The sequence below is a fragment of the Nocardioides agri genome, from assembly GCF_013778305.1.
GTDB classification, from domain to species: domain Bacteria; phylum Actinomycetota; class Actinomycetes; order Propionibacteriales; family Nocardioidaceae; genus Nocardioides; species Nocardioides agri.
In genome coordinates, this window is record NZ_JACEIC010000004.1 from 114,499 (window position 1) to 155,490 (window position 40,992).

At 72.3% G+C, this 40,992-nt stretch carries 34 protein-coding genes and 1 tRNA gene (1 of these 35 only partly in view); 18 read left to right on the forward strand and 17 right to left on the reverse strand.

The genetic code is table 11. From position 1 onward, the window contains the following. Together HZF07_RS22625 and HZF07_RS22630 are read left to right on the forward strand one after the other, a co-directional pair. Positions 1 to 400: the 3' portion of a DUF7144 family membrane protein gene (locus HZF07_RS22625; RefSeq protein ID WP_198346318.1), read on the forward strand. Its footprint begins 17 nt before the window's first position; only the last 400 of its 417 coding nucleotides appear in the window; its start codon lies off the left edge, out of view; its stop codon occupies positions 398 to 400. Positions 401 to 528: 128 nt separating this feature from the next. Further along, the gene (locus HZF07_RS22630) at positions 529 to 927 is read left to right on the forward strand and encodes an SHOCT domain-containing protein (protein ID WP_309504940.1); all 399 of its coding nucleotides are present in this window, start codon (positions 529 to 531) and stop codon (positions 925 to 927) included. Between the two features lie 67 nt (positions 928 to 994). Here the strand turns inward: HZF07_RS22630 and HZF07_RS22635 are convergent, their stop codons facing one another. Then, positions 995 to 1,306: an SHOCT domain-containing protein gene (locus HZF07_RS22635; protein ID WP_157339816.1), complete on the reverse strand. Its 312-nt coding sequence runs from the start codon at positions 1,304 to 1,306 to the stop codon at positions 995 to 997. Positions 1,307 to 1,326: 20 nt separating this feature from the next. Further along, positions 1,327 to 1,767, reverse strand: a complete 441-nt coding sequence (locus tag HZF07_RS22640) for a DUF6325 family protein (RefSeq protein WP_157339817.1) — start codon at positions 1,765 to 1,767, stop codon at positions 1,327 to 1,329. 128 nt (positions 1,768 to 1,895) lie between these two features. Between HZF07_RS22640 and HZF07_RS22645 the strand changes: the two genes are divergently transcribed. The 5 genes from HZF07_RS22645 to HZF07_RS22665 all read left to right on the forward strand — a co-directional run bounded on the left by HZF07_RS22645 (position 1,896) and on the right by HZF07_RS22665 (position 7,030). Further along, positions 1,896 to 4,613, forward strand: a complete 2,718-nt coding sequence (locus HZF07_RS22645) for a cation-translocating P-type ATPase (protein WP_157339818.1) — start codon at positions 1,896 to 1,898, stop codon at positions 4,611 to 4,613. Then, positions 4,610 to 5,380 (forward strand): adenylate cyclase, encoded by a 771-nt coding sequence (locus tag HZF07_RS22650; protein WP_157339819.1) that lies wholly within the window; start codon positions 4,610 to 4,612, stop codon positions 5,378 to 5,380. Before HZF07_RS22645 ends, HZF07_RS22650 begins: the two co-directional genes overlap by 4 nt. Next, complete coding sequence (locus tag HZF07_RS22655) at positions 5,377 to 5,865, forward strand: DUF1269 domain-containing protein (RefSeq protein WP_157339820.1); 489 nt, start codon at positions 5,377 to 5,379, stop codon at positions 5,863 to 5,865. The genes HZF07_RS22650 and HZF07_RS22655 overlap by 4 nt, the downstream gene beginning before the upstream one ends. Beyond that, a complete protein-coding gene (locus tag HZF07_RS22660; RefSeq protein WP_157339821.1) occupies positions 5,858 to 6,352 on the forward strand; it encodes a hypothetical protein in 495 nt (164 codons plus the stop codon). The genes HZF07_RS22655 and HZF07_RS22660 overlap by 8 nt, the downstream gene beginning before the upstream one ends. A gap of 69 nt (positions 6,353 to 6,421) precedes the next feature. After that, complete coding sequence (locus HZF07_RS22665; protein WP_157339822.1) at positions 6,422 to 7,030, forward strand: DUF6325 family protein; 609 nt, start codon at positions 6,422 to 6,424, stop codon at positions 7,028 to 7,030. Here the strand turns inward: HZF07_RS22665 and HZF07_RS24645 are convergent. The 3 genes from HZF07_RS24645 to HZF07_RS22680 all read right to left on the reverse strand — a co-directional run bounded on the left by HZF07_RS24645 (position 7,003) and on the right by HZF07_RS22680 (position 12,549). After that, entirely contained in the window at positions 7,003 to 9,690 is a 2,688-nt protein-coding gene (locus HZF07_RS24645; RefSeq protein WP_157339823.1) for a LuxR C-terminal-related transcriptional regulator, read from the reverse strand. The genes HZF07_RS22665 and HZF07_RS24645 overlap by 28 nt on opposite strands. Before the next feature lie 127 nt (positions 9,691 to 9,817). Further along, positions 9,818 to 12,085: a catalase/peroxidase HPI gene (katG, locus tag HZF07_RS22675; protein ID WP_157339824.1), complete on the reverse strand. Its 2,268-nt coding sequence runs from the start codon at positions 12,083 to 12,085 to the stop codon at positions 9,818 to 9,820. Between the two features lie 32 nt (positions 12,086 to 12,117). Beyond that, the gene (locus tag HZF07_RS22680; protein ID WP_157339825.1) at positions 12,118 to 12,549 is read right to left on the reverse strand and encodes a Fur family transcriptional regulator; all 432 of its coding nucleotides are present in this window, start codon (positions 12,547 to 12,549) and stop codon (positions 12,118 to 12,120) included. Between the two features lie 159 nt (positions 12,550 to 12,708). On the opposite strand from HZF07_RS22680, the gene HZF07_RS22685 reads away from it, so the two are divergent. Genes HZF07_RS22685 through HZF07_RS22695 form a run of 3 tightly spaced genes read left to right on the forward strand, consistent with a single transcriptional unit; the run spans position 12,709 to position 14,550 of the window. After that, positions 12,709 to 13,227 carry an RNA polymerase sigma factor gene (locus tag HZF07_RS22685; protein ID WP_309504941.1) on the forward strand — a complete coding sequence of 173 codons (519 nt, stop codon included), beginning with the start codon at positions 12,709 to 12,711 and terminating at the stop codon, positions 13,225 to 13,227. Beyond that, on the forward strand, positions 13,220 to 13,903 hold the full coding sequence (locus HZF07_RS22690; protein WP_157339826.1) for a hypothetical protein: 684 nt from the start codon (positions 13,220 to 13,222) through the stop codon (positions 13,901 to 13,903). Before HZF07_RS22685 ends, HZF07_RS22690 begins: the two co-directional genes overlap by 8 nt. Positions 13,904 to 13,938: 35 nt before the next feature. Beyond that, on the forward strand, positions 13,939 to 14,550 hold the full coding sequence (locus HZF07_RS22695) for a hypothetical protein (RefSeq protein ID WP_157339827.1): 612 nt from the start codon (positions 13,939 to 13,941) through the stop codon (positions 14,548 to 14,550). Positions 14,551 to 14,611: 61 nt separating this feature from the next. On the opposite strand, the gene HZF07_RS22700 is transcribed toward HZF07_RS22695, so the two are convergent. The 6 genes from HZF07_RS22700 to HZF07_RS22725 form a co-directional block, all read right to left on the reverse strand. Next, positions 14,612 to 14,684: transfer RNA gene (locus HZF07_RS22700), tRNA-Ala, on the reverse strand. A gap of 172 nt (positions 14,685 to 14,856) precedes the next feature. After that, positions 14,857 to 15,480, reverse strand: a complete 624-nt coding sequence (locus HZF07_RS22705; RefSeq protein ID WP_157339828.1) for a histidine phosphatase family protein — start codon at positions 15,478 to 15,480, stop codon at positions 14,857 to 14,859. Then, positions 15,470 to 15,847, reverse strand: a complete 378-nt coding sequence (gene rsfS, locus HZF07_RS22710; protein ID WP_157339829.1) for a ribosome silencing factor — start codon at positions 15,845 to 15,847, stop codon at positions 15,470 to 15,472. Before rsfS ends, HZF07_RS22705 begins: the two co-directional genes overlap by 11 nt. Continuing rightward, a complete protein-coding gene (gene nadD / locus HZF07_RS22715) occupies positions 15,844 to 16,449 on the reverse strand; it encodes a nicotinate-nucleotide adenylyltransferase (protein WP_309504942.1) in 606 nt (201 codons plus the stop codon). Before nadD ends, rsfS begins: the two co-directional genes overlap by 4 nt. Positions 16,450 to 16,486: 37 nt before the next feature. Beyond that, positions 16,487 to 16,633 (reverse strand): hypothetical protein, encoded by a 147-nt coding sequence (locus tag HZF07_RS22720; protein ID WP_181645614.1) that lies wholly within the window; start codon positions 16,631 to 16,633, stop codon positions 16,487 to 16,489. Positions 16,634 to 16,651: 18 nt separating this feature from the next. After that, the gene (locus HZF07_RS22725) at positions 16,652 to 17,902 is read right to left on the reverse strand and encodes a glutamate-5-semialdehyde dehydrogenase (RefSeq protein ID WP_157339830.1); all 1,251 of its coding nucleotides are present in this window, start codon (positions 17,900 to 17,902) and stop codon (positions 16,652 to 16,654) included. 129 nt (positions 17,903 to 18,031) lie between these two features. Between HZF07_RS22725 and HZF07_RS22730 the strand changes: the two genes are divergently transcribed. Beyond that, on the forward strand, positions 18,032 to 19,486 hold the full coding sequence (locus HZF07_RS22730; RefSeq protein WP_157339831.1) for a lysyl oxidase family protein: 1,455 nt from the start codon (positions 18,032 to 18,034) through the stop codon (positions 19,484 to 19,486). On the opposite strand, the gene HZF07_RS22735 is transcribed toward HZF07_RS22730, so the two are convergent. The 5 genes from HZF07_RS22735 to HZF07_RS22755 form a co-directional block, all read right to left on the reverse strand. Further along, entirely contained in the window at positions 19,483 to 20,736 is a 1,254-nt protein-coding gene (locus tag HZF07_RS22735) for a chloride channel protein (protein WP_157339832.1), read from the reverse strand. The two genes, HZF07_RS22730 and HZF07_RS22735, sit on opposite strands and share 4 nt — an antisense overlap. Before the next feature lie 134 nt (positions 20,737 to 20,870). Then, positions 20,871 to 21,836 (reverse strand): electron transfer flavoprotein subunit alpha/FixB family protein, encoded by a 966-nt coding sequence (locus tag HZF07_RS22740; protein WP_157339833.1) that lies wholly within the window; start codon positions 21,834 to 21,836, stop codon positions 20,871 to 20,873. Between the two features lie 13 nt (positions 21,837 to 21,849). Further along, the gene (locus HZF07_RS22745) at positions 21,850 to 22,620 is read right to left on the reverse strand and encodes an electron transfer flavoprotein subunit beta/FixA family protein (protein WP_309504943.1); all 771 of its coding nucleotides are present in this window, start codon (positions 22,618 to 22,620) and stop codon (positions 21,850 to 21,852) included. 153 nt (positions 22,621 to 22,773) lie between these two features. Continuing rightward, positions 22,774 to 23,088 (reverse strand): hypothetical protein, encoded by a 315-nt coding sequence (locus HZF07_RS22750; protein ID WP_181645615.1) that lies wholly within the window; start codon positions 23,086 to 23,088, stop codon positions 22,774 to 22,776. 69 nt (positions 23,089 to 23,157) lie between these two features. After that, positions 23,158 to 23,937 (reverse strand): enoyl-CoA hydratase/isomerase family protein, encoded by a 780-nt coding sequence (locus HZF07_RS22755; RefSeq protein WP_157339953.1) that lies wholly within the window; start codon positions 23,935 to 23,937, stop codon positions 23,158 to 23,160. Between the two features lie 61 nt (positions 23,938 to 23,998). On the opposite strand from HZF07_RS22755, the gene glgX reads away from it, so the two are divergent. Continuing rightward, positions 23,999 to 26,164: a glycogen debranching protein GlgX gene (gene glgX, locus HZF07_RS22760; protein ID WP_157339835.1), complete on the forward strand. Its 2,166-nt coding sequence runs from the start codon at positions 23,999 to 24,001 to the stop codon at positions 26,162 to 26,164. A gap of 89 nt (positions 26,165 to 26,253) precedes the next feature. On the opposite strand, the gene glgP is transcribed toward glgX, so the two are convergent. Next, positions 26,254 to 28,839, reverse strand: coding sequence for an alpha-glucan family phosphorylase (gene glgP / locus HZF07_RS22765; RefSeq protein WP_181645617.1), 2,586 nt, complete (start codon positions 28,837 to 28,839; stop codon positions 26,254 to 26,256). 140 nt (positions 28,840 to 28,979) lie between these two features. On the opposite strand from glgP, the gene HZF07_RS22770 reads away from it, so the two are divergent. From HZF07_RS22770 to HZF07_RS22795, 6 genes are all read left to right on the forward strand, one after another. Beyond that, positions 28,980 to 32,786, forward strand: coding sequence for a M36 family metallopeptidase (locus HZF07_RS22770; protein ID WP_157339836.1), 3,807 nt, complete (start codon positions 28,980 to 28,982; stop codon positions 32,784 to 32,786). 62 nt (positions 32,787 to 32,848) lie between these two features. Continuing rightward, a complete protein-coding gene (locus HZF07_RS22775; protein ID WP_157339837.1) occupies positions 32,849 to 34,846 on the forward strand; it encodes an alpha-1,4-glucan--maltose-1-phosphate maltosyltransferase in 1,998 nt (665 codons plus the stop codon). Next, positions 34,843 to 36,573: a maltose alpha-D-glucosyltransferase gene (gene treS / locus HZF07_RS22780; protein ID WP_181645618.1), complete on the forward strand. Its 1,731-nt coding sequence runs from the start codon at positions 34,843 to 34,845 to the stop codon at positions 36,571 to 36,573. The genes HZF07_RS22775 and treS overlap by 4 nt, the downstream gene beginning before the upstream one ends. Positions 36,574 to 36,590: 17 nt before the next feature. After that, the gene (locus HZF07_RS22785; RefSeq protein ID WP_309504944.1) at positions 36,591 to 38,000 is read left to right on the forward strand and encodes a maltokinase N-terminal cap-like domain-containing protein; all 1,410 of its coding nucleotides are present in this window, start codon (positions 36,591 to 36,593) and stop codon (positions 37,998 to 38,000) included. Beyond that, positions 37,997 to 40,201, forward strand: a complete 2,205-nt coding sequence (gene glgB, locus HZF07_RS22790; RefSeq protein WP_157339838.1) for a 1,4-alpha-glucan branching protein GlgB — start codon at positions 37,997 to 37,999, stop codon at positions 40,199 to 40,201. The genes HZF07_RS22785 and glgB overlap by 4 nt, the downstream gene beginning before the upstream one ends. A gap of 16 nt (positions 40,202 to 40,217) precedes the next feature. Then, the gene (locus tag HZF07_RS22795; protein WP_181645620.1) at positions 40,218 to 40,979 is read left to right on the forward strand and encodes an NUDIX hydrolase; all 762 of its coding nucleotides are present in this window, start codon (positions 40,218 to 40,220) and stop codon (positions 40,977 to 40,979) included. The last annotated feature ends 13 nt before the right edge of the window (positions 40,980 to 40,992 follow it).

Here is a 40,992-nt window from a genome sequence, read left to right on the forward strand (position 1 = left end):
CGAGATGGACTACTCCACCAGCGGGTTCTTCGCGGACGTCACCGTCGCGTTCGCGGGCATCATGCTCATCGTCACCGGGGGCTTCGACGTGCTCCACGGCATCGCGGCGATCGGGGAGCCCGACTTCTACGCCGCCGGCAGCGACTACACGTTCCGGTTCAGCGTGACCGCCTGGGGCTGGATCCACCTCGTCCTGGGCCTCGTGACGGTCCTCATCGGCGTTGCGCTGCTGCGCGGCGCGCGCTGGGCCCGGGTGGTCGGCATCGTGCTGGCCGTCATCGGCGCGATGTCGAACTTCCTCAGCATCCCGGCCTACCCGTGGTGGTCGATGATCACCATCGGCATCTACGTGCTGGTGATCTGGTCGCTCACCGTCCAGATGAAGGACTACCGCCGCTGAGCCGGAGCGCTTCCACCCCACGAGGGGTGATGCTGCCCCACCCGCGCGCGCACCACGATGACGCCTGCGTACGCCGATCCCGGCGGCGGCACCCAGCGCGGCGCTAGCCGCTCGACAGGAGGTTCATCGTGGTCACCTTGTGGGAGTACACACCGGGCGACGTCTTCCTCAGCATGCTCTGGTTCTTCCTCTTCTTCATCTGGATCTGGCTGCTGATCACCGTCTTCGCCGACATCTTCCGCAGCGACGACCTGAGCGGGTGGGGCAAGGCCCTGTGGACGATCTTCGTGATCTTCCTGCCCTACCTCGGCGTGTTCGTCTACCTCATCGCCCGCGGCAAGAAGATGGGCGAGCACGCGGTCCGCGACGCCCAGCGCCAGGACGAGCAGATGCGCGCCTACGTGCAGAGCGTGACAGGCCCCGGCACCAGCACCGCCGACCAGATCGCCAAGCTCCACGAGCTCCAGGTCAAGGGCGCGATCACCGAGGAGGAGTTCCAGGCCCAGAAGGCCAAGCTGCTCAGCTGACGTCGGCCGACCGAAGCGGAACGGCCCCCTCGCCAGTGGCGAGGGGGCCGTTCTGCGTGGTGCCCGGTCAGAGGCCGGCGAGCACCTTCGCCTTCTGCGCCTCGAACTCCGCCTCCGTGAGGATGCCCTGGTCGCGCAGCTCACCGAGCTTCTGGAGCTTCCCGATCATGTCGTCGGAGTCCGACGCCGCCGGCGCCGCGGCCGGAGCCGGCGCGGGCGGGGCGGCGTACACCGGCTGCTGGTACTGCTGCTCCTGATAGGCCTGGGCGTCGGCCTGCTGCTGCCACCGCCCTGCCTGGCGCCGCGAGACGCGGTTGGAGACCGCCGTCGCGGTGCCGGCGACGACCGCCGTGCGGGCCATTCCTCCGATGAGTCCCATGTCCTGTTCTCCCTTCCTGCTCAGGCCTCGGCGCCTTCGAGGGCGTCGAGTGCGGCGATGACGTCGTCGGCCGGGATCCGGCCGCTCGCGATGACCTCGGCGCCGGCCTTGCGCATGGCCGTGACGAACGGGCCGGCCCAGGTGTTCTCGTAGACGATGACGCCGACGGCGTTGCCCGGCTCGACGAGCGCGGCGCTGCTGGCGATGTCCTCGTCGTCGAGCAGGCCCGAGGTCACGCCCTCGAAGACCGCGAGGTCGAGCTCACCGTCGCCGTCGAGGTCGGCCAGCTCGACGGTGACGAAGCTGCCGTCAGCGTCGACCTGCGCGATCACCAGGTCCAGGATCCGGATGATCCCCCGCTCGGTGAGGTCGACGAGAGCGGCCAAGCCGTCCCCGTTCAGCCGACCTCCGGGGAACTCCACCGCCAGGTAGTCGATCGGTCCAACGTCCTGCTCACTCATCGGGTGCCTCCTCGGGCGGATGTTCGTGGTTGGTCGAGTGCCGATCCACGCTCACACGCGCGCGGGTGGTTCGGCCCCACCCCGCCCGGGGTGAGGCGCGACCACCCGTGCGTTGCCGACGATCAGGCATGACCACGACGGCAGCAGCGGCACCGGTCGATCCCGTCTCGGCCACCGCGGAGCAGGTGGCCACCGGTCTCGGGGTGGACCCGGCCCGGGGGTTGAGCGCCGACGAGGCGCGGTCGCGCCTCGCGTCGTACGGCGCCAACGTGCTGACCGGCGCGGCGAAGGAGCCGGCCTGGCGCGCGTTCCTGCGCCAGTACGAGGACTTCATGCAGCTGATCCTGCTGGGGGCCGCGGTCGTCAACCAGATCGTCACCCAGGACACCCCCACCACCGTCGTCCTCGCCGGCCTGACGGTCTTCAACGCGCTGATCGGGCTCCGGCAGGAGTCCAAGGCCGAGGAGAGCGTCAAGGCGCTCTCGCAGATGATGAAGACCATCGCGCGGGTACGCCGCGACGGTCAGGCCGTCGAGATCGACGCCTCGGAGCTGGTGCCGGGCGACGTGGTGCTGATGGAGGCCGGCAACCGGGTCCCCGCCGACGGCCGGATCTCGCTCGCCGCGACGCTCGAGATCGAGGAGGCCGCGCTCACCGGCGAGAGCCTCCCGGTCGGCAAGACGGCCGAGCCGGTGGCGGGCACCGACGTCCCGCTCGGCGACCGCATCTGCATGGCCTACATGAACACCTCGGTCACCCGTGGCCGTGGCGAGATGGTCGTGACGTCGACCGGCATGGGCACCGAGATCGGCCACATCGCCGACATGCTCGCCAACACCGAGACCAGCAAGACACCGCTCCAGAAGCAGCTCGACTCGCTGTCGAAGATCATCGCGACGATCGCCGCGATCGCGCTGGTGCTCGTCGTGCTGCTGGGGCTCGCGCAGGGCGAGTCCTTCGACACGCTCTTCATCACCGGTGTCGCCCTGGCGGTCGCGGCCATCCCGACCGGGCTGCCCGCGGTCGTCACGGCGCTGCTCTCGATGGGCACCCGGGAGATCGCGAACCGGAACGCGATCGTCAAGCGACTCCCGGCGGTCGAGACGCTCGGGTCCACGTCGGCGATCTGCTCGGACAAGACCGGCACGCTGACGCTCAACAAGATGACCGCCCGCGAGCTGGTGATCCCGGGGCACAACCGGTTCACGGTGACCGGGGAGGGCTACGGGACGACCGGCGACATCAACCACGTCGGCGGGCAGCAGGTCGACCTCGACCCCTACCTGCTGCCCATGGTGCTGTGCGCCGACGCGGTGCTCGACGGCGAGGCACTGATCGGCGACCCGACCGAGGGCGCGCTGATCGTGCTGGGCGCGAAGGGCGGCCTCGACATCGCGGAGACCCGGGCCGCGCTCCCCCGTGTCGCCGAGGTGCCGTTCGACTCCGACTACAAGTTCATGGCGACGTTCCACGAGATGACCGGGGACGACGGCCGGCCGGTCGTGCGGTGCTACGTCAAGGGCGCTCCCGACGTGCTGATCGCGCGCGCCACGACGTACCGCACCCCCGAGGGCGTGCTGCAGCCGATCACCGACGACAACCGGCACCTCGCGCTCCAGGCCAACGACCAGATCGCCAACGCAGGCGAGCGGGTCATGGTGGTCGCGCAGCGCGACTTCCAGCCCGGGACGCTCCCCGCCGGCGACGAGCTGATCGGCCTGGTCCAGGAGCTGACCCTGCTGGCCATGGTCGGGATCGTCGACCCGCCGCGGCCCGAGGCCAAGGCCGCGATCGCAGAGTGCCGCGAGGCCGGGATCCGGGTCCGGATGATCACCGGCGACCACGCCACGACGGCCGCCGCGATCGCCGGCGAGCTCGGCATCGAGGGGCGGGCGCTCACTGGCACCGAGTTCGCGGCGATGAGCGACGAGCAGCTGATCGACGAGATCGACCACATCGGCGTCATCGCGCGGGTGGCCCCCGAGGACAAGGTGCGCCTGGTGCGGATCCTCAAGGAGAAGGACAACGTCGTCGCGATGACGGGCGACGGCGTCAACGACGCGCCCGCCCTCAAGACCGCCGACATCGGCGTCGCGATGGGCATCACCGGCACCGAGGTCTCCAAGGAGGCCGCGGTCATGATCCTGACCGACGACAACTTCGCGACGATCGTCAGCGCGGTCTCCTACGGACGGACGCTCTACGACAACCTGCTGAAGTACCTGCGCTTCCAGATGTCGACGCTGGTCGCCTACATCGCGATCTTCGTCGTGGCCGGCCTCCTCGACATCGCCGCGGGCTCGCCGCTGAACCCGATGCAGATCCTCTGGCTCAACATGGTCGTCGACATCCCGCTGGCGGTCGCGCTCGGGTTCGACGACGCCGCCAAGGGGCTGATGAGGCGGCCGCCACGACCGGTCGGGGCACCCGTGCTGTCGCGCAACAACTGGTTCCGCCTCTGCGGGCAGGGCGCCGTCATGACGATCGGCGCGCTCGCGGCGTACCAGATCGGCGACCACGAGGGCGACGCGATCCTGGCCTCGACCATGCTGCTCACCACGCTCTCGCTCTTCCACCTCTTCGCCGCACTGCTCTCGCGCGACCAGGTCAACACGGTCTTCGACCGCGACAGCTTCCCGGGCGTCCTCCAGCTGCGCCGCTACGGCCTCGCCGTGGTCGCGATCATCGCGATCACGGGCCTCGACATCCTCCAGCGGATCTTCGACACGACCTCGCTGACCTTCAACCAGTGGTGCATCTGCCTCGGCATCGCGGCCTCGATCATCGTGACCGAGGAGATCGTGAAGTTCTTCGTCCGTCGCGCCGCGCCCGAGGCGGCGGCATGACCACGCTGCCGACGTACGACGCGGAGCAGCTCGGCGCGCTGCTGCGGGTGATCCCCGACGTCGACGCGGTCGAGCTCAAGCTGACGGTGCCGGGCGCCGACCACGGCCGGGTGCTCAGCGCGCTGGGGATCGACTCGCTCGACGCCGAGATCCGCCAGGTCGCGTTCGTCGACACGCGCGACCTGCGGCTGTCCGACGCGGGCCTGGTCCTGCGCGCCCGGCGGACCCAGCGCAAGCCGGCCGACGTGACGGTCAAGCTCCGCCCGATGCTGCCGGCGGACGCGCCCGAGGACCTGCGCGACGAGGACGGCTTCAAGGTGGAGGTCGACGCGTCGCCGGCCGGATTCACCTGCTCGTGCTCGCTCACCGCCGAAGTCGCCGACCGCAAGGTCAAGGCGCTGCTCAGCGGGCAGGCGCCGCTCGCGGAGGCGCTCACCGACGAGCAGCGCGGCCTGGTCGCGGACCGGCTCCCCGACGGGGTCGAGCTCGCCGACCTGGAGGTGCTGGGACCGCTCACGCTGCTGAAGGCGAAGTTCGAGCCCGACGGCTTCGCGCACCGGATGGTCGCCGAGCTGTGGTTCCTGCCCGACGGCTCGCGGATCCTCGAGCTGTCGACGAAGGCCGAGCCGATCCGGGCGTTCCAGCTCGCCGCGGAGACCAAGGTCTTCCTCGCCGAGCACGGCGTCGACCTCAGCGCCCCGCAGGAGACCAAGACCCGCACAGCCCTGGCCGCGCTCGTGGCCGCACTCGACAAGGAGAACCGATGACGACCTTCACGGTGTGGAAGTTCGAGGATGCAGACGGCGCCGCCCGGGCGGAGTCCTCACTCAAGGCCGCGGCCGGCGAGGGTCTGGTGACGATCGTCGACCACGCGATCGTCAGCTGGCCGGAGCGCGCCGACAAGCCCACCCTCGAGCACAAGCACGACAGCCCCAAGCGCGGCGCCGCCTGGGGTGCGCTCTGGGGCATCCTCGGGGGTGCGCTGTTCGCGATCCCCGTCGCGGGCCTCGCTCTGGGTGCCGGCATCGGCGCGCTGGCGAAGGCCACCGACGGCACCGGGATCACCAAGGCCGACCTCGAGCGGATCCGGACCGAGGTCGTGCCTGGCACCTCCGCGCTCTTCCTGGTCACCGACTCCGCGGACCTCGATCGTCTCGGCGAGCGCTTCCACGGCCGCGACAGCACCCTGATCAGCACCAACCTCACCGAGGCGGAGCGAGCGACCCTGCTGGAGACGTTCGGCGGTGCCTGAGCACACCCGCGCGGACCCCTTCGGGCTGTTCGCGGGGGGCGAGGGCACGATCACGGGCACCGTCGTCTCCGCGGCGGTGCTGGCGTACGCCGGCGACGACACCGGGTCGTTGATCCGGCTGTGCCTCACGGTCTTCGCCACGGTCGCCGTCTACTGGCTCGCCCACCTGCACGCCGAGACGATCGGGAGCGCGCTCACCCACGCCCACCACCCCCGCGCGGCGCTCCAGCACGCGATGGGTGAGACGTGGCCGATCCTGGGCGCGTCGGCCGCCCCGATCGCCGCGCTGGTCGCCGCCACGCTGGTCGGTGCGGAGCTCCGGACCGCCGCCTGGATCGCGCTGTGGATCTGCATCCTGCTGCTGGTCGGCTACAGCTACATCGCCGGCCTGCGGGGCGGACTGGACCTCCGCGGCCGGATCGGCAGCGCGGCCGCCGGCCTCGGGCTGGGCCTGCTGGTCGTGGCGCTCAAGGTCGCGCTGCACTGATCGCTCACCCCTTGCGGGGTGGTGCCGGGCCACCCGCCGCGCGGCGATGATCAGGGCCGGGGTGATGACATGTCGGACGCGTTGCGGCTCACGGACACACCGGACCTCGACCTGCTCGAGTACGTCCTGGTGTCCGCGCCGTCGGTCTCGGGCCTCGACCAGGTCGCCGCCGCCGCCGCGGAGCTCGTGACCGGCGGCGTGATCCGGCTGGTCGACGTGGTGGGGCTGGTCCGGGCCGACGACGAGGCGGGCGTCCGGGTCGTGCGGCTCGAGGACGCGCCGCCGCTCGCCGCTCTCGCCGCGCTCGCCGACGGCGGCGTGCTGCTCAGCCGCCACGACGTCGAGCTCGCCGCCGTGACGCTCGCACCCGGCGACGCGGCCCTGCTGCTGCTCGTCGAGGACTGCTGGGCCTCCGCCCTGTCCTCCGCCGCCCGCCGCTCGGGGGGCCGGCTCACCGCGGGCGAGCGAGTCGGGCGTGACCGGGTGCTCGCCGCCCTCGACGAGCCCGGGCGGACCGACCTCCTGGACCGCAGCCCGCTCGGGACCGCGCGCCGGACCGGCGCCGCGCCGCTGGTCGACCAGGTCGCTCAGGTGCGCAAGCTCGCCCACCTCGTCGAGCGGGGGCTGCTCTCGCTCGACCAGTACGAGGTTCAGCGACGCCGGGTGCTCGAGGCCTGAGCCGTCCGGCGCAGGCTGGTCAGCGCCCGCGCGGTCTCCGCCGCCTCCGCCCGCGAGGCGACGCCGAGCTTCCGGTAGATGACCTTGAGGTGGAACTTCAGCGTGTTGATCGAGATGAAGAGCTCGTCGGCGATCTCGCGCAGCGTCAGCCGGCTGGGCAGCAGCCGCAGCACCTCGAGCTCGCGCTCGGTGAGCGGCTCCAGCGGCGCGACCGCCGCGGCGGTCGCGCCCACGGCTCCCGGGACGGCGGCGCGCCGCAACCTCGCCAGCCAGGAGCCCGGGGCGCGCCACGCGAGCCGCTCGACCGCCTCGACCAGGTCGGGCCCCTCCGAGGCGAGCGTCTGCACCAGGTCCTGGGCGGCGGCCTGCCGGACCGCCTCCAGCAGGAGCCGCTCCGCCTCCGCCTGGTCGCCGGTGGTGCGCGACGAGAGCGCGTCGAGCAGCACCCGGTGCCGCACCGACCGCGGCTCCGCGGTCTTGAGCGTGTCGCCGGCCAGGCCGGTCTCGCCGGTCGCCAGCAGCACCCGGGCCCGACACACCGGACCCCAGAAGCCGTCCTCCACCTGGGCGGCCCACCACCGGGCCTCCTCGACCTCGCCCGACGCGAGCGCGAGGCCGGCGCCGGCCCGGCTCAGCCACGCCCGTGAGCCGGCGCCGGAGACGTCGGTCTCGACGATCTCGGCGGCCCGGCCGAACGCCTCGCGGGCACCGTCGAGGTCGTCACTGTCGATCCGGGCGTAGGTCAGCTCCAGGCACGCCAGCAGCCGGGCGTACGGCGTGGTCTCGGTCTCGTCCTCGACCAGCTCCAGCAGGAGCGGCTGGGCCGCGCCGAGGTCGCCGAGCTCTCGGTGCGCGGCCGCCTCGGCCAGCGAGAGCTCCGTGCGCAGCACCGCCAGGTTGTCGACCTCGCAGGCGCCCCGCGCGCCGGCGACGATGCGCAGCGCGTCGACGGGTCGGCCGGCGAGGGCGTCACCCAGGGCGCGGATGCCCTCGAGCGCGAGCCGCTGCTCGGGCGTCACCGTGAGCGCGGCGACGGCCGTGCGGGTGGTGCGGCTGGACTCGTCCCACTGCTCGTCGAGGGCGAGGTCGCGGGCGACCAGGCTCCACGCGCTGCGACCGAGCGGGTCCAGCCACCAGGCGTCGCCCAACGTGTCGAGGGCGGCTCGGGCGAGGCCGGCCCCGTCGTTCCAGCTGCCGCGGAGGGTCGCGGCGATCGACTCCAGCACCGCCAGGCGCGCCGAGCGGGTGCCGTCGATCTGCGCGCCGTCGCCGGCCCAGGCGCCGAGGAAGTCCACCATCTCCAGGAAGCGGCGCCGGTCCACGAGCAGGTGGCACCAGGCCAGCTCGACGGTCGCGTCGAGGTCCCCGGAGGCGACGCTCTCGGGGATCGCGGCCAGCGTGCGCACGATCGTGCTCTCGTGGCCTCCGTCGGAGAGCGCGGCCACCTCGGCGGCGAGCAGCCGCAGCGCCTCGCGCGGTCGGCCCGCGCGCAGCCAGTGCTCGAGCGCCGAGACCGACTGGCCGTGCGCCTCGTGCCAGCCGGCGGCCCAGCCGTGCAGCTGGGTGAGCCGCTCCGGCGACCGCTTCGCGACCAGCGACCGCAGCACCTCGCGGACCAGCGCGTGCATCTCGAACGCGCCGGAGGGCTCGATGCGGGTGAGGAACAGCCCGCGCGCCTCCGCCCGCGCGAGCTGGTCGACCGCGTCCGGCCGCGACGCGAGGATCTGGGCGAGCCCAGGGTCGATCCGGTCGACCACCGAGGTGGCGAGCAGGAGGTCGACCAGCCCCGGCGGCTCGGAGGGGAGGATCTCCTGCCAGACGTAGTCCTCGAGGTAGTGGTGGTCCCCGTCGTGGCTCGGCACGAAGAGGTCGCCCTGGGCGTGCGACGAGCGCGCCGCGAGGGCCGCGAGCTGGATGCTGGCCGCCCAGCCGCCTGCCCGGGCCGCGACCTCGTCGAGGAGCTCCGGGGCGAGCGTGGGCACGAGGCGGGAGAGCATCGTCGAGGCCTCGGCGTAGGAGAAGCGGAGCTCGGCGAAGTGCACCTCCCCCATCTGGCCGCGCGCCCGCAGCCGGTGCACGGGCAGCCGCGGCGCCCGGCGGCTGGCGATGACGACGTGCAGCCACGACGGGAGGTGCTGGACGAAGAGCGCCAGCGACGTCGCGACCGACTCCTCCTCGTCGACCAGCTGGAGGTCGTCGAGCACGAGCACCGCGTCGCCGGCCGCGCGGCTCTCGAGGTCGTCGAGCAGCACCCCGACCGCCTCATGCAGCCCGCCCGGCAGCCGCAGCAGGTCGGCGCAGCCGGCCGCGCAGCCCGGGGCGACGCCCTCGAGCGCGGCCAGCACGCCGCGCCAGAGCTGCACGGGGTCACGGTCGGTCTCGTCGAGCGAGAGCCAGGCGTGCGGCAGCTCGGAGGCCGCCGCCCAGCTGCGCAGCAGGGAGGTCTTGCCGGACCCGGCCGGCGCCACCACGAGCGTCAGCGGCGCGGCCACCGCCTGGTCGAGCAGGGCGTGCAGGCGCGGGCGCTCCACCAGGTACGCCGGGTTGACGGCCGGGCGCAGCTTGGACTGGAAGATCGCCGAGCGGGCCGACCGGGACTGGGCGGCGAGCAGCGCCATGCCGTCCGCGGGCGTCCCTCCGCGCGCTCCCTCGCTCGTCACCGCACCCCTCTCGCGAGTCCGTGACCTCCATGAGACCCCACCCGAACGGGTTGGACCTCACCCGAAATGCACGAAGAGCCCGTGCCGGGCGGCGCGGGCTCCCCGTGTGCAGGGGTGGTGCGATCGGTCAGGCGAGGTCGAAGCGGTCCAGCTCCATGACCTTGACCCAGGCGGCGACGAAGTCGCGGACGAACTTCTCGCGCGCGTCCTCGCTCGCGTAGACCTCGGAGAGCGCCCGCAGCTGCGAGTTCGAGCCGAAGATCAGGTCGACCGGGGTGGCCGTCCACCGGAGGTCGCCGGTGGCGACGTCGCGGATCTCGTAGACGTTCTCCCCCGACTCCGCGGCCTTCCACTGCGTGCCGGGCGACAGCAGGTTGGCGAAGAAGTCGTTGGTGAGGGTGCCCGGCCGGTCGGTGAGCACGCCGTGCTGGGCACCGCCGACGTTGGCGCCCAGGGACCGGAGGCCGCCGACGAGGACGGTCATCTCGGGCGCGCTCAGGTCGAGCATGTAGGCACGGTCGACCAGCAGGACCTCGGGCTGGAGCTTCTCGCCGGCCCGCAGGTAGTTGCGGAACCCGTCGGCGCGCGGCTCGAGCACGGTGAAGGTGTCGGCGTCGGTCTGGTCCTGGGTGGCGTCGGTGCGCCCCGCGTGGAACGGCACCGTGACCTCGACGCCGCCGTCCCGGGCGGCCTTCTCGACGGCCGCGGACCCGGCCAGCACGATGAGGTCGGCCAGCGAGACCTGCGCGCCGCCCGCGGCGTTGAAGTCGGCCCGGACGCTCTCGAGGGTCTCGAGGACGGTGGCGAGCTGCTCGGGCTGGTTGACCTCCCAGCCGCGCTGCGGCTCGAGTCGGATCCGGGCACCGTTGGCGCCGCCGCGCTTGTCGGTCGAGCGGAAGCTCGAGGCCGAGGCCCACGCGGTCGAGACCAGCTGGGAGACGGTCAGCCCCGACTCGAGGACCTTCGCCTTGAGCGTGGCGACGTCGGCGTCCCCGATCAGCTCACCCTCGTGGGCCGGCACCGGGTCCTGCCACAGCTGCGGCTCCGGGACCCAGGGGCCGAGGTAGCGGTCGACCGGTCCCATGTCGCGGTGCAGGAGCTTGTACCAGGCCTTGGCGAAGGCCAGCGCGAACTCGTTGGGGTTCTCCAGGAACCGCCGCGAGATCTTCTCGTACGCCGGGTCGAAGCGGAGCGCGAGGTCGCTGGTCAGCATCGTCGGCTTGCGCTTGGGCGAGTCCGCCGTCGGGCCGGGGATGATGTCCTCGGCGTCCTTCGCGACCCACTGGTGCGCGCCGGCCGGGCTCTTCGTGAGCTCCCACTCGTAGCCGAACAGGATCTTGAAGAAGTCGTTGCTCCACCGGGTCGGCGTGGTGGTCCAGGTGACCTCCAGGCCCGACGTGATCGCGTCGGCGCCCTTGCCCGAGGCGTACTCGCTCTTCCAGCCGAGGCCCTGGGCCTCCAGCGGCGCGGCCTCCGGCTCGGGGCCGACGAGGTCGGCGTCACCGGCGCCGTGGGTCTTGCCGAAGGTGTGGCCGCCGGCGATCAGCGCGACGGTCTCCTCGTCGTTCATCGCCATCCGGGCGAACGTCTCGCGGATGTCGCGGGCCGAGGCCAGCGGGTCCGGGTTGCCGTTGGGGCCCTCCGGGTTGACGTAGATCAGACCCATCTGGACGGCACCGAGGCTCTCCTCGAGCGTCCGCTCGTCGGCGTACCGCTCGTCGCCGAGCCAGCTGTCCTCCGGACCCCAGAAGATCTCCTCCGGCTCCCACACGTCCTCGCGGCCGAACCCGAAGCCGAACGTCGAGAAGCCCATGTCCTCGAGCGCGACGTTGCCCGCGTAGACGAGCAGGTCGGCCCACGAGACCTTCTGCCCGTGCTTCTGCTTGACCGGCCAGAGCAGGCGCCGGGCCTTGTCGAGGTTGGCGTTGTCGGGCCAGCTGTTGAGCGGGGCGAAGCGCTGGCCGCCGTCGCCCGCGCCGCCGCGGCCGTCGTAGATGCGGTAGGTGCCGGCGGCGTGCCAGCTCATCCGGATGAAGAGGCCGCCGTAGTGGCCGAAGTCGGCCGGCCACCAGTCCTGCGAGGTGTTGAGCACCTCGACGATGTCGCGGCGCAGCTCGGCGAGGTCGAGCTTCTTGAACTCCTCGGAGTAGCTGAAGTCCGCGCCGAGCGGATTGCCGGCCGGCGAGTGGGCGTGCAGGACCGACAGGTCCAGCATGTTGGGCCACCAGTCCTTGTTGGTGTGGGGGCGGCCGCCCGTCTTCGGCGTCGGCGAGTCGATCGCCGGGTTCTCGCTCTCGCTGCCCTGCGCAGCGGCAGAGCCCTCGTGCATCACAGGGCACCCGCCTTCGGCCTTGCGCTCCACGCCCTGGGGGTCGCTCTGGTTGCTGTCGGTCATGTGTCTCGCGCTTCCTTCCAACGGGGGGTTGATCACTGCTGAGCTGACGCTGTGGAACAGGCGGGGCACTGGCCCCAGTAGATGACCTCGGCCTCGTCGATCCGGAAGCCGGAGTCGTCGGAGGCGGTCAGGCAGGGCGCGTGGCCGACGGCGCAGTCGACGTCGGCGATCGCGCCGCAGGTGCGGCAGACCACGTGGTGGTGGTTGTCGTTGATCCGCGACTCGTAGCGCGCGACCGAGCCGGAGGGCTGGATGCGGCGCACCAGCCCCGCCTCGGTGAGGGCGGCGAGCGAGTCGTAGACGGCCTGGTGCGAGACCTCGGGCAGGCCCCGGCGCACGGCGCCGATGATCGACTCGGTGTCGGCGTGCGGGAACGCGTGGACCGCGTCCAGCACGGCGGTCCGGGGCCGGGTCACGCGCAGCCCGGCGCCGCGCAGCAGCTGCTCCGAGCCCGAGGTGGTCATGCGGACCACCCTGGCGCGTTTTCTTGAACGAGTCAAGAAAACGCGCGGTGAAGAGTTTCCCCGATCGGGACGGAACCCTAGCGGCCCCGGCGGTGTAGAACGATCGCGGGACGACAGGACGGAGCGACCATCACCGACGACGGCAGCCTGGTCGCTCGGGTGCGGTCGGGAGACCTCGACGCGTACGCCGAGCTCGTCAACAGTCACGCCCCGATGGCCGTGCGCACCGCCGCCCTGCTGGGTGCGGGCGCCGATGCCGAGGACGTCGTGCAGGAGGCATTCGTGAAGGCCTACCGGTCGCTGGGGCGCTACCGCGACGGCGCCGCCTTCCGCCCGTGGCTGCTGCGGATCGTGGCCAACGAGACGCGCAACCACCACCGCTCCGCCGTACGCCGTGGGGCGCGCGAGCGGGCCGACTTCCTGCCGCCCGCGCTCCTCGACCCGGCCGACGAGGTCGCCGACCGCGAGCGCAAGGAGCAGCTGCTCGCGGCCGTGGCCGGCCTCCCGGACCGGCTCCGCACCGTGGTGACCTGCCGCTACCTGCTCGAGCTCGACGAGGCCGAGACCGCGACGACGCTCGGCCTCCCGCGCGGGACGGTGAAGTCCCGCCTCAACCGTGGCCTGGCCCGGCTCCGGGCCGACCTCGTCACCCCAGGACGGGAGGCCGACCGTGTCTGACACCCTCGAGCAGGACCTGCGCGCCCTCGCCGGTGACCTCAGGGTCCCCGAGCCCGGGCCAGCGCTGGCCGGCGCGGTGCTGGCGCGGGTGGCGGTGCCGCCGCCCGCGCGCGGCCGGGTGCGCTGGGTCGTCGCCGTGGCGGTCGCCGTGCTGCTCGCCGGGCTCGCTGCCTCGCCGGTCGGCGCCCGGGTCGTCGAGTGGTTCGACTTCCACGGGGTGATGGTCCGCGAGGACGACACCGTCCCGGGCGGCACCCCCGCCGTGCCCTCGGAGCCGGGCGCCTCTCTCGAGGGGGCGGCGTTCGACCCGCTGGTGCCGGCCGAGCTCGGACCGCCGGACGGAGTCGGTGTGAGCGACGGCGGCGACCTGGTGTCGATGAGCTGGACGACCGCGGACGGGACGGTCCGCATCGACGAGTTCGCCGCGGGCCTCGATCCGTACTTCTGGAAGTCCTCCCCGGTCGCGCAGCACGTCGACGTCGACGGCCGGGACGCGATCTGGTTCCCCGTCCCGCACGAGGTGGTCGTGGTGCCGGAGGGCGGCGCGCAGGAGACCCACGCGCCCCGGCTCGCCGGCCAGACGCTCGTGGTGCCCGTCGGCGCGGTGACCGTCCGCATCGAGGGCGAGGACCTGGACCTGGTGCGCGCGGTGGAGATCGCCGCGTCGCTGGAGTGACGGAACCCGCCGCGTCGCGGCGGTGTAGACGGGGCATGCGCAGACTCCTCGCCCTCGTCGTGCTCGTCGCGAGCACCACCCTCGCCCTCGCCTCGCCGGTCCGCGCGGGCGGCCCCACCAGCGTGCTGATCACCGATCCCGGGTCCGGGAGCGCGACCGCGCTCTACTCCTCCGAGCCCGCCTACGGGGCGCTCGACCGGATCGTCACCGGCGCGAAGCCGCTCGACCGCGCGCCGTCCGACCTCGGCTCCCGCAGCCTCAACCTGACCTGGATGGCCCACGACGTGTCGCCCTGGCGGACCCAGCAGCTCTACCCCGACGCCGCCGACGGGCCGGTCGTGGTCACCGACGGTGCGACGTGGAGCCGCGTCACCGAGGGGAACGCGCTCCTCGCCCTGGTCGACGAGCTGATGATCCCCCACAGCGCCGCCGCGGTCGCCGCCGTGACCGCACCCGACCCGCCCGCCGAGGCGCGGGTGGTGACCGAGACGGCCCGGTGGTCGCTCGCCGGGTGGCGGTGGCTCGTGCTCGGCCTGCTCGTCGGCGCCGGCGCGGTGCTGCTCGTCGGCCGCGCCCGCGCCGGGGCCCGCGCGCCGCAGCCGGTGCTCGTCGACCGCGACCCGAACGCCGAGGTGCTGACCCGCTGAGCCGCGGCCACGCTCTGGAGATGCGAGAAGGCCGGTCCGCGTGGACCGGCCTTCTCGTCGGTGGAGCTGAGGGGACTCGAACCCCTGACCCCCTGCATGCCATGCAGGTGCGCTACCAGCTGCGCCACAGCCCCAATCGCTGTTCCCCGTGCGGGTGACAACTCGCGGAATACTAGCCAACCTCCTGGCCCGATGCGAAATCGGGGTCGGCCAGACCGGCCCGCCGGGATAGCCAGCGACGTACTGGCTGCTCCGAGCCCGTCGGAACGACCACTACGTCTGTGGGTATCCCGGCGGAGCGGGCGGTCAGAGCGGTGCGACGCGGTTGTAGGCCCGCAGCCGGAGCGGGGCGCCGGGGGCGGGCTGCTCCAGCTCGACCCACCCGCAGTTGTCGAGCGAGTGCAGCGCGGCCCGCTCGGCGACCGGCCAGCCGAGCAGTGTCGGGATCACGTCGCGGATCGCGGCGCCGTGGGAGACCGCGACGCCGAGCTCGCCCGGTGCGAGCGCATCGAGCAGCTCGCCGAGCACGGCGACCATCCGCGCCGCGACGTCGACGGCGTTCTCGCCACCGGGTACGACGTCGAAGTCACCGGTGCGGAACCGGGCGAACAGCTCCGGCTCCCGCTCGACGAGCTCGGCGTGGCCGAGGCCCTGCCAGTCGGCGAGGTAGTACTCCCGCAGCCGGGCGTCGTACGCCGGCTCGAGGCCGCTCTCCTTGGCGAGGTACGCCGCGGTCTGGCGCGCGCGGGCGCTGTCGGAGGACCACAGCAGGGCCGGTCCGAGCGCGGTCAGCAGCGGCGCCACGGCCGCTGCCTGCGCGTGCCCGGTGTCGTCGAGCTCCGGGTCGAGCTGCCCCTGGATCCGGCGCTCGGCGTTCCAGGCGGTGCGGCCGTGCCGGAGCAGGACGAGGCGGCGCGCGTCAGCGCTCATGCGAGACGACGTCGGCGGGCAACGCGATCGTCGGGCAGTCGCGCCAGAGCCGCTCGAGGGCGTAGAACTGACGCTCCTCCTCGTGCTGGACGTGCACGACGACGTCGCCGTAGTCGATGAGCACCCAGCGGCCGTCGCGCTCCCCCTCCCGCCGCAGCGGCTTGGCGCCGATCTCGCGCAGCTTGTCCTCGATCTCGTCGACGATCGCCTTGACCTGGCGGTCGTTGGTGGCCGAGGCGAGGACGAAGGCGTCGGTGATCGCGAGCTGCTCGCTCACGTCGAAGGCGACGATCTGCTGGGCGAGCTTGTCGGACGCCGCGCGGGCGGCGGCCTCGACGAGCGCGAGGGCGTGCTCAGTGGCGGTCATGCACAGTCCTTCTTGGGTGGGTAGAGCTGGTGCTTGGCGATGTACTGCACGACGCCGTCCGGCACGAGGTACCAGACCGGCTCGCCGCGCTCGGTGCGCGCCCGGCAGTCGGTCGAGGAGATCGCCAGCGCGGGGATCTCGATCAACGTGACCCGCTCGCCGGGGATCTTGCCGAGCGCGTCGTTGTCGAGGGTGTAGCCGGGCCGCGTGACCCCGACGAACCGGGCGAGCGTGAAGAGCTCCTCCGCGTCGCGCCAGGTGAAGATGTCGGCCAGCGCGTCGGCACCGGTGATGAAGTAGAGCTCGGTGTCGGGCAGCTGCGCCTTCAGGTCGCGCAGCGTGTCGATCGTGTACGTCGGGCCGCCGCGGTCGATGTCGACCCGGGAGACCCGGAAGCGCGGGTTGGAGGCGGTGGCGATCACCGTCATCAGGTAGCGGTGCTCGGCGGCGCTGACCTCCCGGTCCGACTTCTGCCACGGGTCGCCGGTCGGCACGAAGACGACCTCGTCGAGGTCGAACCACGCCTGCACCTCGGACGCGGCGACGAGGTGGCCGTGGTGGATCGGGTCGAAGGTGCCGCCCATGACACCGACCCGGCGCACCCGCGACCCCTGCTCGGTCACCGTCGCGGCCGCGGGATCAGCTGTGCTCGCGGCCCGCGCCGAACATGAGGAGGGCGACCAGGAGGGCGAGGAGGATCGTCAGCACGATGCCACCGACGACCCACGGGTTGGCGCCCGACCAGATGTGGGGCTCCTCGACGGCTGCGGCGTACAGGTTCTGCATGGGCCCACCCTACCCAACTCACCGGACGTGGCCGTCGCCGGTGACGACGTACTTGGTCGACGTCATCTCCGGCAGCCCCATCGGCCCGCGCGCGTGCAGCTTCTGGGTGCTGATCCCGATCTCCGCGCCGAACCCGAACTCGCCGCCGTCGGTGAAGCGCGTGGACGCGTTGACGAGCACGGCGGCCGAGTCGACGGCGGCGGTGAAGCGGCGCGCGGCGGCGACGTCCTCGGTGACGATCGCCTCGGTGTGCTGGCTGGAGAAGCGCCGGATGTGGGCGATCGCCGCCTCGAGGTCGGGTACGACGGCCGCGGAGATGTCGAGGGAGAGGTACTCGGTCGCGTGGTCGTCGTCGGTGGCCGCCACGACGCCGTCGTGGGCCTGGAACGCCGCGTCGCCGTGGATCGTGACCCCGGCGTCCTGCAGCGCGGCGACGACCCGCGGCACGAAGGCGTCGGCGACCTCGGCGTGCACGAGCAGCGACTCGGCGGCGTTGCAGACGCTGGTGCGCTGGGTCTTGGCGTTGAGCACGATCGCGAGCGCCTTGTCGAGGTCGGCGGCGCGGTCGACGTAGACGTGGCAGTTGCCGACCCCGGTCTCGATCACCGGCACCGTCGACTCGTCCACGACCGACTGGATCAGGCCTGCTCCCCCGCGAGGGATCAGCACGTCGACGTGGCCGCGGGCCCGCATCAGCGCCTTGACGCTGTCGTGGGTGTCGCCCGGCACCAGCTGCACGACGTCGGGCTCCAGCCCGGCCTCGGCGACCGCGGCGCGGAGTGCGGCCACGATCGCGGCGTTGCTCGAGCGGGCGCTGGAGCTGCCGCGCAGCAGCACGGCGTTGCCGGACTTCAGGCAGATGCCGGCGGCGTCCGCGGTGACGTTGGGCCGGGCCTCGTAGATCATCCCGACCACGCCGAAGGGCACCCGCACCTGACGCAGCTCGAGCCCGTTGGCCAGGGTGCTGCCGCGCACGACCTCGCCGACCGGGTCGGGCAGGCCCGCCACGTCACGCAGGCCGTCGGCCATGGCGGCCAGCCGGTCGGGGGTCAGCCGGAGCCGGTCGACGACGTTGGCGGGCGTCCCGCTCGCCTCGGCCCGCTCGACGTCCTCGGCGTTCGCGGCGAGGATCTTCCCCTCGTGCGCGAGCAGCGCGTCGGCCATCGTGTGCAGGGCCGCGTCCTTCTGCGCGCGGGTGGCGACCGCGAGGCCGTGGCTGGCGGCGCGGGCCCGCTCGGCGACGGCGAGCACGTCCTGCTGGGAGGTCATAGCGCCGAGAGTAGTTCGCGCGACGTCCAGCAACGTGCGCCGTCTTGCTGCGCGGCAACCTCTGCCCGGGTTGCGCGCGTCCTACGGTCGAAGAGGCCCGTCGGGCCCGTCCAGGAAGGGACCTCCGCCATGTCCGGTCGGCGCTCGCTCGTGCTCCTCTCGCTGCTCGCCCTGGCGGCGCCCGCGCTCGCCGCGCTGCCCGCCGATGCCGGCGCGCCGGACACCGCGCACCGGGCCGCCACGGCCGCACCGTTCCGGCTGTGGGCGCCCAGGGCGGTCGAGACCTACGGCTACCGCGGCCGGGTCTGGACCGACCTCGGCCTGCGGGTGGTCGCCACGGGCGCCCCACTCGAGCTCTGGTCGCAGCGCACGTCGTACGCCGAGCCGATCCGGACCGTCTGGCGCAGCCCGGCAGGCGACGTGGCGCTGCCGGCCGGCGCGATGCGGAACTTCTCCGGCCTGCAGGACTTCGTGCGGCTGACGATCACGCCGGCCCGCGGCGAGCCCGTGACCCTGCACCGGAAGGCCTGCCTCAGCGGATGGTCCGAGCGGGTCGACCCCGCGGCGGCGGCGACCTCGCCGTATCCCTCCGGCTGCTGGAGCAACCCCTTCAGCCTCGGCTCGGTGCAGGGGGTCCAGGCCGGCTGGGCGACGCTCGTCCTGGGCTCCGAGCGTCCGCTGCGCCTTGCGCCGGGGCGCTACCGGGTCCGGGCCGAGGTCGCGCCGCGCTACGCGACGCTCTTCGGGCTCAGCGCAGCGCAGGCGACCCGGACCGTCCGCCTGGTCGTCAAGGCGGAGCCGGTCGAGGAGGAGCCGCCGTCGGAGGACACGTCGCCGGACGCCGAGCGGTCCGCCGCGCACGCCCCGTCCGGGCCAGCAGGCCGCGTCGACGGCCCGGTGCCCGACCTGCGCCCGCTGCCGGCGTGGGGCATCTCGCTGTCGCGGAACGGCACGCACCTGCGCTTCTCCGCGACCGTGTGGAACGCCGGGACCAGCCCGCTGGTCGTCGACGGGTTCCGCGAGCGGGGCAGGGACGAGATGGCGGCGTACCAGTACTTCTTCGACGCCGTCGGCACCCAGACGGGCTACCAGCAGGTCGGCCACCTGCACTGGGACGCGAAGCCCTCGCACCTGCACTGGCACTTCGAGGACTTCGCGCGCTACACGCTGCTGCGGCGAAACAGGACCGAGGCCGCGGTGTCGAGGAAGGAGGCCTTCTGCCTCGCCAACACCGACGCGGTCGACCTCACGATCCCCGACGCGGCCTGGAAGCCCGACAACACCGACCTCGCGACCTCGTGCGGCGACCTGACCTCGTTGAGCATCCGCGAGGTCCTGGCGGCCGGCTGGGGCGACACCTACACCCAGTTCCGCGCCGGGCAGTCCTTCCGTGTCGACGGACTGCCCAACGGCGTCTACTACATCGCGGTCCGCGCCAACCCGGACGGGAACCTCGTCGAGTCGAGCGTGAGCAACAACCTGGCCCTGCGGCGGATCGAGCTCGGCGGCACGCCCGCCCACCGCACCGTCACCGTCCCGGCCGTCGGGGTCGTCAGCGACGAGGGGTACGGCGGGACGGGCTAGTGCTGCCCGCCGATGCCCTCGGGCTCCGGAAGCCGGTCGCCGAGCAGGCTGACGACGAGGGCGGCGACGGCCGCGCCGACGGCCAGCGGCAGCACCGCGCCGAACGGGAAGAAGAAGAGCAGGATCAGCACGACGGCGAGCGGGCGGCGGAGCACGGCGGTCGCCGCCGCGGCGCCGCCGGCGGCCACGGCGGCGCCCAGCGGGACCGCCGACCACGCCTCGGTCAGGACCATCGCGGCGGCCATGCCGACGAAGACGGTCGGGAAGATCTGGCCGCCGAACCACCCGGTGCCCAGGCAGGCGAGCGTCGCGACGAGCTTGACCACCGCGAGGAGCAGGAACGCCGTCGGCGCCTGGTCGCCCGCGGAGTCGATCAGTTCCTGACCCTGGTGCTCGCCGGAGAAGAGGCTCAGCGGGTCGACCACGCCGCACAGCCCGAGCACCGCGCCCCCGGCGACCGCCCGCGGCAGGGTCGAGGGGGCCAGGCGGGTCGCCAGCCGGCGTACCGGCTCGGTGGCGATCAGCAGCGCCAGGCCGGCGACCACGGCGGGCAGCGCGCCGAGCGCGGCCCACCCGATCGAGCCGACCAGCTCGCGGGCGCTGTCGGTCTCGAGGTCGGGCAGGTCGTAGCGGAGGCCGTGGCTGGCCGGGACGACCAGCAGCATCGTGACGAGGCCGGCGACGCCGGCGACCAGGGAGGCGCCGATCAGGCGCACCTTCTGCGCGCTGGCCCGGCCGCGCTCGAGCGGCAGCGCGATCGCCGCGAGCGGTCCGCCGAAGAGTCCGGACAGCGCTCCCGAGGCCGAGATCAGCGCTGCCTCGCTGCGGCTGGTGCGCAGGATCCGGGCGACCCTGTCGCCGAGCCCGGTGGCCAGCACGACGAGCGGCGCCTCCGGGCCGAGCGACGCGCCGAAGGCCAGCGACACCACGCCCAGCACGACGGCGCGGGCGAGGTAGGAGACCTTGATCGGGGGCTTCCGCTCCTCGTCGACGACGGCGTCGAGGCCCGCCAGGGCGTCCTCGAGGTCGTGGGGGGTGTCCCGGTCGTGGCGGAGCCGGATCGCGCCGACGGCCACGCCCCCGGCGGCGCAGAGCACCACGACCTGCCAGGCCCCGTCGCCGGGGAGGAGACGCGGGTCGGTGCCGTCCCAGAGCAGCTTCTGGGTCAGGCGGACCGCCTCGAGGTAGACGCCGGCGATGGCGCCGACCGCCGCGCCGAGCACCAGCGCCAGCCACAGGGTCCGCCTCACCCCCGGCAGCCTAGGGGGATGACGAGCCGGGCGGGTCCAGGGACACGGCCAACCGTCGAGAGACGCGGAACGGCCCCCGGGATGCTCTCCCAGGGGCCGTTCCACGTCGCTCGACGGTCGATGCCGCCGCGGGCTCAGCCCTTGCGCTTGTTGATCTCCTCGGTGGCGGCCGGGAGGACGGTGTGGAGGTCCCCCACGACGCCGAAGTCGACGAGCTCGAAGATCGGGGCCTCCTCGTCCTTGTTGACGGCCACGATGGTCTTCGAGGTCTGCATGCCGGCGCGGTGCTGGATGGCGCCGGAGATGCCGTTGGCGACGTAGAGCTGCGGCGAGACGGTCTTGCCGGTCTGGCCGACCTGGAAGGTGTGCGGCTTCCAGCCGGAGTCGACGGCGGCACGCGAGGCACCCACCGCGGCGCCGAGCGCGTCGGCCAGGCCCTCGACGGGCTCGAAGTTGCCCCCGGTGCCACGACCACCGGAGACCACGATCGCGGCCTCGGTGAGCTCGGGACGACCGGTCGCCTGGCGCGGCTGCGCGGCGACGATCTGCGCCTTCTTCGCGGCGTCGGAGATCGTCGCGGTGAACTCCTCGACGGTGCCGGCGCCGGCGCCCTCCTCCGGGGCGGCCGAGTTCGGCTTCACCGTGATGATCGGGGTGCCCTTGGTGACCTTGCCGGTCAGCGTGAAGTTGCCGGCGAAGACGCTCTGGGTCACGACCCCCTCGGCGGAGACGTCGACGGCGTCGGTGATCAGGCCCGACTCGAGCTTGATCGACAGACGGGCGCCGATCTCCTTGCCCTCGCCCGAGGACGGGATCAGGATCGCGGCCACGCCCCCGCTTGACTGGGCCTTCTCGGCGAGCTGCTGCAGCACCTCGGCCTTCGGGGCCACCAGGTAGCCCTTGATCTGCGCGTCGTCGACGACGTAGACCTTCTCGGCGCCGTAGGCCTTGACCTTCTCGGCGACCTCGGCGGCCTTGTCGGCACCTCCGATGAAGACGGCCGAGGGCTCGCCGAGGCGCTTGGCGATCGCGAGGAGCTCGTACGTCGGCTTGCGGACCGCGCCGTCGACGTGGTCGATGAGAACGAGAACTTCAGACATGGGTCGGCGCTCCTCAGATGAACTTCTTCGAGGCGAGGAACTCGACCAGCGCCGTGGCGCCCGAGCCGTCCTCGTCCTTGACGATCTCGCCGGCGGTGCGCGGCGGGCGGGCGGTGGTGTCGTCGACCGCGGTCCACGCGGCGTCGAGGCCGACCTGGCCGGCGTCGACACCGATGTCGCTGAGCGACCAGGTCTCGAGCGGCTTCTTCTTCGCGGCCATGATGCCCTTGAACGACGGGTAGCGGGCCTCACCCGACTGGTCGGTCACGGAGAGGACCAGCGGCATCTGGCCGCCGATGACCTCGGTGGCGGTGTCGCCGTCGCGCTTGATGCGGACCTGGTCGCCCTGGGTCTCGACGACCGCGGCGAGCGTGACCTGCGGCAGGCCGAGGCGCTCGGCCAGCATCGCCGGGACGACCCCGCCGGAGGCGTCGGTCGAGGCCATGCCGCACATGACGACGTCGGGCTGGCCGATCTTCTCGATCGCCTTCGCGAGCACCAGCGAGGTGGCGGCGTAGTCGGAGCCGGCGATCGCCTCGTCGCTCACGTGGACGCCCTTGTCGACGCCCATCTGCAGCGCCTTGCGCACCGCGTCGACGGCCTTCTCCGGGCCGATGCACAGCGCGGTGACCTCGGTGTCGTCGCCGGCCTTCTCCTTCAGCTGGAGGGCCTGCTCCACGGCGTACTCGTCGAGCTCCGACAGGAGCCCGTCGACGCCGACGCGGTCAACGGTGTTGTCCGACTCGAACTGCCGGTCAGCAGTGGCGTCGGGGACGTACTTCACACAGACGACAATGTTCATGGTGGTGTGGCCTGGACGGCCCCTCCTGGGTTCGATCCACGGATGTGCTCGTGAGGCTACCGTCGCGTAGGACGTGCGGAAACTCGACGCAGGGTCGGATACGTCACAGCGACGCTGTCACGGTCGACCGAGGTGTCAGGGCCGGACGATCCGCTCCGCGATCCGGCCGACGACCAGGTAGGCGATCGCGGCGAGGCCCCAGTTGGCGAGCGCGTTCTTGGTCGCCGCGTCGCCCCCGCGGAAGGTGAAGATGCCGTTGCCGGGGTCGAACACTCCGAGGTCCAGGACGTCGGCGACGTCGAGCACGAAGGAGACCAGCGCGTTGTCCTGGTTGGCGTCCAGCGCGACCAGCAGCGCTGCGACAGCCAGGAAGAGCGCGCACACCACCGCGGCGAGCCAGATCAGCTGGGCCAGCCGCACCCGGAGTGCCTTGGTCGCACCCGCGCTCACGGTCTGCTCTCCACGCCGCAACCCGACCTTCTGCTCATCCGTCGCACCCACATGTCCGCTCTGCCCCGTTCAGCGGCCGACGAAACGCGCCTTGCCGGGGCCGCTCTCCACGAACGACTGCATGCCGATCGTGCGGTCCTCGGTCGCGAACAGCGCGGCGAACTGCTGCCGCTCGATCTCCAGACCGGTCTCGAGGTCGACCTCGCTCCCCCGGTCCACCGCCTCCTTGGCCGCGCGCAGGGCGTACGACGCCGCACCGGCGAACTGCTTCGCCCAGGCGAGCGCCTCGTCGTACACGCTCTCGGCGGGCACGACGCGGTCGACCAGGCCGATCGCGAGCGCCTCGTCGGCCTTGACGAAGCGGCCGGTGAAGATCAGGTCCTTCGCCCTGCTCGGGCCCACCAGCCGCGTCAGCCGCTGGGTGCCGCCGGCGCCGGGGATGACGCCGAGCAGGATCTCGGGCTGGCCGAGCGTGGCGTTGTCGGCGGCGATCCGCACGTCCGCGCACAGGGCGAGCTCGCAGCCGCCGCCGAGCGCGTAGCCGGTCACGGCCGCGACGACGGGCTTGGGGATCCGGGCGACGGCGGTGAACGAGGACTGCAGGGCACCGGAGCGCTTGACCATGTCGGTGTAGGACATGTCCGCCATCTCCTTGATGTCCGCGCCGGCGGCGAAGACCCGCTCGCCGCCGTAGATGACGACCGCCTTGACGTCGTCGCGCTCGGCCGCCTCGGTGGCGGCAGCCCGGATCTCCTCCTGGACCTGGACGTTGAGAGCGTTCATCTTCGGACGGTCCAGCCGGATCGTCCCGACACCGTCGGCCACCTCGAGTCGCACGAACTCGCCCATCACGCACCACGCCTCTCGTCTCATCATCGGTCTCCGGCGCATTCTGCCGTCATCGTGAACAATGGCGCGGGTGACCCCTGGACTGTGGCGCAGCCGCGACGAGCGCGCGCCGGTGTGGCCGGGGCGCAGCTGGCCGCTCGGCGCGACCTGGTCGGCGGACTCGACGAACTTCGCGGTGCACGCGCCGCGCGCGACCGCCGCGTGGGTCTGCGTCTTCGACGAGGACGGCGAGGAGGTGCGGCACCGGCTGACCGAGCAGACGCTCGGCATCTGGCACGGCGCGCTGCCCGACGTCTCGCCCGGCACCCGCTACGGCTTCCGGGTCAGCGGCCCGTGGGACCCCGACCAGGGTCTGCGCTTCAACGTCAACAAGCTGCTGCTCGACCCCTTCGCCCGCGCGGTGTCGGGTGACTTCGTGCCCGACCCGGCCACCTACGGCTTCGCGCCCGACGACCCGGACACGATGGACGACCGCGACTCCGCGCCGTACGTGCCCAAGAGCGTGGTCGTGGGCGACGACGGCTTCGACTGGGGCGACGACGCGCCGCCGCGCTACCGCTGGCGCGACACCGTGATCTACGAGCTGCACGTCAAGGGCATGACCGCGCTCCACGACCGCGTGCCCGAGCGCCTGCGCGGCACGTACGCCGGGCTCGCGACGCCCGCGGTCGTCGACTACCTCAAGGACCTCGGCGTCACGGCGGTCGAGCTGCTGCCCATCCACCAGTTCGTGTCCGAGCCCGCGCTGACCGCGCGCGGCCTCACGAACTACTGGGGCTACAACTCCATCGGGTTCTTCGCCCCGCACGCGGCGTACTCCTCTGCGGGCGACCGCGGCCAGCAGGTGAGGGAGTTCAAGGCGATGGTGAAGGCGTTCCACGACGCCGGACTCGAGGTGATCCTCGACGTCGTCTACAACCACACCGCCGAGGCGGGCGCCGACGGGCCGACGCTGTCCTTCCGCGGGCTCGACGACCGCGGCTTCTACTGCCGGGTCGGCGACGGCGCGCTGGGCGAGTCCTTCGATGACACCTACTGGGACGTGACGGGGTGCGGCAACACCGTCAACGCGTCGAACCCGTTCGCGCTGCGGCTGATCCTCGACTCGCTGCGCTACTGGGTCACCGAGATGCACGTCGACGGCTTCCGCTTCGACCTGATGTCGGCGCTCACCCGGGTGCACCACCGCGTCGACATGGGCAGCCACCTGCTGATGGCGATCGGCCAGGATCCGGTGCTGCGGCACGTCAAGCTGATCGCCGAGCCGTGGGACGCGTCGATGGACGGCTACCGAGTCGGCGAGTTCCCGCCGCCCTGGGTCGAGTGGAACGACCAGTACCGCGACGAGATCCGTGACTTCTGGCGCAACCGGTCCGGCGGGATCAGGACCGTCGCCACCCGGCTGGCCGGCTCCTCCGACCTCTACCTCGACGACGGGCGCTCGCCGTACGCCTCGATCAACCTGGTGACCGCGCACGACGGGTTCACGGCGCGCGACCTGGTGACCTACGAGCAGAAGCGCAACGAGGCCAACGGCGAGGGCAACCGCGACGGGACCGACAACAACCGGTCCTGGAACTTCGGGCACGAGGGCGAGTCCGACGAGGCGGCGCTCGTCTCCGTGCGCCGTCGGCAGGCGGCGAACATCATGGCGACGCTGTGCCTCTCCAACGGCGTCCCCATGATCACCGCCGGGGACGAGCGTGGCCGCACCCAGCGCGGCAACAACAACGCCTACGCCCAGGACAACGAGACCTCGTGGATCGACTGGCGGCCCGACGACGCGTGGCTCGACGTCTACGAGGTCGTGAAGACCGCGCTGCGGCTGCGCCGCGAGCACCCGGCGCTGCGGCAGCGGCACTGGTTCGAGGGCCGGCCCACGATCCGCGGCGGCCCCAAGGACCTGGCCTGGCTGCACCCGTCGGGCCGCGAGATGGCCGGCGACGACTGGCACGACCCCAACCTGCGCACGATCGGCATGTTCGTCTCGGGCGCCCCGCTCCGCTCCCCCGGTCCGCGCGGCGAGCAGCAGGTCGACAAGTCCTTCATGCTCTGGTTCAACTCCGACTGGGTGCCGGCCCGGCTCGCACTGCCGGAGAACGACTGGGTGCACGCCGGCGAGGTGGTGCTCTCCACCGACTTCCGGCTCCCCGTCGGCACCCACGTCCAGGCCGGGGACCGGATCGCCCTCGGCCGCCGTACGGTCGTCGTCTTCCGCGAGGTCTGAGATGTTGAGTTGGGCCTAGGTCGCCGTCGAGTTGGGCCTCGTTCGCGACGAAGGCCCAACTCGAGCGTGACCGAGGCCCAACTCGACGGTTACGGCAGCGCGACGATGCCCAGCTCGGCCGGGGAGGCCAGCAGGTCGTTGCGCGGGATGATCCGCACCGTGTAGCCGAAGGAGCCGGAGCGGTCGAGGGCGAGGGTGCCGTCGAACCGGTGCCGGCCGGCCTCGTAGGACTCGGCCACGTGCAGCGACTCGATCCCCGTGTCGACGAGCTGGTCCTCGCCGGTGCTCCGGCCGTGGACGAGCTGGACGTCGACGTCGTCCGGGGTCAGGTCGCCGAGGCAGACGAACGCGCGGACGCTCATGGTGTCGCCGACCTCGGGAGCGTCGGCCACGCCGCTGCTCTCGACGTGCTCGACCCGCACGCTCGGCCAGCCGCCCTTGACCCTCTTCTTCCACGCCGCGAGCGTCGCCGCGCCGGCGTAGTCGGAGTTGAGCGCGTGGGCGGTGACGGCGGCCGGGGCGTAGAGCTGGCGCACGTAGTCGCGGACCATGCGGGTCGCGAGCACCTTGGGACCGAGCGACTTCAGCGTGTGCCGGGTCATCTCGAGCCAGCGCGTCGGAACGCCGTCGCCGTCGACGTCGTAGAAGCGCGGCGCCACGTCGTTCTCGATCAGGTCGTAGAGCGCCGCGGCCTCGAGGTCGTCGCGGTGGTCGACGTCGTCGACGCCATCAGCGGTCGGGATCGCCCAGCCGTTGCTGCCGTCGTACCACTCGTCCCACCAGCCGTCGAGGATCGACAGGTTGAGGCCGCCGTTGAGCGCGGCCTTCATGCCGGACGTGCCGCACGCCTCGTAGGGGCGCAGGGGGTTGTTGAGCCAGACGTCGCAGCCGGGGTAGAGCGGCTGCGCCATCGCGATGTCGTAGTTGGGCAGGTAGACGATCCGGTGCCGGATCTCCGGGTCGTCGGAGAGCCGGACGATGTCCTGGATCAGCTTCTTGCCGCCGTCGTCGGCCGGGTGCGCCTTGCCGGCGATCACGAGCTGGACGGGGCGCTCCGGGTGCAGCAGGAGGCTCTTGAGCCGCTCGGGGTCGCGCATCATCAGCGTGAGCCGCTTGTACGACGCAGCGCGCCGCGCGAAGCCGATCGTCAGCACGTCGGGGTCGAGGGCGTGGTCGATCCAGGAGAGCTCGGCCCGGGCGGCGCCGCGCTTCTCCCACGAGCGCCGCAGGCGGCGGCGGGCGTCGACGACGAGCTTCTCGCGCAGCACCCGCTTGGTCGCCCAGACGTCGGTGCCGGGCACCTTGTCGACGACGTCCCAGAACGCGTCGACGTCGTCGGACTCCTTGTCGACGCCCTGGCCGGCGGCGAGGTCGAACATCTCGCGCGCGACCCACGTCGGCGCGTGCACGCCGTTGGTGATCGAGCCGATCGGCACCTCGGCCTCGTCGAACGCGGGCCACAGGCCCTGGAACATGTCGCGGCTGACGTGCCCGTGCAGCTGCGACACGCCGTTGGCGCGCTGCGCGAGCCGGAAGCCCATCACGGCCATGTTGAAGACCGCGGGGTCGCCGCCCTCGTAGTCCTCCGCACCGAGCGCGAGGATCCGCTCGACGGGGACGCCGGGGGTCGGGCCGACGCCGCTGAAGTACTGCTCGACCAGCGTCCGGGGGAACCGGTCGATGCCGGCCGGGACCGGGGTGTGGGTGGTGAAGACCGTCGAGGCCCGGCCCACCTCGAGGGCGGTCTCGAAGTCGAGGCGCGGGCCGCCCTCGGCGACCGTGAGCTCGCGGATCCGCTCGAGGCCGAGGAAGCCGGCGTGGCCCTCGTTGGTGTGGAACACATCGGGGGCCGGGTGGCCGGTGATCCGGGAGTAGGCGCGCAGCGCGCGCACGCCGCCGACGCCGAGCAGCAGCTCCTGGCGGAGCCGGTGCTCGCTGGTGCCGCCGTAGAGACGGTCGGTCACCTCGCGGTAGTGGTCGGGGTTGCCCTCGACGTCGGTGTCGAGCATCAGCAGCGGCACCCGGCCGACGCTGGCCACCCAGATCCGGGCGAGCAGCTCGGGGCCGTCGGGCAGCGCGATGGTGATCAGCGCGCCCGCGCCGTTCTCCTCGCGGAGCAGCGAGATCGGCAGGCCGTCGGGGTCGAGGACGGGGTAGGTCTCCTGCTGCCAGCCCTCACGGGAGAGCGACTGCTTGAAGTAGCCGTGCCGGTAGAGCAGGCCGACGCCGACGATCGGGACGCCGAGGTCGCTGGCCGCCTTGAGGTGGTCGCCCGCCAGGATGCCGAGGCCGCCGGAGTACTGCGGCAGCACGGCGGTGATGCCGAACTCCGGGGAGAAGTAGCCGATGGCCCGGGGCCCCGCGACGCCGGACGCGAGGCGGCGCTGGTACCAGCGGTCGCCGGTGAGGTACCGCTGGAGGTCGGCGTGGGCCGCGGCGAGGTGGTCGAGGAAGGACTGGTCCGCCGCCAGCTCCTCGAGGCGCTCGCGGCCGACGGCGCCGAGCAGGCCGACCGGGTCACGCCCGGTCGACTCCCACAGGTCGGGGTCGACGGCGGCGAAGACGTCCTGCGTCTCCGGGTGCCAGGACCAGCGCAGGTTCCCCGCCAGCTCGCTCAGCGCCGCAAGCGCTTCCGGCAGGACGGGACGGACGGTGAATCGACGAAAAGCACGCACGGAACGGGACGGTACCGCGCCTTCCTTGGAACGATCAAAGTTCGGGGCCCAACGTCCCCTGGTCCAGACCGGAGGTCCCGTCCGGCCACCGTCCCGGACGGGTCCACATAACGAACGCCCGCGTCCGCCGTTGGGCTGGCATGTCGATCCGCACCCGTCGCGCCGCGGCCCTCTTCGCCCTGGTGGTCCTGCTCGTCCCCGGTCTCGCCCAGCTCCCGGCGCTCGCCGCGCCGGGCGCCCCGGCTCCCGGGCCGGCACCCGCCCCGAGCCGCACTCCCGGCGACCCCGTGGCCGGGCTGCGCGACCTCGACGTACGCGCCGCCGTGGCGCCGACCGCGCTCCAGCGCGAGGCCGTCGACGGCCTCGGACCGGTGCGGCTGCGCTGGAACGCCGCCGGTACGCCGGCCTCGATCCTGCCGCTCGACGGCTCGCTGGGCGCGGCCCCGGGTGACCCGGTCACCGCGGCCCGCGCTTGGGTCGCCGCGCACGCCGACGTGCTCGGTCTCGGCGCGGCCCAGGTCACCGGCCTGGAGGTCGTCAACGACCAGCGGTTCGCCGACTCCGACGCCCACGCGGTGCTGCTCCGGCAGCGCTTCGGCACCCTCGCCCCGGCCACCGGCGGCCTGGTGACGATCGGGATCGCGGACGGCCAGGTCGCCTACGTCTCGTCCTCGCTCTCGCGGGCGACCGGCGCCCCGGCCGCGAGCACGGTCTCCCCGCTCCAGGGCTGGCTGGCCGCCGCGGCGAACGTCGGGCTCGCCGTCCCCGCCGGACGGGTCGCCGACATCGTGTCCGCGGTCTCGGGCGGCTGGACCCGCCTCACCGTGCCCGGCTTCCCGCAGGAGCAGACCGTCCGGCTGCGCGCGCTGCCGATGGCGGACGGCTCGGTCCGGCCGGTGCTCGAGGCCAACGTCGTCCAGGTGCTGGGCGGCAACGCCACGGCCTACCGCGTCCTCGTGGACGGCGCGACCAAGGACGTGCTGGTGCGGCACAACGCGGTCGACAACGCCATGTTCACCAACGTCTTCCAGGGCACCGTCACCAGCGACCAGTGCGGAGCCCGGCACGCCTTCGAGCTCGACGACGACCTGACGAAGACGATCACCGCGACCGCGATCGCGGTGCCGACCGACGACGTGACCGTCACCCTCGAGGGTCCCGGCGGCCTGCACGAGACCCAGGACCTGCTGACCAGCCCCGAGCTCGCCACGTTCTCGTCGACCACGGGCTTCCCCGCCGGCACCTACTCGGTCCAGGTCTGCCCGTTCGACGACGTGTCCATCACGGTCGGGCAGTACGCCGTGCTCGTGGCGACCAGCGACAGCGGTGCGCCCGAGACCGGTGGGGTGACCACCGACCCGCGCTGGCGCTACTTCACCGCCAACCCCGACCTCGGGTCGACCGCGGTCGGCTCGGTGCCGGGCAACTCGGTCGTCGGCTGCTGGACCGACACCACGCCCGACTGCACGACGCCCAACGGCCCGCTCGCGACCAACGCCGCCAACGACGGCCCGTGGGACGCGCTGCACGGCGTCCCGACCGCGACGACCGTCGGCAACAACGCCAACACCCACGAGGCGTGGGCCGACCCGCTGGCCCCGGGCGGCCTCTTCCAGGCGCCGCTGTCGCCGACCCGCGACTACACGACCGAGTTCACCGACGCGTGGAACGAGTCCGGCTGCGACCCGACCCGGCTCGTGCCGACCGGCAACGACATCGACGCGACCGTCACCAACCTCTTCGTCGCCCACAACCGGATGCACGACCACAGCTACTACCTCGGCTTCACCGAGGACAACTACAACCTCCAGCTCGACAACCGGGGCCACGGCGGCGTGCCCGGCGACCAGGAGATCGGCAACGCCCAGGCCGGCGCGCTCACCGGCAGCCCGACGTACCTCGGCCGCGACAACGCCAACCAGATCACGCTCAACGACGGCATCCCCGGCATCACCAACCAGTACCTCTTCCAGCCGATCGCCGGCTCCTTCTACTCCCCCTGCGCCGACGGCGCGCTCGACATGAGCATCGTCGGCCACGAGTACACCCACGCGATCAGCAACCGGATGGTCGGCGGCCCCGACGACGGCCTGACCTCCGAGCAGGGCGGCGCGATGGGCGAGTCCTGGGGCGACCTCAACGCGGCGGAGCTGATGTTCGCCAACGGCTACTCGAACGGCGCCAGCCCCTGGGTCGTCGGTCCCTACGCGACCGGCAACTCGGTCGCGGGCATCCGCGACTATGCGATCGACCAGAACCCGCTCAACTACAGCGACTACGGCTTCGACACCACCGGCCCGGAGGTGCACGCCGACGGCGAGATCTGGAACGGCACCCAGTGGGAGGTCCGCCAGGCGCTGGTGGAGAAGTGGGACGCGCAGTTCCCCTACGACGACGCCGCGCTGCAGAAGGAGTGCGCGGTCGCGCACGGCGCGCAGAGCCCGCTGTCGGCCAGCCACTGCCCGGGCAACCGGCGCTGGCTGCAGCTGATGTTCGACGCGTTCCTGCTCCAGCAGGGCTCGACGTCGATGCTCGACGCCCGCGACGCGATGATCGCCGCGGACCGGATGCGGTTCGGGGGCGAGAACGCCGAGGCGCTCTGGGCGGCGTACGCCCGCCGCGGCATGGGCCGCGACGCCTCGACGCCGGACTCCGACTCGAGCGAGCCGACGCCGAGCTTCGCGACGCCGACCGGTCCCAACGCGACCGTCACCTTCGCCTCGTCGGGCGCGGGCAGGGTCTACGTCGGCGACTACGAGGCCCGGGTGACCCCGGTGGCCGACACCGACCCTGCGACCGGGCTCGGCGCGAGCGCCGAGTTCACCCCCGGCACCTACCGGATGCTCTACGTCTCCCCCGACCGCGGCTTCCGCCGCTTCGAGCTGACCGTCACCGACGGCTCCGCGCGGACGGTCACGATCGACGACACGCGGCCCAACGTGGCCAGCGCCGCGGCCGGCGCCACCGTCATCGGCGCGACCGAGGGCTCCCTCAACGCCGAGGCGCTCATCGACGGCACCGAGGCCACCAACTGGGGTGGCGTGACCGCCGAGAACGTCGACACCTCGAAGCCCTACGTCGCCGTCGACCTGGCCGGCGACGTGCAGACGATCGACCACGTGCAGGTGAGCGCCCTGCTCACGCCGACCACGGTCCCCGACAGTGGGCTGCCGCTGGCGCAGGACGACCCGGACTCCGGCTCGCGGTTCACCGCGCTGCGGAAGTTCGAGCTCCGGGCCTGCACCAGTGACTGCTCCTCCGCCGGGGCCACGTGGACGACGTTCTTCACCTCCGAGGACGACGCCTTCCCCGGCACCCGACCGCGGCCGGTCGCACCCGACCAGACGCTCCGGGGCTTCGAGGTCCCGCCCACCCGGGCGGCAGCGGTCCGGCTGGTGGCGCTCGAGAACCAGTGCACCGGCAACGACGAGTACGCCGGCGAGCAGGACGAGGATCCCAACAACGCCACCGACTGCGCGACCGCCTCCGACCGGGGCACGATCGTGCACGCGGCCGAGCTCCAGGTGTTCGCGGCCGACGCGCCCGCCGGCGGGTCGACGACCGGTGGCACGGCCACCCCGAGCTCGTCGGCGACGGGCGGCACGGTGACGCCGGGCGCGAAGGCCTCCCCGGGCGCGAAGGCCCCGGCCCGCACCGTCACCCGGGTCCAGCTGCCGGACCGGCTGCGCCGGGGCACGCCGGGCATCGCCTCCGTGCGGGTCACCGCCGCCGGGGTCCCCGTCCGCCGGGCAGGCTCGCTGGTCGTCGTCCGCGACGGCCACCGCTCGACGCACGCGCTCGGCGCGGGCCGGTTCACGCTGCGCCTGCCGCGCTCCCTCGCGCCGGGGCTGCACCGGGTCCGGGTGCGCTTCGTGCCGGCCGACCCCACGGCGTACGTGGGCTCCGTCTCACCGGTCGTCGTCTTCCGTGTGACCCGGAGCCGCTGAGGGTATGAGGCGGAGGCGGCGCACTTGCCGCTTCCCCTCGCCCTCTCGCTAGGTTGGAGTTCATGGTCGGACGAATCCCCATCATGGAGGTCATGCCCGTCGTCGACCTCGGCCGCCAGCCGGCCAAGGCGACAGTCGGAGAGCCACTCCCCGTCCGTGCGACCGTGTTCCGCGAGGGACACGACCGGCTCGGGGCGGAGGTCGTGCTGATCGACCCGCAAGGCCGGCGCCGGGCGCCGGTGCGGATGAGCCAGGAGTCCGATGTCCCCGACCGCTACACCGCGTGGGTGACGCCCGACCAGCCCGGCGCCTGGACCTTCGAGATCGCCGCCTGGTCGGACCCGGTCGCGACCTGGCAGCACAACGCCGGCGTCAAGGTGCCGGCCGGCGTCGACGTCGACCTGATGTTCACCGAGGGTCGGCTGCTGCTCGAGCGGGTGCTCGGCACGCTGGACCCCCGGGACCCCGAGACCAAGCAGGCCACTGCCGTGCTGCGGGCCGGGATCGAGGCCGCCACCGACACCAAGCGGCCGGCCGCGGCCCGCCTCGCGGCACTCCAGGCGCCCGAGCTGACCCGGGTGCTCGCCGCGCACCCGCTGCGCGAGCTGCTGACGGTCGAGGGCCCCTACCCGGCGTACGCCGACCGCTCGAAGGCGCTGTTCAGCAGCTGGTACGAGTTCTTCCCGCGCTCGGAGGGTGCGACCAAGGACCCCCAGACCGGCAAGGTCACCACCGGCTCCTTCGAGACCGCTGCCAAGCGCCTCGACGCGGTCGCCGCGATGGGCTTCGACGTCGTCTACCTGCCGCCGATCCACCCGATCGGCGAGGTCAACCGCAAGGGCCCCAACAACACCCTCGACCCCGGACCGGACGACACCGGGTCCCCGTGGGCGATCGGGTCCAAGCACGGGGGCCACGACGCGATCCACCCCGACCTCGGGACGTTCGACGACTTCGACGCCTTCGTCAGCCGGGCCCGGTCGCTCGGCCTCGAGGTCGCGCTCGACCTCGCGCTGCAGGCGGCGCCCGACCACCCGTGGGTGACCAGCCACCCCGAGTGGTTCACCACGCGCGCCGACGGCACGATCGCCTACGCGGAGAACCCGCCGAAGAAGTACCAGGACATCTACCCGGTCAACTTCGACAACGACCCCAGCGGCATCTGCCAGGAGGTGCTGCGCATCGTCCGGCTCTGGATGTCGCACGGGGTGCGGATCTTCCGCGTCGACAACCCGCACACCAAGCCGGTGGCGTTCTGGGAGTGGCTGCTCAAGGAGATCCGCCGCACCGACCCCGACGTGCTCTTCCTCGCCGAGGCGTTCACGCGTCCGGCGATGATGCGCACCCTCGGGGCGATCGGCTTCCAGCAGTCCTACACCTACTTCACCTGGCGCAACGGCAAGAGCGAGCTCGAGGACTACCTCCTCGAGCTGGCGCACGAGACCGACCACGTGATGCGGCCGAACTTCTTCGTCAACACCCCCGACATCCTCCACGCGTTCCTGCAGTACGGCGGGCCCGCGGCGTTCAAGATCCGTGCGGTGCTGGCGGCCACCGGGTCGCCGAGCTGGGGCGTCTACTCCGGCTACGAGCTCTACGAGCACGTGGCGGTCAAGCCCGGCAGCGAGGAGTACCTCGACTCGGAGAAGTACCAGATCCGGATCCGCGACTGGGACGCCGCCGAGCGGGAGGGGCGCACGCTCGCGCCGTACCTCACCCGGCTCAACGAGATCCGCCGCGCACACCCGGCGCTCCAGCAGCTGCGCAACGTCGCCGTGCACTGGAGCGATGACGACAACGTCCTCGTGTTCAGCAAGAGCGCGCTGCTCGCCGGCGGGCAGCGCGACACGGTCATCGTGGTGGTCAACCTCGACCCGCACGCGGCCCGCGAGACCACCGTCCACCTCGACCTCGCCGCGCTCGGGCTCGACGAGCACGCGACGTTCGTGGTGCACGACGAGATCAGCGGCGCGGACTGGACCTGGAACCAGCACAACTACGTCCGGCTCGATCCCTACCACGAGCCGGCGCACGTGCTGACGGTCAGGAGCGGCCGGTGACGGAGGAGACCACGACCACCACCGACCTCAAGGTGCTCAACGAGCGCACGCCCGACTGGTTCAAGACCGCGGTCTTCTACGAGGTGCTGGTGCGCGCCTTCCGCGACTCCAACGGCGACGGCACCGGCGACTTCCGTGGCCTGGTCGAGAAGCTCGACTACCTGCAGTGGCTCGGCGTCGACTGCCTCTGGATCCCGCCGTTCTTCCCGAGCCCGCTGCGCGACGACGGCTACGACGTCGCCGACTACACCGGCGTGCACCCCGAGATCGGCACCATCGACGACTTCCGGTTCTTCCTCGGCGAGGCGCACAAGCGCGGGATCCGCGTGATCATCGACTTCGTCATGAACCACACGAGCGACCAGCACGAGTGGTTCCAGCAGTCGCGCACCGACCCCGACGGCCCCTACGGCGACTTCTACGTCTGGTCCGACTCCGACGAGCTCTACCAGGAGGCGCGGATCATCTTCGTCGACACCGAGCCGTCCAACTGGACGTGGGACCCGGTGCGCCAGCAGTACTTCTGGCACCGGTTCTTCTCCCACCAGCCCGACCTCAACTTCGACAACCCGAAGGTGCACGAGGCGATCCTCGACGCGATCCGCTTCTGGCTCGACATGGGCATGGACGGGTTCCGCCTCGACGCCGTGCCCTATCTCTACGAGCGGCCCGGCACCAACGGCGAGAACCTGCCCGAGACCCACGAGATGCTCAAGAGGGTCCGCAAGATCGTGGACGACGAGTACCCCGGCCGGGTGCTGCTGTGCGAGGCGAACCAGTGGCCCGAGGACGTCGTGGAGTACTTCGGCGACTTCGAGGTCGGCGGCGACGAGTGCCACATGGCCTTCCACTTCCCGGTGATGCCGCGCATCTTCATGGCCGTGCGGCGCGAGTCGCGCTTCCCGATCTCGGAGATCCTCGAGCAGACCCCGGCGATCCCCACGAGCTGCCAGTGGGGCATCTTCCTGCGCAACCACGACGAGCTCACGCTCGAGATGGTCACCGACGAGGACCGCGACTACATGTGGGGCGAGTACGCCAAGGACCCCCGCATGAAGGCCAACATCGGCATCCGCCGGCGGCTCGCTCCCCTCCTCGACAACGACACCAACCAGATCGAGCTCTTCAACGCGCTGCTGCTCTCGCTGCCCGGGTCGCCCGTCCTCTACTACGGCGACGAGATCGGCATGGGCGATAACATCTGGCTCGGTGACCGCGACGGCGTGCGGACGCCGATGCAGTGGACCGCCGACCGCAACGCCGGCTTCTCCTCCGCGACTCCCGGCAAGCTCGACCGCCCGGTGATCCAGGACCCGGTGTTCGGGTACCAGTCGGTCAATGTGGAGGCCCAGCTCGAGAACTCGTCGTCACTGCTGCACTGGACGCGGCGGATGATCCACGCGCGCCGCAACCACCCGGCGTTCGGCCTCGGCACGTTCCACGACCTGGGCGGGTCGAACCCGTCGGTGCTGTCCTACGTCCGCGAGCACGTCGACGCCGACGGCAAGGAGGACCTGATCCTCTGTGTCAACAACCTGTCCCGCTTCCCGCAGCCGGTCGAGCTCGACCTGCGTCGGTTCGAGGGCCGGCGGCCGGTCGAGCTGCTCGGCGGCGTCCCGTTCCCGGAGATCGGCGAGCTGCCGTACCTCCTCACGCTGGCCGGCTACGGCTTCTACTGGTTCCGGCTCACTGCGCCGGAGCCGACCGAGGAGGGGCTGCTGCTGTGACCGAGCACATTTCCCGAGTGGATCCCGACGTCTTCACCCGCTACCTGGAGCGCACCCGGTGGTTCGGCGGCAAGGGCCGTCCGTTCACCATCGCGTCCGTGCGCCGCATCGGCGCCCTGCCGCGCACCTCGCAGGACTCCGCCGACGTGGTGATCGACCTCGTCGAGGTCGCCTACGACGACGCCGAGGGCGGCAGCGAGGTCTACCAGGTGCCGATGGCGTTCTACGAGCACCCCGAGGCCCGCCTCGACCACGCGTTCATCGGGTGGTGGGAGGAGCCGGACCGCGGCTGGGTGCACGCCTACGACGCCCTGCACGACCGCGAGTCGATGTACTGCTGGTTGGCCGCCTTTGACCGGGCCGCGCGCGAGGCCGGCGGCAACCTCACCGACGAGAGCGGGCTGCGCTTCCACCGCATCGGCGAGCACGAGCTCGACCTCGACGCCCACTCCACCCTGTTCTCTGGCGAGCAGTCGAACTCCTCGGTCGCCTTCGGCGAGGACGCGCTGATGAAGGTCTTCCGCAAGATCACTCCGGGCGTGAACCCCGACATCAGCGTGCACGACGTGCTCACCCGCACCGGGTCGGACCACATCGCGCGGCTCTACGGGTGGCTCGACTGGGTCGACGAGGACGAGGACACCACCGTCCAGCTCGCGATGCTCCAGGAGTTCCTGCGCACCGCCAGCGACGGCTGGGACCTCGCGCTCGCCAGCGTGCGCAACCTCTATGCCGAGGCCGACATCCACGCCCACGAGGCCGGCGGCGACTTCGCCGCCGAGGCCGAGCGGCTGGGCGTCGCCCTGCGCGAGGTGCACGACGTGCTCGCCGAGCACTTCCCCGTCGACCGGCTCGACGCGGCCGCCGTGGCCGAGCTCGCCGACGCCATGGACGCGCGGCTGGCCGCCGCGCTCGACGTGGTCCCCGAGCTGGCCCAGCACGCCGAGGCCCTGCGCACGGCGTACGGACGGCTGCGTGGGCTGGGCGAGGTGGAGGTGCAGCAGATCCACGGCGACCTGCACCTCGGCCAGACGCTGCGCACCAGCCTGGGCTGGAAGATCGTCGACTTCGAGGGCGAGCCGGCCAAGCCGCTCGTCGAGCGGCTGAAGCCCGACTCCCGGTGGCGCGACGTCGCCGGCATGCTGCGCTCCTTCGACTACGTCCCGCACGTCGTCGAGCGGCAGTTCGCCGAGGACCAGCCCGACGGCGCCGGCCAGCGCGCCTACCGGGCCGAGGAGTGGGCGCACCGCAACCGCAACCACTTCCTCTCGGCGTACGCCGGCGGCGAGCTCAGCGATGCCCAGCAGGTGCTGCTGGAGGCCTATGTCGCCGACAAGGCCGTGTACGAGACCGTGTACGAGACGCGCAACCGTCCGACCTGGGTGGGGATCCCGCTCGAGGCCGTGGCGAGGATCGGAGCGGCATGAGCAAGAGCAAGTCCCCCACCGTCCTGACGGTCGACCCCGCCGAGCTCAGCCAGGTGGCGCACGGCGAGCACGGCAACCCGCACGGCGTGCTCGGCCCGCACCCGCACGACGGCGCGGTGACCGTCCGCGTCCTCAAGCCGCTGGCGGCCCGCGTCGCCGTGCGCTGGGAGGGTGGCGAGGCCGAGCTGACCCACGAGCACGAGGGCATCTGGGTCGGGGTGATCCCGCTGCCCGACGTGCCCGACTACCGCGTGTCGGTCAGCTACGGGCCCGACGAGCACGTGATCGACGACCCCTACCGCTTCCTGCCGACGCTCGGCGAGGTCGACCTGCACCTGATCAACGAGGGTCGCCACGAGCAGCTCTGGGAGGTGCTGGGCGCTCGGGTGCACCACTACCCCGGCGCGCTCGGCCCGGTGACCGGCACGTCGTTCGCGGTCTGGGCGCCCAACGCCCGCGCGCTGCGCATCAAGGCCGACTTCAACAGCTGGGACGGCCGCGAGCACCCGATGCGGCAGCTCGGCACCTCCGGGGTGTGGGAGCTCTTCGTGCCCGGGGTGGGCAGTGGCGCGGCGTACAAGTTCGTGATCCTCGGCCCCGACGGGCAGTGGCGGGAGAAGGCCGACCCGATGGCGGCCTGGGCCGAGAAGCCGGCCGACACCGCCTCGAAGGTCTTCGAGTCCTCCTACGAGTGGGGCGACGACGCCTGGCAGACCGCGCGGCCCGGCCGCTCCGCCGTCGCCGAGCCGATGAGCATCTACGAGATGCACCTCGGGTCGTGGAAGAAGCACCCCGACGGGCGCTACTGGTCGTGGGCCGAGCTCGCCGACGAGCTCCCGGCGTACCTCGCCGACCTCGGCTTCACCCACGTCGAGCTGATGCCGGTCATGCAGCACCCGTTCGGCGGCTCGTGGGGCTACCACGTCACCTCGTACTTCGCGCCGGACTCGCGCTTCGGCGACCCCGACGGCTTCCGGCTCCTCGTCGACCGGCTGCACCAGGCCGGCATCGGCGTCATCCTCGACTGGGTGCCCGGTCACTTCGCGACCGACGAGTGGGCGCTGGCCCGGTTCGACGGCACGCCGCTCTACGAGGACCCGAACCCGCAGCGCGGCTGGCACGCGGAGTGGGGCTCCCACATCTTCAACTTCGGCCGCCGCGAGGTGCGCAACTACCTCTACGCCAACGCGGTCTACTGGCTCGAGGAGTTCCACGCCGACGGCCTGCGGGTCGACGGCGTCGCGTCGATGCTCTACCTCGACTACGCCCGCAAGGACGGCGAGTGGACGCCCAACGTGCACGGCGGGCGCGAGAACCTCGAGGCCGTGCAGTTCCTGCAGGAGATGAACGCGACCGTCTACAAGCGGGTGCCGGGCGTCACCACGATCGCCGAGGAGTCGACGTCGTGGCCGGGCGTCACCCAGCCGACGTCGGCCGACGGCCTGGGCTTCGGCTTCAAGTGGAACATGGGCTGGATGCACGACACGCTCGACTATCTCGCGCACGAGCCGGTGCACCGCGCCTACCACCACGGTGAGATGACGTTCTCGCTCGTCTACGCGTTCTCCGAGAACTTCGTGCTGCCGATCAGCCACGACGAGGTCGTGCACGGCAAGGGCTCGCTGCTGCGCAAGATGCCCGGCGATCGCTGGCAGCAGCTCGCCAACCTGCGCGCCTACCTCGGGTTCATGTGGGCCCACCCGGGCAAGCAGCTGCTCTTCATGGGCTGCGAGCTCGGCCAGGAGTCGGAGTGGGCGGAGTCGCGCGAGCTCGACTGGTGGCTGCTCGACCACCCCGAGCACCGCGGGGTCTCCTCGCTCGTGCGCGATCTCAACGCGGCGTACGTCGGCTCGCCGGCCGTCTGGGAGCGCGACCACGACCCCGCCGGCTTCCAGTGGATCGACGCCAACGACGCGGGCCGCAACATCTTCACGTTCATCCGCCGCGGCACCGGCGAGAGCCCCGACGTGGTGTGCGTGTCGAACTTCGCCGCGGTCCCGCACGACGACTACCGGATCGGGCTCCCCGCCGCCGGCGAGTGGGAGGAGATCCTCAACACCGACGCCGAGTCCTACGCCGGCTCCGGGGTCGGCAACCTCGGCTCCGTCACGGCCGTCGACGGCGAGTGGTCGGGGCAGCCGGCGCACGCCACGATCGTCGTACCGCCGCTGGCGACGGTGTGGTTCCGGCTGCGTCGCTGATGGCTAGTCTTACGGCGTGACCCAGCAGACCACCACCGTGACCACCGTCGCGGAGGGCGTCGCCCGGATCTCCTGGAGCACCGACGAGCCGATCGACGTGGTGCGGCACAGCGTGGTCGCGGCGCTCGCCGACCACGCCCGCGTCGAGGCCCTGGTCGACCCCGACGACGAGGGTGCGCAGCGCACCGCGACGTGGTCCGGGCTGCGCCGTGAGGGCGTGATGCGCGGGGTCACCGTCGACGGCTCCCAGGTCGACCGGATCGTCTACGCGCGGCTGGCCACCGACACCCCGCTCCAGGAGCCGGAGGGCTTCCGGGCACTGCTCAACTCCTTCCTGCCCCGCAAGCGCGCCATCGGGCAGATGCTGCTGCGCGACCAGGACGGCCGGGTCCTCCTCTGCAACCTCACCTACAAGACCGACTGGGACCTCCCCGGCGGCGTGGTCGAGGTCAACGAGTCGCCGCGCGAGGCCGTCGGCCGGGAGATCCAGGAGGAGCTCGGCCTCGACATCCCCGCCGGCGCGCTCGTGCTCACCGACTGGCTGCCGGCGTGGAGCGGCTGGGACGACGCGCTCTGCCTGGTCTTCGACGGCGGCACGCACGACGCCGCGCTCACCGACGCGATCGTGCGCGAGACCCGCGAGATCCGGACCGCGGAGTTCTGCACCATCGACCAGGTCCGCGAGCGCTGCGCCGACTTCACCGCCCGCCGCATCGAGTCGGCGCTGGCGAACCTCGCAGGCGGCAGCGGTCCGGCGTACACCGAGTCGGGGCGCTGAGTCGGGGCGCTGA

Excerpts from the sequence above, each read along its gene's own strand:
- HZF07_RS22775 (WP_157339837.1), top strand. The coding sequence starts at position 32,849 with ATGGTCGGACGAATCCCCATCATGGAGGTCATGCCCGTCGTCGACCTC.
- HZF07_RS22645 (WP_157339818.1), top strand. The coding sequence starts at position 1,896 with ATGACCACGACGGCAGCAGCGGCACCGGTCGATCCCGTCTCGGCCACC.
- katG (WP_157339824.1), bottom strand. The coding sequence starts at position 12,085 with ATGACCGACAGCAACCAGAGCGACCCCCAGGGCGTGGAGCGCAAGGCC.
- HZF07_RS22740 (WP_157339833.1), bottom strand. The coding sequence starts at position 21,836 with ATGTCTGAAGTTCTCGTTCTCATCGACCACGTCGACGGCGCGGTCCGC.
- HZF07_RS22665 (WP_157339822.1), top strand. The coding sequence starts at position 6,422 with ATGTCGGACGCGTTGCGGCTCACGGACACACCGGACCTCGACCTGCTC.
- HZF07_RS22680 (WP_157339825.1), bottom strand. The coding sequence starts at position 12,549 with ATGACCACCTCGGGCTCGGAGCAGCTGCTGCGCGGCGCCGGGCTGCGC.
- HZF07_RS22705 (WP_157339828.1), bottom strand. The coding sequence starts at position 15,480 with ATGAGCGCTGACGCGCGCCGCCTCGTCCTGCTCCGGCACGGCCGCACC.
- rsfS (WP_157339829.1), bottom strand. The coding sequence starts at position 15,847 with ATGACCGCCACTGAGCACGCCCTCGCGCTCGTCGAGGCCGCCGCCCGC.
- glgB (WP_157339838.1), top strand. The coding sequence starts at position 37,997 with ATGAGCAAGAGCAAGTCCCCCACCGTCCTGACGGTCGACCCCGCCGAG.
- HZF07_RS22720 (WP_181645614.1), bottom strand. The coding sequence starts at position 16,633 with ATGCAGAACCTGTACGCCGCAGCCGTCGAGGAGCCCCACATCTGGTCG.
- HZF07_RS22755 (WP_157339953.1), bottom strand. The coding sequence starts at position 23,937 with ATGGGCGAGTTCGTGCGACTCGAGGTGGCCGACGGTGTCGGGACGATC.
- HZF07_RS22635 (WP_157339816.1), bottom strand. The coding sequence starts at position 1,306 with ATGGGACTCATCGGAGGAATGGCCCGCACGGCGGTCGTCGCCGGCACC.
- HZF07_RS22655 (WP_157339820.1), top strand. The coding sequence starts at position 5,377 with ATGACGACCTTCACGGTGTGGAAGTTCGAGGATGCAGACGGCGCCGCC.
- HZF07_RS22640 (WP_157339817.1), bottom strand. The coding sequence starts at position 1,767 with ATGAGTGAGCAGGACGTTGGACCGATCGACTACCTGGCGGTGGAGTTC.
- HZF07_RS22725 (WP_157339830.1), bottom strand. The coding sequence starts at position 17,902 with ATGACCTCCCAGCAGGACGTGCTCGCCGTCGCCGAGCGGGCCCGCGCC.
- glgX (WP_157339835.1), top strand. The coding sequence starts at position 23,999 with ATGGCGCGGGTGACCCCTGGACTGTGGCGCAGCCGCGACGAGCGCGCG.
- HZF07_RS22730 (WP_157339831.1), top strand. The coding sequence starts at position 18,032 with ATGTCCGGTCGGCGCTCGCTCGTGCTCCTCTCGCTGCTCGCCCTGGCG.
- HZF07_RS22770 (WP_157339836.1), top strand. The coding sequence starts at position 28,980 with ATGTCGATCCGCACCCGTCGCGCCGCGGCCCTCTTCGCCCTGGTGGTC.
- HZF07_RS22695 (WP_157339827.1), top strand. The coding sequence starts at position 13,939 with ATGCGCAGACTCCTCGCCCTCGTCGTGCTCGTCGCGAGCACCACCCTC.
- HZF07_RS22650 (WP_157339819.1), top strand. The coding sequence starts at position 4,610 with ATGACCACGCTGCCGACGTACGACGCGGAGCAGCTCGGCGCGCTGCTG.